This window comes from Bacteroidota bacterium (assembly GCA_013696965.1).
GTDB lineage: Bacteria > Bacteroidota > Bacteroidia > JACCXN01 > JACCXN01 > JACCXN01.
Map to the genome: position 1 here is coordinate 1 of JACCXN010000037.1, position 54,263 is coordinate 54,263.

Annotated in this window: 40 protein-coding genes and 1 tRNA gene; 24 read left to right on the forward strand and 17 right to left on the reverse strand. The window is 34.2% G+C overall.

The features are described from left to right. Positions 1-7,973, reverse strand: a 7,973-nt coding sequence (locus tag H0V01_05940) for an amino acid adenylation domain-containing protein (GenBank protein ID MBA2582913.1), incomplete at its 3' end; no start/stop codon positions are given. A gap of 183 nt (positions 7,974-8,156) precedes the next feature. On the opposite strand from H0V01_05940, the gene H0V01_05945 reads away from it, so the two are divergent. After that, positions 8,157-9,770 carry a cyclic peptide export ABC transporter gene (locus H0V01_05945; GenBank protein ID MBA2582914.1) on the forward strand — a complete coding sequence of 538 codons (1,614 nt, stop codon included), beginning with the start codon at positions 8,157-8,159 and terminating at the stop codon, positions 9,768-9,770. Between the two features lie 200 nt (positions 9,771-9,970). On the opposite strand, the gene H0V01_05950 is transcribed toward H0V01_05945, so the two are convergent. The 4 genes from H0V01_05950 to H0V01_05965 form a co-directional block, all read right to left on the reverse strand. Then, the gene (locus H0V01_05950) at positions 9,971-10,168 is read right to left on the reverse strand and encodes a T9SS type A sorting domain-containing protein (GenBank protein MBA2582915.1); all 198 of its coding nucleotides are present in this window, start codon (positions 10,166-10,168) and stop codon (positions 9,971-9,973) included. A gap of 112 nt (positions 10,169-10,280) precedes the next feature. Next, positions 10,281-11,945 carry a PKD domain-containing protein gene (locus H0V01_05955; protein MBA2582916.1) on the reverse strand — a complete coding sequence of 555 codons (1,665 nt, stop codon included), beginning with the start codon at positions 11,943-11,945 and terminating at the stop codon, positions 10,281-10,283. Between the two features lie 627 nt (positions 11,946-12,572). Further along, on the reverse strand, positions 12,573-13,691 hold the full coding sequence (locus H0V01_05960; protein ID MBA2582917.1) for a hypothetical protein: 1,119 nt from the start codon (positions 13,689-13,691) through the stop codon (positions 12,573-12,575). A gap of 821 nt (positions 13,692-14,512) precedes the next feature. Continuing rightward, a tRNA-Ser gene (locus tag H0V01_05965) sits at positions 14,513-14,597 on the reverse strand. Between the two features lie 265 nt (positions 14,598-14,862). Between H0V01_05965 and H0V01_05970 the strand changes: the two genes are divergently transcribed. The 4 genes from H0V01_05970 to H0V01_05985 are packed head-to-tail and all read left to right on the forward strand — an operon-like array spanning position 14,863 to position 21,712. Continuing rightward, positions 14,863-16,332: a GWxTD domain-containing protein gene (locus H0V01_05970; GenBank protein MBA2582918.1), complete on the forward strand. Its 1,470-nt coding sequence runs from the start codon at positions 14,863-14,865 to the stop codon at positions 16,330-16,332. A gap of 44 nt (positions 16,333-16,376) precedes the next feature. Then, positions 16,377-17,387, forward strand: coding sequence for a glycosyltransferase family 2 protein (locus tag H0V01_05975; GenBank protein ID MBA2582919.1), 1,011 nt, complete (start codon positions 16,377-16,379; stop codon positions 17,385-17,387). A 54-nt stretch (positions 17,388-17,441) separates the two neighbouring features. Continuing rightward, entirely contained in the window at positions 17,442-19,556 is a 2,115-nt protein-coding gene (locus tag H0V01_05980; protein MBA2582920.1) for a SpoIIE family protein phosphatase, read from the forward strand. A gap of 50 nt (positions 19,557-19,606) precedes the next feature. Further along, on the forward strand, positions 19,607-21,712 hold the full coding sequence (locus H0V01_05985) for a tetratricopeptide repeat protein (GenBank protein ID MBA2582921.1): 2,106 nt from the start codon (positions 19,607-19,609) through the stop codon (positions 21,710-21,712). Between the two features lie 144 nt (positions 21,713-21,856). Here H0V01_05985 and H0V01_05990 read toward each other — a convergent pair whose 3' ends face one another. The 4 genes from H0V01_05990 to glmM all read right to left on the reverse strand — a co-directional run bounded on the left by H0V01_05990 (position 21,857) and on the right by glmM (position 27,932). Further along, positions 21,857-22,618: an MBL fold metallo-hydrolase gene (locus tag H0V01_05990; GenBank protein MBA2582922.1), complete on the reverse strand. Its 762-nt coding sequence runs from the start codon at positions 22,616-22,618 to the stop codon at positions 21,857-21,859. A gap of 129 nt (positions 22,619-22,747) precedes the next feature. Next, entirely contained in the window at positions 22,748-24,982 is a 2,235-nt protein-coding gene (locus H0V01_05995) for a gliding motility-associated C-terminal domain-containing protein (protein ID MBA2582923.1), read from the reverse strand. A 404-nt stretch (positions 24,983-25,386) separates the two neighbouring features. Beyond that, positions 25,387-26,514, reverse strand: coding sequence for a cysteine desulfurase (locus tag H0V01_06000; GenBank protein MBA2582924.1), 1,128 nt, complete (start codon positions 26,512-26,514; stop codon positions 25,387-25,389). An 11-nt stretch (positions 26,515-26,525) separates the two neighbouring features. Further along, the gene (glmM, locus tag H0V01_06005) at positions 26,526-27,932 is read right to left on the reverse strand and encodes a phosphoglucosamine mutase (GenBank protein MBA2582925.1); all 1,407 of its coding nucleotides are present in this window, start codon (positions 27,930-27,932) and stop codon (positions 26,526-26,528) included. Positions 27,933-28,118: 186 nt separating this feature from the next. Here glmM and H0V01_06010 point away from each other — a divergent pair, with 186 nt between their 5' ends. The 5 genes from H0V01_06010 to H0V01_06030 all read left to right on the forward strand — a co-directional run bounded on the left by H0V01_06010 (position 28,119) and on the right by H0V01_06030 (position 32,519). Beyond that, the gene (locus H0V01_06010; protein ID MBA2582926.1) at positions 28,119-29,537 is read left to right on the forward strand and encodes a tetratricopeptide repeat protein; all 1,419 of its coding nucleotides are present in this window, start codon (positions 28,119-28,121) and stop codon (positions 29,535-29,537) included. A gap of 58 nt (positions 29,538-29,595) precedes the next feature. Beyond that, complete coding sequence (locus H0V01_06015; GenBank protein ID MBA2582927.1) at positions 29,596-30,384, forward strand: phosphosulfolactate synthase; 789 nt, start codon at positions 29,596-29,598, stop codon at positions 30,382-30,384. A gap of 8 nt (positions 30,385-30,392) precedes the next feature. Next, positions 30,393-30,710: a rhodanese-like domain-containing protein gene (locus H0V01_06020; GenBank protein MBA2582928.1), complete on the forward strand. Its 318-nt coding sequence runs from the start codon at positions 30,393-30,395 to the stop codon at positions 30,708-30,710. A gap of 73 nt (positions 30,711-30,783) precedes the next feature. Beyond that, positions 30,784-31,701 carry a DUF368 domain-containing protein gene (locus tag H0V01_06025; GenBank protein ID MBA2582929.1) on the forward strand — a complete coding sequence of 306 codons (918 nt, stop codon included), beginning with the start codon at positions 30,784-30,786 and terminating at the stop codon, positions 31,699-31,701. Positions 31,702-31,781: 80 nt separating this feature from the next. Further along, positions 31,782-32,519, forward strand: a complete 738-nt coding sequence (locus H0V01_06030; protein MBA2582930.1) for a shikimate dehydrogenase — start codon at positions 31,782-31,784, stop codon at positions 32,517-32,519. A 102-nt stretch (positions 32,520-32,621) separates the two neighbouring features. Here H0V01_06030 and H0V01_06035 read toward each other — a convergent pair whose 3' ends face one another. The 6 genes from H0V01_06035 to bamD all read right to left on the reverse strand — a co-directional run bounded on the left by H0V01_06035 (position 32,622) and on the right by bamD (position 38,033). After that, positions 32,622-32,870 (reverse strand): hypothetical protein, encoded by a 249-nt coding sequence (locus tag H0V01_06035; protein ID MBA2582931.1) that lies wholly within the window; start codon positions 32,868-32,870, stop codon positions 32,622-32,624. 65 nt (positions 32,871-32,935) lie between these two features. After that, positions 32,936-34,594, reverse strand: a complete 1,659-nt coding sequence (gene recN, locus H0V01_06040; protein ID MBA2582932.1) for a DNA repair protein RecN — start codon at positions 34,592-34,594, stop codon at positions 32,936-32,938. 98 nt (positions 34,595-34,692) lie between these two features. Continuing rightward, the gene (locus H0V01_06045) at positions 34,693-35,598 is read right to left on the reverse strand and encodes a DUF4835 family protein (GenBank protein ID MBA2582933.1); all 906 of its coding nucleotides are present in this window, start codon (positions 35,596-35,598) and stop codon (positions 34,693-34,695) included. Further along, positions 35,591-36,796: a bifunctional phosphopantothenoylcysteine decarboxylase/phosphopantothenate--cysteine ligase CoaBC gene (gene coaBC, locus H0V01_06050; protein ID MBA2582934.1), complete on the reverse strand. Its 1,206-nt coding sequence runs from the start codon at positions 36,794-36,796 to the stop codon at positions 35,591-35,593. Before coaBC ends, H0V01_06045 begins: the two co-directional genes overlap by 8 nt. A gap of 82 nt (positions 36,797-36,878) precedes the next feature. Then, on the reverse strand, positions 36,879-37,217 hold the full coding sequence (locus tag H0V01_06055; GenBank protein MBA2582935.1) for a DNA-directed RNA polymerase subunit omega: 339 nt from the start codon (positions 37,215-37,217) through the stop codon (positions 36,879-36,881). A 12-nt stretch (positions 37,218-37,229) separates the two neighbouring features. Further along, positions 37,230-38,033: an outer membrane protein assembly factor BamD gene (gene bamD / locus H0V01_06060; protein ID MBA2582936.1), complete on the reverse strand. Its 804-nt coding sequence runs from the start codon at positions 38,031-38,033 to the stop codon at positions 37,230-37,232. A gap of 185 nt (positions 38,034-38,218) precedes the next feature. On the opposite strand from bamD, the gene H0V01_06065 reads away from it, so the two are divergent. Beyond that, a complete protein-coding gene (locus tag H0V01_06065) occupies positions 38,219-39,472 on the forward strand; it encodes an aminotransferase class I/II-fold pyridoxal phosphate-dependent enzyme (protein ID MBA2582937.1) in 1,254 nt (417 codons plus the stop codon). 137 nt (positions 39,473-39,609) lie between these two features. On the opposite strand, the gene H0V01_06070 is transcribed toward H0V01_06065, so the two are convergent. Both H0V01_06070 and H0V01_06075 read right to left on the reverse strand, forming a co-directional pair. Next, positions 39,610-40,398: a hypothetical protein gene (locus H0V01_06070; GenBank protein MBA2582938.1), complete on the reverse strand. Its 789-nt coding sequence runs from the start codon at positions 40,396-40,398 to the stop codon at positions 39,610-39,612. A 48-nt stretch (positions 40,399-40,446) separates the two neighbouring features. Further along, positions 40,447-41,046, reverse strand: coding sequence for a tRNA (guanine-N1)-methyltransferase (locus H0V01_06075; GenBank protein MBA2582939.1), 600 nt, complete (start codon positions 41,044-41,046; stop codon positions 40,447-40,449). Positions 41,047-41,378: 332 nt separating this feature from the next. On the opposite strand from H0V01_06075, the gene H0V01_06080 reads away from it, so the two are divergent. From H0V01_06080 to H0V01_06140, 13 genes are all read left to right on the forward strand, one after another. After that, positions 41,379-42,050 (forward strand): BON domain-containing protein, encoded by a 672-nt coding sequence (locus H0V01_06080; GenBank protein ID MBA2582940.1) that lies wholly within the window; start codon positions 41,379-41,381, stop codon positions 42,048-42,050. 48 nt (positions 42,051-42,098) lie between these two features. Continuing rightward, on the forward strand, positions 42,099-42,284 hold the full coding sequence (locus tag H0V01_06085; GenBank protein ID MBA2582941.1) for a BON domain-containing protein: 186 nt from the start codon (positions 42,099-42,101) through the stop codon (positions 42,282-42,284). Between the two features lie 77 nt (positions 42,285-42,361). Then, positions 42,362-42,769 (forward strand): BON domain-containing protein, encoded by a 408-nt coding sequence (locus tag H0V01_06090; protein MBA2582942.1) that lies wholly within the window; start codon positions 42,362-42,364, stop codon positions 42,767-42,769. A gap of 468 nt (positions 42,770-43,237) precedes the next feature. After that, the gene (locus tag H0V01_06095) at positions 43,238-45,022 is read left to right on the forward strand and encodes a DUF3300 domain-containing protein (protein MBA2582943.1); all 1,785 of its coding nucleotides are present in this window, start codon (positions 43,238-43,240) and stop codon (positions 45,020-45,022) included. 255 nt (positions 45,023-45,277) lie between these two features. Next, positions 45,278-45,751: a hypothetical protein gene (locus H0V01_06100; protein MBA2582944.1), complete on the forward strand. Its 474-nt coding sequence runs from the start codon at positions 45,278-45,280 to the stop codon at positions 45,749-45,751. Between the two features lie 224 nt (positions 45,752-45,975). Next, complete coding sequence (locus H0V01_06105) at positions 45,976-46,806, forward strand: outer membrane beta-barrel protein (protein ID MBA2582945.1); 831 nt, start codon at positions 45,976-45,978, stop codon at positions 46,804-46,806. Between the two features lie 86 nt (positions 46,807-46,892). Beyond that, positions 46,893-47,966 (forward strand): 3-phosphoserine/phosphohydroxythreonine transaminase, encoded by a 1,074-nt coding sequence (serC, locus tag H0V01_06110; GenBank protein ID MBA2582946.1) that lies wholly within the window; start codon positions 46,893-46,895, stop codon positions 47,964-47,966. Between the two features lie 26 nt (positions 47,967-47,992). Beyond that, positions 47,993-48,940, forward strand: coding sequence for a D-2-hydroxyacid dehydrogenase (locus H0V01_06115; protein MBA2582947.1), 948 nt, complete (start codon positions 47,993-47,995; stop codon positions 48,938-48,940). Then, positions 48,940-50,184 (forward strand): DUF1015 domain-containing protein, encoded by a 1,245-nt coding sequence (locus tag H0V01_06120; protein ID MBA2582948.1) that lies wholly within the window; start codon positions 48,940-48,942, stop codon positions 50,182-50,184. Before H0V01_06115 ends, H0V01_06120 begins: the two co-directional genes overlap by 1 nt. A gap of 3 nt (positions 50,185-50,187) precedes the next feature. Continuing rightward, positions 50,188-50,844, forward strand: a complete 657-nt coding sequence (locus H0V01_06125) for a YggS family pyridoxal phosphate-dependent enzyme (GenBank protein MBA2582949.1) — start codon at positions 50,188-50,190, stop codon at positions 50,842-50,844. Between the two features lie 60 nt (positions 50,845-50,904). Next, on the forward strand, positions 50,905-51,438 hold the full coding sequence (locus H0V01_06130; GenBank protein ID MBA2582950.1) for a HEAT repeat domain-containing protein: 534 nt from the start codon (positions 50,905-50,907) through the stop codon (positions 51,436-51,438). A gap of 96 nt (positions 51,439-51,534) precedes the next feature. Further along, positions 51,535-53,163, forward strand: a complete 1,629-nt coding sequence (locus H0V01_06135) for an acyl-CoA carboxylase subunit beta (protein ID MBA2582951.1) — start codon at positions 51,535-51,537, stop codon at positions 53,161-53,163. An 81-nt stretch (positions 53,164-53,244) separates the two neighbouring features. Beyond that, positions 53,245-54,102: a hypothetical protein gene (locus H0V01_06140; protein MBA2582952.1), complete on the forward strand. Its 858-nt coding sequence runs from the start codon at positions 53,245-53,247 to the stop codon at positions 54,100-54,102. Positions 54,103-54,263: the final 161 nt, after the last annotated feature.

Genomic DNA, 54,263 nt, shown 5'->3' on the forward strand with positions numbered 1-54,263 from the left:
AGAGCCTCTTCAGCAGCAGTAGATGGTACTTTTATTTCATTCAAACCAAAATCTGGTTCTGCAGGTTCAGGAAGTAACTTCCTGTTTATTTTTCCATTAGGGGTAAAAGGGAAATTCTCCAGGTTTACAAAATATAAAGGAACCATATATTCAGGAATTTCCTCTAAAAGAAAGGTGCGTAATTCTTTCGTTTCAAAAGAATTCCCTGTATAATATGCACATAAATATTTACTCCCTGTTTTATCTTCCCTGTCAATAACAATCACTTCTCTAATTCCAGAAAAATTAAGAAGCTTATTTTCTATTTCACCTACTTCAATGCGGTAGCCTCTGATCTTTACCTGGGTATCCATCCTGCCAAAAAACTCTATATTGCCATCCGGTAGCCAGCGAGCTAAATCACCAGTCCTGTAAACTCTATTACCGGTAGTAAACAAATCAGTAAATTTTTCAGCAGTTAATTCAGGTCTTTTTAAATAAGCTCTGGCAACCCCGGCACCGCCAATACATAATTCTCCCGGAACACCAATTGGCTGAACCTGATCACCTTCTCCAAGAATATACAATTGCGTATTAATATAGGGTTTTCCTATGGGCAAAACACTTGAAACTGAATCTAAGTCACCTTCAAAAAAGCAGGAATCAATTGTGGCTTCTGTAACTCCATAACTGTTAATTATCCTGAACTTATTATTAAACTGGTTCTTTAGTTTAACAAAGTTTTCTTTACTTAATGTGTCAGAACCAAAAATTAAAATTTTTAAATGATTTAAAGATACTTTTTGCTCCCAGACCTGTTCCATTAAAGGAATAATTAACCCGGGTGTTGATTCAAAAATTGATATTTGATATTTTTCCAAAACCTGGATTAAAGAGGAAATATCTAATCTGAATTCTGCAGGACAAACGATCATTTGTCCTCCATTAACAAAGGATCTTAAAATATCTCCAACAAATACATCGAAAGAAAAACTTGCAAGCTGAAGCAATCTAACATCAAACTCATTTAATTTATAATCCTTTTTCCAGGCTAAGGCTATGTTTACTAAACTTCGCTGTTCCACCATTACTCCCTTAGGTTTCCCTGTGGAACCAGAGGTATATATTACATACGCAAGATCATGGGCCTTTCTTTCAACAGCGGGAAGAGTTTCAGAACCGGATAAGGAATCAGCAGAGAGATAAATAACTTCTCCTCCAAAAACAACCTTTTCCTTTAAAGATTCCTGAGTAACTAATATCTGAATTCCGGAATCTGTCAGCATATGGTCTATTCTGTCCAGAGGATATTCAGGATCAATAGGAACATAAGCAGCACCGGCTTTCCAAACTCCTAAAATTGAAATGAACATTTCCGGTGTCCGATTCATCATTATACCAACTATATCTTCTTTTTTTATTCCTTTCTGAAGAAGAATAGAAGCAAATGAATTTGATTTTTCATCAAGGTCTTTATAAGTAAAATTTTCTTCTGAAGAATTTGCCTGACCAGGAAACGTAAGCACTGTTTTTTCACCATTTATTTTAACCTGTTCTTCGAAAAGATTAATAACTGTTATATTTTCAGGGATTGGATATAGGGTGTTATTTAAATTATTTAAAATGAAACTCTTTTCTTCTGAAGAGATAATAGAAATATCACCGATTGGTATATCAGGATCAGCAATTATGGATAAAATAATGTTCTTAAAATGTCCGGAGAATTTTTCAATTGTTTCTTTTTTAAAGAGACTCAGAGCGTATTCAAAAATGAGCATCATTCGATCAGAGTGCTCCACTACATCTAAAGAAATATCAAATTTTGAAATACCTGTGTCTAATGAATACCTGTTGAATTTTACATCCCCGGACTGTAACTCTCCCATTGAATTATCCTGGTAGGCGAACATTGTATCAAACAGAGGATTTCTGCTCATATCACGCCTCAGGTTCAATTTATCTACTAATGCTTCAAAAGGATAATCCTGATTTTCGTAAGCATTCAGTGTTAAATCTTTTAATTCAAAAAGATATTCTCTGAAGGTTTTATTGTTTTCAGGATAGCTTCTTAATGCAAGTGTATTTACAAACATCCCGATCATATCTTGCAGGTCAGGATGCTTCCTTCCTGCAACAGGCGTTCCTACAACAATGTCTTTTTGGCGGCTGTATTTTGACAGCAAAATATTATAGGCAGCAAGCAAAACCATAAATAAAGTGGCACCGGTTTCCCTTGTTATTTCCTTAAGTTTTGTTAGCGTCTCTCCATTTAATTCTGTTGAAAAGGTAGATCCTTCAAAACTTTGAACAGCAGGTCGCTTAAAATCAGTGGGAAGATCAAGTACAGGCACTTCTTCAGAAAACTGATTTAGCCAGAAGACCTCCTGCATTTTAAGTGCATCAGATTGTAAAAATTGCTGCGTCCAGACCGCATAATCTTTATATTGAATTCTTTGGTCTTCCAATGATTTATCTTCATAAAGCTGCAAAAATTCTCTAACCAATATTTCTGTTGAATAGCCATCTGAAATGATGTGATGCATATCACATAAAAGCAGGTGATAATCATTAGAAACATTAACAACAGCAACTCTTAATAATGGCGCCTGGCTTAAATCAAAAGGTTTTATTAATTGAGCAATAACAGATGGAACCTCTTTCTCGGTGCAGTTTAGGAACTGGAATGGAAGCTTCACTTTTTCATTTATGAGCTGCATAGTTTCCCCATCCACCATTTCAAAGGTTGTTCTTAAAACCTCGTGTCTTTCAAGAAGGGTGCAGAAAACGTGTTTTAATTTTTCCACATCCAAATTACCTTTTATAACAAAGGTACCGGGCATATTATATGATGTGGAAGAACTTTCAAATTGAGAAAGCACGAACAATCTCTTTTGAGCAGGGGAGGCAGGGTAATACCTGGCTGGCTCAGCGGCTTCAATTCTTTTTATATCAGATACTCCCTGTCCTTCGATAAATATTGAAAGTGTACGAATTGTTGGATAATTAAATATTGCCCTCAGCGGTACATCAACCTTTAACTTTCTTTGTATCTGAGAAACCAGGATAGTTCCCCTTAAAGAATGACCGCCAATTTCAAAGAAATTATCTGTAACACTTATTTGTTGAAGGGAAAGAACTTCTTTCCAGATTTCCAGCATTTGCTTTTCGAGCTTTCCTTCTGCTTTGTCAAAATCTTTCGACTTTGAAAGAATTGCAGAAGGAGCAGGTAATTCTTTTCTGTTAACCTTTCCGTTCTGTGTTAGCGGAATATGCTCCAACTTCACAATATGCGAAGGAACCATATATTCAGGCAGAGATGCAATAAGCTCTTGCCTTAAAACAGAAACATCAATATCATTTGATAAAACCACATAAGCACATAAATACTTAAATCCGGTTTTGTCAGCCCTGTCTATAACTACCGCTTTTTTCACTGCAGGATTTACATACAGCCAGCTTTCTATTTCACCGAGCTCAATTCTGTATCCGCGAATCTTTACCTGGTGATCAATTCTTCCGAGATACTCCAGGTTTCCATCCACAAGCCATCTTGCAAGGTCTCCCGTTCTGTACATTTTTTCTCCTGATCGAAATGGATTGCTGACAAACTTCTCAGCAGTTAATTCAGGTGATTTTAAATACCCACGGGAAAGTCCTTTACTGTATATACATAATTCTCCGGGTACTCCAACAGGTTGAATATCTCCTGTGGCAGACAAAATATAAACTTCTTCATTACAGTGCGGCTTACCTATTTTAACTGCCCCTTCACCAATTCTGTAACTTGTACTCCAGATTGTATCTTCTGTAGGACCATAAACATTATATGCATTTAATTTCGGGTAGGAAGAAATGGTTTTATTAAGGTTTTCAGGAAGAGCTTCGCCACCAACTAAAAGAAAATTTATTTTGTTTAAAAAACCCGAACCTCCGGTTTCTAAAAGAACCTGTAAGCGCGATGGCGTTAATTGCAGAACATTTACACCTCCTGAGTTTATTAACTTAATGATAGATTGAGGATTTGATGCAACTTCATCTGTGGCAATCTCTACCTTCATCCCTGTAAGCACACTGCAAATAAGCTCCAGAACAGAAATATCAAAAGTTAATGTTGTTAGAGCCAGTATTGAATCATCCTGAGAAAAACCATATACTTCTGTTAAGTTTGGAAGAAAGCTTAGAACATTTCTATGTTCAATCATTACTCCTTTTGGTTTTCCTGTAGAACCTGAAGTATATATTATGTAAAGTAGATTTTCCGGGTGATTAACTCTTTTTACATTCCCTGTGCTTTCAACTTTTATTTCAGGATCAGCTATATCAACTACTTCACCTTTAAAATTAACTTTATGCTTAAGTGCTGAGGAAGTAACAAGAATTTCAGCCTCACTGTCTGAAAGCATATACTCTATTCTATCTTGCGGATAAGCCGGATCAACAGGAATATAAGCAGCTCCTGATTTTAAAATCCCCCAGATGGCTACCATCATATCAATGCTTCTCTCAACAAGAAGCCCCACCACTTTTTCAGGCGCAGCACCTTTACTTCTTAAAAAGGCAGCAAGCTGATTTGCCCTCTCGTTTAATTGCTGGTAGGTAATTTTGCTTTCTCCACACTTTATAAGCTGCCCAGATGATTGCATTATCCTGTTTTCAAAAAAACTGATAATTGTTTCACTATCTCCGATCTTACTCTTAGGTGAAGTATTGAAATCAACAAGTAATTTATTCCTTTCGCTTTCTGAAAGCAGTTGAATGTCTTTTAATTTAACCGATGCATTTTCAGAAACACTCTCTAAAATATTTTTAAAATGCTCTAATAAGCTTACAATGGTTTCTTTATTAAATAAAGCGCTGGCATATTCTGCTTTTACTTCCAGTCCGGAATCTTTCTCAGTTATTTCAAGTGTGAGATCAAATTTCGCTGTGCCAGCATCAATGTTTAACCTGGAAGTTTGAAGACCTTTAATATTCAAATCTCCTACTTCCATATTTTGAAAAATAAGGACAGTATCAAAAAGCGGGTTTCGGCTTAAATCTCTTGTTAGATTTAGCTTACTTACAAGATCTTCAATTGGGAAATCCTGGTGCATAAATGCTTCTAATGCGTTGTTCCCTACTTCAACTAAAAACTGCTTAAAAGTTTTATCTGCTGAGGGAAAATTTCGCATTGCCAGCATATTTATAAAAACACCAACCATTTTCTGCACTTGGGCGTGCGTTCTGGCTGCTACCGGGCTCCCAACTATTATATCTTCTTGGTTCGAATATCTAGAAAGCAGCACATTATATGCAGAAAGCATCACCATATATAAAGTAGTACCTGTATCTGATGCTAAATTTTTTAATTTTGCTACCAGCTCAGAATTTATATTTGAAGTAATAACAGCACCTCTGTGATCCTGAGTTGCCGGCCGGGCAAAATCTGTGGGAAAGTTTAACACAGGCAGTTCACCTGAATATCGCTCCAGCCAATGTTTCTCCTGCTCAAGAAAATACTCGCTATTAAAATGCTTCTCTTGCCAGACTGCAAAGTCTTTATAGTCTAAGTTAATTTCAGGAAGTTCAAAACCCTGGTAAAAAGCCGAAAATTCTTCTATGATTATCCCCATAGAAGTACCATCTGCTATAATGTGATGTACATCAAACAGCAGCAGGTGATCAGCTTTTCTTTTTACAACTCCTGCTCTAAAAAGCGGCCCTTGAGCAAGGTTATAGGGGCGAACAAACTTTTTTAGAATCACCCCTATTTCATCGTCTTTAAAAAACTCAAGGGCAAATGGAACGGAAGAATGTACAAACTGCACAGGCCCGTCATTTTTTACTCCGAATGTTGTTCTGAATATTTCGTGTCTGGCAATCAGCTTTTTAAAAGACTCCTCAAGCTTTGTATAATTAAGATCACCTTTTATTGAAATGGCACTGGTAATGTTATAAGCAGTATTATCTTTTTCCAGTTGATCAAGAATAAACAACCTTCTCTGGGCCGATGAAAGAGGATAATAATTTCTCTCAGAAACATTTTCTATAGCAGAAAAAACAGAATTTTTACCTGTGTCAATGTATTTCGCTAGTTTTTGAATGGTAGGGGCTTTAAATACTTCCCGCACGTTAAGCTCAACATTAAACTCCTGGAGAATAACAGAAATTAATAAAGCTGCTTTTAAAGAATGTCCACCTAATTCAAAAAAGTTATCGTTAGTTCCAAGCCCTTCAATACCCAAAACATCTTGCCAGATTTTTACTAGTTTTTCCTCCACCTCATTGGCAGGAAGTATATGTTCCTTTAGAGAAAACTGTTCATACTCCAGTCGCTCTAAATGCTGAATCACATCATCAAAAGCTCCGGATTTATAGTGATCACCAAGTTTAAACCTCTGTACCTTTCCACTGGTTGTTTTAGGAATATTATTAACTGGTAAAACGTGCGTAACCTCAAGGGCTATTTTTTGGCTGATATATGATTTTAGCTTTACAGCAAGTTCAATAAATTGTTCAGACTTTCCCCTGTGCTGTACAAATAAAATAATTTCTTCTTTTTGTAATTCCTCATTAGTTGTTCCGAAAGCAACAACCTTTCCCTGCTCCAATTCCTTTAGCTCTTCAGCTATACGCTCAATATCGTGTGCATAAAAATTTTGCCCGTTAAAGAATATTACATCTTTTGCCCTTCCGGTAATTACAAGTTCATTATTGGTTAAAAATCCAAGATCACCTGTATTTAACCAACCATCTGCTGTTATTAGTGATTCAGTGGCAAGTGCATTATTATAATATCCACCCGTAACATTCTTTCCTTTAATTTGAATTGAACCGACAGTTCTATCTTCTAAAGGTTGGTTGTTGTAATCGCATATTCTTACATGGCAATCATTTACAGCAGTACCAACCACCATAAAGCCAACAGATTTTTCACGGTCTGTTATCTCATCGACTTTCTCACCAAAGTTTAATTTGTTTCTATCCAGATAAACAGCCTTATATTCCTTATCAACGGGAGGAAAGGTGACTGCAAGACTTGCCTCTGCCATGCCATAAACAGGAAACATTGCTTTTTTTTGCAAACCTGTGGATGACAAAACATTCAGAAACTTATCACACAAGGCAACAGATATAGGTTCTGCGCCATTTAAGATCCTTCTTACGTGAGATAAGTCCCAATCTTTTATTTGATCTTCTTTATAATAGGATAAAAAATGCTTGTAACCAAAGTTTGGCGAGGCCAAAAAAGTTGCCTTATGTTCATGAACCTTCTTAAGCCACAATGCAGGCTGCCTCACAAATAAATTTGTAGGCATTAATATTTGGTCTATTCCTTTAAAAAGTGGTGTTAAATGAAAACCAATCAAACCCATATCATGGGTTAGTGGCATCCAGCCAAGGGTAGAATCAGTTTCCCTTAAATCTGAACAGGCAATAATTGCCTTTATATTGGTAATTAAATTTTCGTGTGTTAAAACAACACCTTTAGGTTCTCCCGTAGAGCCTGAGGAAAACTGTATAAAAGCAATATCAGCAGGTTGTGAATTATAAACCTCCCCTTTAGTTTCTGATTTTAAAAGCTCCTCAACAAGAATTGATCTTACAGCCATTTCTTCAACAACATTATTATCTGAAGCAGTTTTCTCCCTGAATCTTTTTAAAGTGTCATTACTGCAAACTAAAGTAGGGTTCTTTAGAACTTTCCAGATATTTTGAAGTTTAAACCTGCTTTCGGGATTTACAGCAGGCGCAACAGGAACGGGAATTATACCACCCATTAAACAGGCCCAGAGCGTAATAATAAATTCCTTATTGCTTTCTAACTGAAATACAAGTTCATCCTTAGGTTTTATGCCTTTCTCCTGAAGTTTTCCCAGGATAAATTCTGATTTTTCAACTAACTGTTGATAAGATAAGGTTTCAGAAAGCTTGTCTCCATCAATAAGTATCACACCCTTTTTTGATTTTCTCTGATTCAGAAAAGAATCAACAAGAGACAAATATTCAATCATAAAGCTTAAAAAAAAGAAGATAAATCATTTTCACAGTCTGTTTTTTTTTATTATCCCCCCCTGTTCATGGTGCAAAGGTAAATTTTCTTAATACCAAAGTCAACCAAAACTTTAAAATTAAATTAACATTTTATCATCGGGCTTTTCTAATTAAAATTATCTTTGCGTCAATACATTTTTTTAATGAGATTAATTGGATTCCTAAGAAAAGAGGCCGGAACAGCAGGATATTTATACTTAATTCTTGGTTTAATTTCAGGCTTTGCAAATGCATCTATAATTAAATTTATAGATTTTTTTGTAAATGAAGTAATTAACAAAAAGGGCATAAATGAAGCAACAGAAAAGTATATTTTAATTTTCTTAGGCATTCTTATTACATTTTTTGTTTGCCAGAGAATATTTTCAAAATACCTTATTGGTCTGACGCAAAACATTATTTTAAAAACCAGGTTGTCCATCCTGGAGGCCATACGCAATACCGATTATATACATTTTCAGCAGATAGGAAAAGAAAAAGTTTTCACCTCCCTTACTCAAGACACAGAAAAAATAAGCAATGCCGCTGCTTCCATTGTATATGCAACAACCTATCTTGTTACGGTACTTTTTTGTCTTTCTTACCTTGCCTATGTTTCCCTGATTGGATTTGCCCTTACCCTTGGAATTATCAGTTTGGGAATAATAATTTATTCTGTAAGACAAAATAAAATCCACGCAGCCCTTACTGAGGCACGTGACCTACAAAACCAGTTGTTTAAAAATATTGATGAACTTTTATCCGGTTTTAAGGAAGTAAAAATGAGCAAAGAGAAAAATGATGATCTTTTCAAAAACCACATAGAATCAACAGGTATTAAAACAAAACACCTGGCTTCTAAAGCCATTATAAGCTACCTGGATAACAGCATTACCGGGCAATTCTTCTTTTTCGTGCTTATAGGGTTTATCCTGTTTTACTTTCCTGCTTTAACTGGTAACAATGAGGTTGTGATAAGTTATATTTTTATTATTCTTTATATGCTTGGACCTATAGAGGGATTAATGGCCGTGGTTCCTGCGATTACCCAAGCAGATATTGCCCTTGACAGGATAGCTGAACTCAAACAGAAAACAGAATATTTTAAAAAATCAGAAATGGTTTTAGATAACACTTTTACTGACTTTAAAAGTTTATCTTTTAATAATATAAGTTTTTCTTATCCTGAGAAAAAAGCTGAAAAATTTTCTGTTGGCCCTGTTGATCTTAACATTAACAAAGGTGAAATTGTATTTATTGTTGGAGGTAACGGAAGCGGCAAAACAACCTTTTTTAAATTACTTACCGGTCTTTATAAACCAGACAGCGGATCATTGCAGGTAAACAATGAGCAGGTTGTTTCATCTGAAAAATACCGTGATTTATTTTCTGCCATTTACAGTGATTTTTACCTGTTTGAGAAGTTCTACGGGATGAAAAACATAAATGAAACTAAAGTAAATGAATACCTTGAGCTTATGCAGCTTTCCGATAAAGTTAAGTTTGAAAACGGCAGGTTCAGCAAAACAGATCTTTCAACCGGGCAAAGAAAAAGACTGGCAATGATTCTTAGCTTACTTGAAGATAAACCTATTTTAGTTTTAGATGAATGGGCAGCAGACCAGGATCCGAAATTCAGGCAATTCTTTTACCAGGACCTTCTACCCCGCCTTAAAAACCAAGGTAAAACTATAATTGCCATTACTCATGACGATAAGTATTTTTCAGTTGCTGATAATATTTATAAGATGGAATATGGGAAGTTTGAAAAGTTTTAGCAATCAATCTGTCTAAAGTCAGATTGATTCAGGTCACAGTAGTTTTGCGGCTTGGGGAAGAAGCGGACTTAGCAGCACAAAACTGTCGAGGCACAACAAAAGTTTATTAGATGCACTAAAACTTTATATAACCACAAAACCTGCTTTTTGCCAAGATGCTGTTAGTGCAAGTGCTTTCTTGTCTTCCGCACACAGTAAGGTTAGTCAGTGATTACTAATTTGTCTGTTGCGATTACTTTATCTTCTTGTGTCAGGCAAATAAAATATAGTCCGCTTACGAGATTGTTACGAGAGAGAGTAACGGTCTGCCCTGAAATGTTTTTTATTTCTGTTACTGTCTGTCCGAAACAATTATAAACTGTAAGAGTTGCGTTCTTTAATAGATTGTCTGTCTGCAAAGTTGTTTGCGAAGTAAACGGATTTGGAAAAATTTTAATTTCTGAGTTATTGTCCGTCTCCGTGGTAATCCCGGTGACATTCGCCAGGGCTTTACCTTAATTTCCTTTTCACTTACTTAACCACCAGTTTCTCCTTTCCCTTTATCTCTTCTCCATCCATTATTACACATATGTAGGTTCCGGCAGGAAGGCCATTTAAGTTTACCTGTACATTGCGCTGCTGGTTTATCAACCTATGCATTACTTCTTTTCCGTCAATGGAGAATAATGAAATGTGGGCATCTTTACCAAAATCCGCATCAAATTCAAACATGGCGGTATGGGATGCAGGGTTTGGAATTATGCTAAAGCCAGCCATATTTATTTGAGTTTCAGAAATGCCTACAGCTTCAATTTCAATTTTCCTTGTATGTGTATCTTTCCCGCAATCATTTTCAGCTGTTAACTCCACCGTATATGTTCCAGGGCTGCTGTAGGTATAGGTTGGGCTTGAATCATCTGAAGAATTCCCATCGCCAAAATCCCAGCTAAAACTTTTGGAGCGCTCAGAGCGGTTGTTAAAAGTAACTTTTAGCCCATTTGTTGAATAGTCAAAATCAGCATCTGGCGATGGGCAGGAGAGGTTGATTACTTTTGATTTTAAAGCCTCGCCACATTCATTTTTTGCTGTTAAGACAACTGTATAACCCGAAGCATCACTATAGGTATGGCTTGGGTTTTCAGAAGTGGAAGAATTGCCATCGCCAAAGGCCCAGTGATAAGAATCAGCATTTTTAGATTGATTTTTGAAATGAACCGTTAAGGCATCAATGCTAACTGTAAAGTTAGGGGCAGGGAAAGTGCAGCTTACGCGAATGTTTTTTGAAATTTCTTTCTCCCCACAATCGTTTCTGACAGTTAGTTTTACAGTATATTCACCATGTGATGCATAAGTATGTTGTGGATTTTCTGAACCTGAGGTATTTCCATCGCCAAAATCCCATTGAAAGGAGTCGGCATCCTTTGTCTCATTTGTAAAGCTTACTTTCAGGCCATCCCCGCTGTATGAGAAATTGGGTTCCGGTGCAGGGCATTTATATACGATTACTAGCTTTGGCCGCCTGGAAGCATTCTCATTATCACTGGAAGCAAAGTTAATCCTGCGGTAATAGTTCTCGTTCTTTAACCTAATCATAAATCCATGGGAAGTAGAAGGTTCCTCCAGCTTTTTCTTCACCATTTCAGTTACATCTATGTCTTTATAATTTTTATCTGGGCTAGAGGTGCCTGGCATTTCAATAGCACCATCATTTGTTGTAGCTGGTTTATTATTCCATTTCACTGAATTCTCCTCCCATTGCTCTGTTATTCTTAATATGAGCCATGAATTATCACCCGAAAGCTCCGAGTGCCTTCCCAGCCCATTGTCTGCAGTTTGTTTATCAATGGCATAAAAAGACAACTTTGCGGAAATGATTTCAGGGCCTTCAGGAATTTCCCTGAGGTCGAAATCAATCAGGCTCCTGATCACTCCAGGATCACCCTGGAAAGTCCAAGCCATAGCTGCAAATTGTGGGTTGTCTCCATAATTTACATTCCGCTCCGACTGAAGCTCATGCACCAGTGCATCTTTCCCATCCCCGGGGCCAGGCTGCAGGGTAAGGGTTTTTTGGCACACTGCCATTAGTGGCAATAAAGCAATGGCAACTAATATTTTAATTGTTTTCATTTTTTCTTCATCTATTAATTCAGCAGCAACTTTCCTGTTTTGCTCTTGTTGTAATTTGTTGATAATCAAAATTTTTAAATACTAAGAAAGAATGTTGCCAAAAATAGAACCCTCTACAAATAAGCTAAGCCTGAGCTTTATAAAAAGAATTCAGCCTGTATATGAAGAATTAGTTGGACAATTTGAGGAGTTGATGGCCGGCAGTTGATGCCACAGTTTTCTTTCTCTTGCTCTTGCTCTCGCAAGATATCCGCTAGGACCACATGGGAGGAATTATAATGGAAGTTCCCAAATCCTGAAAGAACCACCTAAAAAAACTCCCTTTTCTCCTGCAAAATTTCGTGTGCTGCTATACAGATTTGGTGCGGGGCTTTCTACAATTTTTTTGTTTAAGGTTCTCATGACTTTGTAATTGCTGTACTACACCTGGAGCCTATAGATCAATGGGATATTATTTTGTAGCCAAAACTGTATCTTCCTCCGTTCCCGCAAATGTACTGTCAGGGCTACTTCCAAGCACATAAAATAGAAGCCTGTAACTTTCAACAAAAGGTGGAGTTAATAAAAAAGCCGGCTGGGTTTCCCGAGGCCACTGAAAAAGCTAATCCCGAAGGGATGATACAATTATAGATTAATATTTTTAATTCCAGTTCAACCCCGGAGGGTGGGGTGATTTAAATCAAAGAAATTTAAAATTTAAATTCCCGCCATTTGATTTTTAAACACTGCGTTTCTCTTTTTTAAAAGGGAATTGCATAGGTTGTTTTTTTTCCATTCTTCAATGTCTTTTACAGTACAGTTCCCAATAGCGGCATTCACTTCTTTTATTGACAAGCTTGATGTAAAAGCTGGAATTATAAGCACTAAATCGGTTATTCCACTCATGGGGTTTTTGCTCAGTTCGTTTTTGTACTTCCCAAAGGTTGTCTCAATTATATCAGAGCAGCACAATACCTTTTCTTCCCTCTTACTTATTTGTTTTGCATTTTCTTTTAAGTAGAGTAATATGTATTGCTTAAATTGTTTCAGTTTTCCTGCTTTGCAATTCTTTAATATAGAGATGCATTTTGATTTTGTTTTCTTGCTTAACCCTTCGTTCTTAAGGATTATGGATATTTTTTCTACCATTGACATCAATGCGTCCATTTCAATAATAAACCTTTCCTTTTCTTTTACCCATTGCAGTTGTACCTGTTCTTCTATTAATATATCATTGCGGCCCAGAGCCAATAAAGCTTTTATTCCCCATTTGCTTATGGTGTCGATATTTAAGAATCGTGCCTTAGAGCGTTGGTTTGGAGGAATCAAGTGAGCATTTTTGCTGCAACAAAGTTTAAATCTCATTTGTCCTGCTTTGCTTGCATAATCCTTAAAATCAGCATCATTTTTATACAGCCTTTCTAAGGCTAATGCTATTGCATGTGTAATGTCATACACATGATTGATTTTAGCCTTCTTTAGTCCACTTTTTAAGGTGCTGCCGGCATCTGTAACCACATAAATAACAGTCCCAAGTTTTTGTTTAACGATTTCCAGCTCATTAGCAATGTCTTCTCCAGTCCATCGTTCCTTTGATTTTACTACAATTGGCTTCATGTCTTGCAGCTTTAAAGGACGTGTAAAGTCTATTTTGCTCCTTCTGATACATAGGATCACAAGCACTTTTTCCTGGCCAATACCAATACTCTCATCTGCTATAATGATCCAATCATCCGCTTTTTCTTTGGGATACTCCAATTGACTGTATCCAATTTTCTTTACCCAAAGCATTGCTGTAGAAAACGATGGAGTGGATCGCGTGATATCTAAATACAAATTAAATGCAACGAAGACCTTACTCAAGCTACGAAACTACTTGATGTATTGATTTTAGCGGACAATATTAAATGTATAACCCCAGTACTGTAATGTGAGCGCCTAGATTTTTCTTTATTTAGAATCCTATTATCTTCTGGAGGTTTTTTTTAGCGTAGCAAATTCTTTGCTCAATTTATCTAAGTTGGTCTTATGCTTTACGGCTTTTACTTTCCAACTATCTCTACTAATGCTTACTTCTTTGATCTTTTTTTTTAATCGCTTGCCGGTCTCTACAATTACCCCGGAATAAATTCATTCGATGACTAAGTAATCCTAAAACCTGTGATCCCCTTATTGCAGGAAGAAGAGCCGGAGCAAAATATTACCCCCGGCCCTTTAGGTGTGGATGTTAGTTAGCCGGGGATTTACCTAACAACCAACTTTCTTCTTACTATTTCGCCTCCAGTTTGTATTTCAATAAAATAAATGTCGGCAGCAATGCCATTTAAAAAAGTTCTTTAGATACTATTGTATAAGACTTTACAGCCATTGATTAAGTTTGTATAATCATGCCCGACAATCACAAAAAGTACAATCAAAGTCCCAACAATTAGATTTGTTAAATGTGTTGATTGGTATTTTTTTGTTTTCTCAATAGGAAAGTTTAATGATTTTTAAATTATTTTGTAAATAATTATTATGGGAACAAAATCAGATAAAACCTTCCAAGTAATACAGGAAAACCTTCTGGAATAAATTGATTGCGGATAAAATATGGAGAATTTTCTAAATAAAAAAGCCCAACAGATTGAAATTAATCCATTGGGTTTTTCATTGGGCGGAGAGAGAGGGATTCGAACCCCCGGTGGTATAACCCACAACGGTTTTCAAGACCGCCGCATTAAACCGCTCTGCCATCTCTCCGGGCGCAAAATTACAATAATTTTGAAACCACAGCGAAATTTTTTAATTTAATTCCCGTTATTCTCTGATACACGTGATTTTGAGCGATTTATTTTTTATTCTTTTCAAATAAATTTTCCTGCTAATGAATATATCACACATTAAGATTTTTCAAACGCTCTTTTTATTTTATATATTAGTACCCGATTTTATTCTTTGAAGTAATAAATTCAATTAAAAAAAATAAAACCTAATTTCTTTTACAAGTAAGTTAAAAAATCCTCCCATGAAAAAAACATTACAAATCCTTTGTTTATTCTTTTTTGTGTTTTTGTTAAAGGCAAATGCAAAAAATGTGGAGACTTATTTTAATTATTGCACATTCAATATTCCTGGTGAAGGGCCTTATCTTGAAACCTATCTCTCTGTTATAGGAAATTCACTTGAATATGTAAAGATGCCAAATAATAAATTAAAGGCCCAGGTTGAAATCACAATTGTAATTAAAGAGAAGGATAAAGTTATCGATTTTAAAAAATTCATCCTCTCAAGTCCCGAAGTTAGTGATTCAACCCAAGAGTTTCCTAACTTTATTGATCTGCAACGTTTCTCCATCCCCAATGGAAGCTATGAAATGGAAGTTGAAATTATTGATTTAAACAATAAAACGGAAAAACAATTCATGATTTCTGAATCAGTGCTAATTAATTATTTACCCAATGAAATCCTTTTTTCTGATATTCAACTTATAGAATCCTATACCAAAACAGAAAAACCGAATATTTTGACTAAAAGCGGTTATGATCTTGTTCCTTATGTCTCTTATTTTTATCCAAAGACATTGAAGAATATTACCTTTTACGCAGAAATTTACAATACTTTAAAGGTATTGGGAATCGATGAGAAATTTGTTGTGAGTTATTTTATTGAAACTGCAGAATCAAATATAAAATTCTCGAATTACAATATTATTGTAAGGAAAACCAGCAGTGAAGTAATTATAGTCTTTGGGAATTTTAACATTGAAAAACTTCCTTCTGGAAATTACAATCTTGTAATTGAAACAAGGAATAAGGAAAATGAATTAATCAGTTCCAAAAAAGTAATTTTTCAGCGTAGCAATAAGGATGTAGAATTCAATGAGCAAGATATAGCAAATATAAGGATTGAGGAGAGTTTTGTGTCAAAAATGACAAATCAGGATACTCTTGCCGAACATATTCGTTCTTTAAGGCCAATTTCTTCCCAGCTTGAAAAAACCTTTGCTGACAATCAACTGCGGTCTTCAGATTTGGAATTCAAACAGAAATTTTTCTTTAATTTCTGGAACAGCAGAAATCCTGTTAATCCTGAACAAGCCTGGCTGGATTATTATAAAATTGTAAAAAGTGTTGATAAAAGCTTCGGATCCAAATTAAAAAAAGGATATTCCACCGACAGAGGAAGGGTATTTCTGCAATATGGGGCCCCAAATACAATTTCGCAACAATACAATGAACCCAGTGCATATCCTTATGAAGTCTGGCATTACTACCACATTGAAAAATTCAATAACAGAAAGTTTGTTTTTTACAATCCTGATTTGGGCACAAATGATTTCCCTTTGTTGCATTCCGATCTTTTTGGTGAAATAAACAATCCGCGTTGGCAATTAATGCTTCACAAGAGAAACCACCAAGTCCTGGACCTTGATATGAACAGCCCTGATTCTCATTATGGTGGAAATTCAGAAGAATTATTTCAACTTCCAAGATAATTGTGTACATCTTTGCAGCCCCATTAGCCCCTTAGTTAGTACAAATGACAAAAGTTGCAATAGTAATTCTAAACTGGAACGGCAAACAACATCTTGAAAAATTTCTCCCTTTTGTACTTGGCAATAATATGCAAGGCACAGAGATTTATGTTGCCGATAACGCTTCAACCGATAATTCCATTGCTTTTGTTAAAGAGAACTATCCGGAAATTAAGATCATTCAAAATTCCACAAATGAAGGCTTTGCAAAGGGTTATAATGATGCGCTGAAACATGTTAATGCCCAATATTATATTTTGCTTAATTCCGATGTTGAAGTAACGCCAAATTGGATTAAACCAATTATCGATTTAATGGATGGGGATGAAAAAATTGCCGCTTGCCAGCCCAAAATAAAATCATTCACCAATAAAGAGTATTTCGAACATGCAGGGGCTGCCGGTGGTTTTATCGATAGTTTTGGTTACGCTTTTTGCAGGGGAAGAATTTTTGACACTACTGAAAAAGACATCGGTCAATATGAGGATATTAGGGAAATATTCTGGGCAACGGGTGCATGCATGTTCATACGAGCGAAATGTTTTATAAATGCCGGAGGATTTGATGCCGATTTCTTTGCTCACATGGAAGAAATAGATTTATGTTGGCGTTTAAAAAACCAGGGATATAAAATTTATTACACCCCCTACTCCACCGTTTATCACCTGGGTGGAGGAACCCTGGATTACAAAAGCCCGAGGAAGACTTTTTTGAATTTCCGGAACAGTCTTTACATGTTATACAAAAACCTATCCTCCTTTAAACTAATTCCTTTGTTATGCTTTCGTTTAGTTTTAGATGGTATTGCAGGATTGAAATTTTTATTTGAGGGAAAGTTCAGCCATTTTCTTGCAGTAATTAAAGCTCATCTCAGCTTTTATGCAAATGTGAAAAAGCTGAGAAAAAAAAGGATGAAAGAATTTAAAAATCAAGATTTTCAAGGATTTTATAAAGGTAGTATCATAGTGGATTACTATTTAAAACAAAAGAAAAAATTCAGTGAAATTTATAAATAAATTGAGCACGTTTAATAAAATCACTTATTTTAGCTGATAAGAATTGTATAAAAGATGAAAAAATTATTACTATTCGCATTGTTTTTTATACCATTTAGCATCCAGGCTTCAATTAATTTGGTTTATATTCCCGTTGATGGTGGGAATTTTAAAGAAAATTTATCCCTTGGAAAAAACGCCTCTGTGTTTGAGGACAAAAACAGAACTATTACCATTGATTCGCTCCTACTCTTTCCTGATAATTATCAATTTAAAAACACAAATTCAGATAACCTCAATATTGGTTTTACATCTTCGAATTATTGGTTGAAAATCAATTTAAAATCAAGCTCAGATTTTCCTGAATATTTTTTCCTGGAAACTGCCAAACCTGTTACCAATCTTGCAGAATTATACTTTCCTGACAAACAAGGAAATTATTGGATGAAAGTTTCCGGTGATGATAGAAACTTTGATAAAAAGGATGTTCTGCACCGTTCCACACTTTTCAGCCTTCCATTATATCCAAACAATGAAGCCACTATTTACATCAAACTCTTTACCGATGGTGAAGTATTATCCCTGCCTCTAAAATTATGGAAGCCTGAAGGACTTAGGCTTAAGGATTACCACGAACAGTATATATTCGGATTTTTTTATGGAGTTTTGTTCTTTGTAGTCCTTATTTTCATGTTCTTTTACTTTGCTCTTAAGGAAAATTCTTTTCTATACTACGTGTTATTTGTTATTTCAGTTGGCCTTTTGCAATTCTCTTTAGATGGGTATACCATGCAATTCATCACTCCATATTCTCCCTGGCTAGGCCATAGACTTGTTCCCCTGACTGCATGCCTAAGCCTTATTTTTGTTCTGCTTCATGCAAAGGTCTATTTAGATACAAAGCATAATTTACCTGTTTTCAATAAAATTTTCAATGGGTTTATTCTTGTGGCTTTAATTATTGCAAGCGTTTCATTTACCCGGGGATTTCTTTATACAATGATATTTCCTGTTATAAATGTTATTGTTTTGTTTTCAAATTTAACTGTAATAGCCGCTGTGGTTTTAGCATTAAAAAAGAAAGTAAAAGTTAATTTGTTTTACCTCACTGCATTTGTTTTTCTAATGCTGGGAGCAATCACCTTTATTTCAGGGAATGTGAACCTGATTGAAAACAACCATTATATTGAAAATGCATTAAAATTCGGATCAGGCATTCAGGTAATATTTCTTTCTTTTGCAATGGCAGGAAGATACCGGAGTTTGCAAATGGAAAAAGAAAATGCCCAGGCTGCAACCCTTGAAAAGCTTGAAGAAATGAATAAGCTAAAGGATTCGGTTAATATTGAATTGGAAAAACAAGTAAAAGAAAGAACCTTTGAAATTAACCAGCAAAAAGAAGAAATTGAAAATAAAAACAAAGATATTACCGACAGTATTAATTATGCAAAAAGGATCCAAAAGGCCATTTTACCCGAAGAGTCTAAATTAAAAGCATACTTTGCTGATTCTTTCATTTTATTTAAGCCAAAAGATATTGTAAGCGGTGATTTTTATTGGTTTAATTCCTGTAACCACCTTGATCAACAAAAATTCATTGTTGCTGCCGCTGATTGCACAGGTCATGGTGTTCCTGGAGCTTTTTTGAGTATGATTGGGAATTCTTTTCTTAACCAAATTGTGAATGAAAAAAACATTTCAGTACCAAGTGAAATTCTTGAGCATTTAAGAAAAGGAATTATTTATGCCCTAAAACAAAAAGGAGAACAAGGCGAAAACAAGGATGGAATGGACATTGCTCTTATTAGTATTGACACAAAGAAAATGATTTTAAATTTCTCAGGAGCTCAAAACCCTCTATACCTGATTAGAAATAATTTAGTAGAACAAATAAAAGGAGATAAATTTCCAATAGGAGTTTACCCCGGCAGTGAACTCAATGCTTTTACCAATAATGAAATTGGCCTTCAAAAAGGTGATTTGGTGTATATATTTACTGATGGATATGCCGATCAGTTCGGGGGGCCAAAAGGAAAGAAATTTAAATATAAACAACTCCAGGAACTTCTACTTTCCATGCAGGATAAAGCTATGGAGGAACAAAAAGAATTACTGGATAATACCTTTGAAATGTATAGAGGAGAATTAAACCAGGTTGATGATATTTTGATAATTGGAATTAGAATTTAATAAATCTAATACCCTTGGAAGAAATAAAAAAACGAATAAACTATATACAATTGAAATTAATAAAGCTGCTTATTCTTGTTTTTTTATTTTCATTTGAAAATGTGCTCGCTCAATCCCAGGAAATAGTTGATTCCCTTTACCGTGAGTTAAAAACCGAAATTCAGGATACAACAAAAGTAAATATATACAACTCCCTTTGCTGGCAATACTTTTTATTTGGCGATTCAGAAAAAGCGAAACAATATGGAGGAAAAGCCTTAGTATTATCTGAAACAATTCAATTTAAAAAAGGCCAGGCATTGGCCCTAAATTATATAGGCAATGTGTATGCTCAAAAAGCGGAATACACACAGGCTCTAAGAAATTATTTTGCTTCGCTTGAAATTAAAAAAGAGTTGGGTGATGAACCTGCTTTGGCTGCTTCCTACAATAATATTGGAAACATTTTTTGGAATTTAGGAAACCTTCCCGAAGCACTCAAATACCATTTGAAAGCATTAAAAATAAGGGAAAAAGTGAACAATCAATTTGGAGTTGCACAATCTTATTTAAACATTGGGAATATTTATCTAAGCCAAAACAATCAAAGCAAAGCATTGGAAAATTATCGGGTAGCTTTAGCAATACAACTTAGTCTGGATGATAAACAAGCACTTGGATTTACATACAATAATATTGGCAATGTTTATGAAAATTTATCTCAAAGCGATAGTTCAATGTATTATTTAAGGCTTGCAAAAGTAATAAGAGAGCAACTTGGAGACAAATGGGGATTATCGAATTCGTATTTCAATATCGGAATTAATTATAAACGAACCTTACAATTCCCTCAAGCTATATTGTATATGGATAGCACACTTTCCCTGGCAACTGAAATTGAAGATAAATTGTTAATTGCAAGAGTTTACCTTCAATTATCCATTATTAATATCGATTTGAAAAAATATGCACAGGCAAATATAAATTTTCAAAAATCACTCTCTATTGCTACCCAACTCGGAGCCAAAGAAATTATAAGAGACAATTACTTTTACAAAGGAATATTAGATACCATTACTAAACATTGGGAAAGTGCGTACACTAGTTTAGATAATTATTATGTTTATAGAGACAGCCTTGTTAATGAAGAAAACAGAAGCAATATTGTGAAGCAACAAATGCAGTTTGATTTTGATAAAATAGAATCAGTATTAAAAGAACAACAAGAAAAGGAAAGAGAAGTATCAAGGGCAAAACAAAAAACAAACACCATTGTTATCGGTTCTATTATTGCCATTTTAATACTCGTGAGCATATTTTTGTTTATCATTTTCAACCGATTTAAAATCACAAAACAACAAAAAATAATTATTGAAGAAAAACAAAGAGAAATTACAGATTCTATTAAATATGCACAACGAATACAGAAAGCAATACTTCCAGGGGAGGAAAAATTTTCTGAATTTTTTCCCGATGTTTTTATTTTCTATAAACCAAAAGACATTGTAAGTGGAGATTTCTACTGGATTTCTGAAATAATTAAAAACAACCAAAAGAAAATTTTATATGCAGTAGCCGATTGTACTGGCCATGGAGTTCCCGGAGCATTTATGAGCATGATTGGAAATTCATTACTGAATCAAATAGTAAATGAAAATGGAATAGATGAACCTTCCAAAATACTGGAACTATTAAGAAATGGGGTAATTAATGCCTTAAATCAAACTTATAACGGTGAAAATAAAGATGGAATGGACATTGCCTTATGCTCCATTGAGAAACTAAATGATATGGATTATAAAGTAGAATATGCAGGTGCAAATAATTCTTTATGGATAATTCCCCCTGCCAATGATTCAAATGAAAAAACCATTGTAGAAACAAAAGCAGATAAACAACCCATTGGAATATTTCAGGAAGTACAAAAACCTTTTACCAACCATTCTTTTACCCTTTCAAAGGGCTCCCTGGTTTATATCTTTACCGATGGATATGCCGATCAGTTTGGCGGATTAAAAGGCAAAAAATTCAAATACCAGCCATTAAAAGATTTACTTATTGCCATAAGAAGTAAAAATATGGTTAAGCAAAAGATTTTGCTTAACCAAACATTTGAAAAATGGCAGGGCAAAGAGGAGCAAGTTGATGATATTTGCATGATTGGAGTCAGACTTTAATTAAAAGGCCTATTTCCCAACTTCTTTACCTGTAATTTATTGGATTGATTTTTCTGATTTTATTTTCAGATTGAATAATATTAGAGCAGCTTTTTTATCCTATTTATTTATACACCAACAATGTTTCTAAAGGTATTCTGTTTATTAAATTTCTATTTTCAAACCATCGTAACTTAACTTGAGAAAATCAGGAAGCTCCCTGTTGATTTCTTCATGAAGGCCCAACTGGTGGCTTATATGTGTAAAATATCCTTTTTCAGGTCTTATCCTATGCATAAGTTCAACCGCTTGATGGAGTGTAAAATGCGAAATATGCTCTTCTTTTCTTAATGCATTTAAAACCAATACTTTTGTTCCTCTTAGTTTCTCCATTTCCTTTTCAGCAATGGAATTGGCATCTGTAATATATGTGAAATCCTTAATGCGAAAGCCTAAAACTGGCAATTTAAAATGAAAAGCCTGAATAGGTATTATTTCTGTTTGGTTTATATTAAAAGGTTTGTTTTCAATATGGTGAAGAGTAACTTGTGGGATTCCAGGATACTGCTCATCGGCAAAAATATAGGAAAATTCTTTTTTTAAACTTTCCTGAACTCTTAAGGTAGCATAAACATCAATCTTCTTTTTTAGCAAAAAATTATATGCCCTTATGTCATCAAACCCTGCAGTATGATCCTTATGTTCATGAGTAAAAATAACGGCATCTATTTTTTCAACCTTTTCCCTTAACATTTGCTGCCGGAAATCAGGACCTGTATCAATTACAAAAGTATTGCCATCTGTTTCTACCAGGATACTGGTCCGCAATCTCTTATCTCTGTTATCAGCAGATATGCAAACCTCACAATTACAACCTATTAATGGCACCCCCTGGGAAGTTCCAGTACCTAAAAAAGTTACTTTCATTCCATTTTTCAATTCATCTGTTTTGTATGCTTTGGTCAACGCTCTGGTTTAATAGGATAAACTTTAAGTTTTCAAATTTAAAATTTAAAATTGGAATAATAAAAATTCATTAAATCCTGAGCATAACCTCTATTTTAAAAGCGTTACAAAACCTTTTGTTGTCAATTCTCCATACGTTTGAGTTTGAAATTTCACAACCCAAAAATAGGTTCCCTCATTGCAGGGCCTCCCATTGCACATTCCCCCCCATCCTGATACCAAATTTTCTGTTTCGAAAACTTTTAATCCGAACCGGTTAAAAATGAATAACTCCCCTTTGGTTTTTAATAAAATTTCAAATGGAACAAACCTATCATTAATACCATCATTATTGGGAGTGAATACATTGGGCATTTCCAGTTCACATTGTTCTACCTCTACATTTATTTCATACGAATAGTAACAATCATCATCTGAAATCTCTACGCTATAATACCCTGCCTCCGATAGTAAAAAAGAACCGGCTGTGGAGTTATCTTGCCAAAGGAAATTGAAATTATCCTGCTTGATTTTTAGCAAAATCTCCTCGCCTTCACAAATAGTGGTGTCATTACTGAAATTTTTTGTGGGTATTGAATTATAATCAATAAAAATCGTATCAGAATTTACACATCCATCCAGCTTTACTGTTACCCAATATTTTCCTTTTTCTGTAACCAAATAAGAGGGATTTCTATTGCCATCCTGCCAGGTGTGCGATGCTCCCTGGGCATTTACATCCAATAATAGCGGCTCATTGTAACAAAACAAAACATTCTCACCAAGATCAAAGGGTTGATAAATATATTTAATTAAAATTAAATCTGATTTCCTACATCCATTAACTTCTATATCAACTCCATAAAGTCCTTCGGTGGTAACATTAAGAGTTGGTGTATTAAATCCGTAATTATGCCAGTAATAAAGGCCATTGGGTGTGGTGGCATCAAGTATTATAACATCACCCGGACACAACAAGGTATCATTTCCAATAAATAAAGGTGGATAAGGATAAATATGAATTACTTGCATCAGGGTTTCTTTTATTCCCTTTTTATAAATATCTAAATAAACTTCGTAACTCCCCAGGCTGTTATATTTATGAAATGGATTTTCCATTGTAGAGAAGTTCAATATTCCTGAGGCAGGATCACCAAAATTCCATTTAACTGAATCTACCGAGTATAAAGAGTTTAAAGAAAATTTAGTAATATCCCCCAAACAGGTATTATTAACCAAAAAAAAGTTTTCATAAGGCAATAAAGGAGGCAAGCCAAACCTGGAAACCCTCCCTTCAAGAAAAACTTCATTTTCCACATACCCACAGCTAACCCCCTGCTCATTTGGATATTTAATAACACCTACATAAGCAGCATTCAATTTTGAGCAATAAATTTTTTTATCAGGTCCTAATTGTAAAGCCCCGCCATTACCCAAACTATCTAAAAGAATACTTGAATTTTTAATTTCATTCATTGATCCGGCTAATAGATCAAGTTGAACAATTCGTCCGGGACTTAAATTATAAGATACATACAGAAACCTGCTATTGGGTGAAAACTCAAGCCCATATACATTTTCCTCAGTTAAAAATTTATTGATAATTACAGTAGGGCTTATTAAACCTGTGGCATTATCAAAATTAAAAACCTCCAACCCTATATTAGCATTTGCAGCAGCTATTCGCTTTCCATCCAAGGATCCCTTTAAATAGCCTTTTGTATTAATAGAATCAATTATGGCAGATCCTACATTACTAACAACTGGATTTAAATTTATTCCTGTTGAATTTAACAAATAACAGTAAAAAGTATTGTTTCCAAAATGATGAGAAACAATCCAATAATCATTTCCATTGTCATGTTTAATTGCTGTTACTTTTTCACAAACCGGAGTATGTATGGGAATGTTCTTATTCATTGTCACTGCTCCAAGGCCTCCATTAAGTGTCATATCAACCTCAGAATATCTTAATCCATACATTTTTCCATATTGATCCGTTGTAAACACATAATATACAGAATCTGCTTTTGGTTTTTTTACAATAAATGCTGATTGAGTGCTATTGTAATTTCCCATTAAACTATCTCCATTTGGCATTACAGCATGAAGCCGGTTCCATATTTTAACACCGTCAGTGTAAAAGAGCAGGTTGCCCATAAAATCAGAAACCGAAGCACAGCCTTCCAAAGTGTTCAATTCACCATCAATTAATCCCAGAGGATTTACACCATTAAAATCAAGCCCTGCTTTTTCTCCAAAATACCATATATTATTTTCCTTTTGAGCAAGGGCAGAAAAAACAAAAAAAACATTTAAAATAAATAGGAAAAAGAGTCGTACCATGGCCTCATAATTTAACAGTTTGAATAGTTAAGTTATGAATTTTTTGCTAGAAAATCAATGTGTACAGACAAGGCAGTATACCTGACAATAGAATCAAAAAATCACTAGTATTAAGGAAATTAAGCCCTTATTTTTTGATTTCTTTTCCTAAATGCCCTTTCCATGAAATCACCTCTATGCATCCTTTGCGATACACTTCTTTGAGCCCTTTGTGTGGACACAACTTTGCGAAAACCTCTTTGCGCTCTTTGCGTGACACTTCTTTGCGCCTTTGCGTGAAATCTCTTTGCGCCCTTTGCGTGAAAACTTCTTTGCGCCTTTGCATGAAATTGTCTTTTGCGCCCTTTGCGTGAAAATAACCAGGGGAATAGAGACAGTAAGACCAATTAGAGGCAATTTTGTATCTACTTGCTGAAAATATCCACCAACTTGCTTATGCAATAGTCTATTTCCGCCTTTGTATTGTATTTACTAAAAGAAAACCGAATTGATGAGCGTTTTGGATCAGCGTTAATTGCTCTTAATACATGTGAACCCACGTCAGTACCAGAAGTACAAGCACTTCCTCCAGAAGCAGCTATCCCATTAATATCAAGGTTAAAAAGCAGCATTTCAGCAGCTTTATTTTCAGGAAAAGAAGTATTCAATACTGTGTATAAACAATTGCCTTCACAATCACCATTAAAATCAATACCAGCAATATTGCATCTTAATTTTTCTATCATATACGTTTTCAAACCTTGAATATGCTCCTGGTGCTTTTCCATATCACGGCTGGCAATTTCTAAGGCTTTTGCAAGACCTACTATTCCATATACATTCTCAGTTCCTCCCCTCATATTTCGCTCCTGGGAACCTCCGTAAATAAAAGGATTAATCTTCACTTTGTTGTTGGTATAAAGGAAACCAACCCCTTTTGGACCATGAAACTTATGCGCTGCACAAGTAACAAAATCAATGGGAATTTCTTGTAAATCGAATGAATAATGTCCCATTGTCTGAACTGTATCACTATGAAACAATGCTCCATAATTTCTGCACACTTCACCAACTTTCTCTAGTGGTAATAAATTTCCAATTTCATTGTTTGCATGCATTAATGAAACAAAACTCTTTGGATTTTCCTTGAGCAATTCTTCCAAATGTACAAGGTCGATATGCCCTGATTTATCAATATCTGCAAAACTCAATTTAATGGCATTACGACTGGCAAGTTTTTCAAGTGTATGTAGCACTGCATGATGTTCCATACGACTGGTTATGGCATGCTTAATTCCATAATCAATTACACTACATTGAATTGCCATATTGTCTGCTTCTGTACCTCCTGAAGTGAAAATTATTTCCGCAGGAGAAACATTTAGCAGTTTAGAAACTGTTTTACGTGCATCTTCAACAGCTGCTCTTACTTGTCTTCCAAATGAATGAATTGACGAAGGATTCCCAAATTGATCCCTCATCAATGGCAGCATTGCTTCCAGAACTTCTTCATCTAAAGGGGTAGTTGCAGCATTGTCTAGGTAAACCTTCATCTTTTTCTTTTTTAAGCTTCTGTTTTTGAATGTCTGATTATATCCCTTATATCTGAAATGATTTTTTCAGCCAGATTATCGGCAGTTGTTTCCAAACTGCTTTCAGCATAAATTCTAATTATAGATTCTGTATTCGATTTTCTCAAATGAACCCATTCCTTATCAAATTCAATTCTGATACCATCAACGGAGTTAATGGGTTGTTTCTTATATTTTTCCTTAATCCCTTGCAGTACAATATCAACATCAATTTCTGGAGTAAGTTCAATTTTATTCTTTGAAATATAATAATTAGGATAACTTGATCTTAACATACTACACGTATTTTCATATTTTGCAAGATGGGTAAGAAATAAGGCTATGCCAACCAAGGCATCTCTCCCATAATGTAATTCAGGGTAAATTATTCCACCATTTCCTTCTCCTCCAATTACAGCATTTGTTTGCTTCATCATTTCAACAACATTTACCTCCCCCACTGCCGAGGCTTTATATAATCCACCTGCTTTTTCTGTTATATCCTGTAATGCGCGTGTGGAAGAAAGATTGGAAACAGTATTTCCTTTGTTATTCTTTAATATATAATCAGCCACTGCTACAAGAGTATATTCCTCTCCAAACATTTCACCATCTTCCGAAACAATTGCAAGGCGGTCAACATCTGGATCTACAACCAATCCTAAATCGGCTTTGTTTTTTACAACACTTTTTGAAATATCCCTTAAATTCTCCGGCAAAGGCTCTGGGTTATGAGGAAATTCCCCATTCGGTTCACAATACATTTCTACAACATCACTAACTCCAAGTGCCTTGAGCAGGGCTGGTATAAATATTCCACCCGATGAATTCACGCAATCAATAACAATTTTGAACTTCCTTTCGCTAATAGCTTTTATATCAACAAGTGGAAGAGCAAGTATCATGTCTATATGTTTTTGCATATAACTCTCATCCTTTATGTATTTACCAAGGGTATTTACATCAGAAAAACTAAAACTCTCTTCTGCTGCAATTTGAAGTACCACTTCGCCCTGAGCTGAGGATATAAACTCTCCTTCATTATTCAGTAGTTTTAATGCGTTCCATTGTTTTGGATTATGACTAGCTGTAATAATTATTCCACCGTCTGCATTTTCACCCTTTACTGCCAGTTCCACTGTTGGAGTAGTGGATAAGCCTAAATCAACAACTGTTATTCCCATGCCCATCAGAGTCCCGGTAACAATATCATTTACCATGTCCCCTGAAATCCTAGCATCTCTTCCAATTACAACCTTTATGTTTTTCCCTTCTGTTGCATTTTTGACTATTGTTCCAAAAGCAGCCGTAAATTTCACTATGTCAAGTGGTGTCAAACCTTCTCCTGGTTTACCTCCTATTGTCCCCCTTATACCTGAAATCGATTTTATTAATGTCATATGAAATACGGTTTAAAAAAATTGCTTGCAAAAGTAACTTTTTCAGTCCGATATAACGACAAAAATATTTCAACAATTCAGTTACATAATTTTATGTTGAAATTATTGTTTATAAAATGATACCTGCATAAAAAAAAATCCCTTAAAATTTACTACTTTTGTATCAGAACAATAAACACATTATTTATGTTTGAAGAAGAAGAAGATTATTTTAGCAGTAAGGACGAGACAAGGGAAATAGTGGAAAAATTTGAAAACATGCTTAAGAATAATGAACATTATTTTTTTGATGTTGATGATTTTGAGGATATCATAGAACATTACATAGAACAAAACAGCATAAAGAAATCCTTCAATGTTATTGAATATGCACTCTTGCAGCATCCTGATTCTTTTATTCTCTTGTTAAGAAAAGGACAGCTTTTGGCAGCAACCAACAAACCCCAGAAATCACTTGATTTACTTAGCAAACTGGAAAACATTGAACCAACCAACATTGAACTTCATTTTACAAGAGGAAATATTTACAGCCAATTAAGGCAGCATAACAAGGCTGCGGAAGCTTTTAAGAAGGCCCTTGAATTCGCAGAGGAAGATATCGATGATATCCTATTGAATATTGCATTTGAGTACACAAATATGGGAAAATATGAACTTGCAATTTCTCATTTAAAAAAGGCTCTTGATGTTAATCCTGAAAATGAATCCGCGCTTTTCGAACTGGCTTTTTGCTTTGAAATAACAGGCAAACCAGAAGACAGTATTAAATACTACCATGATTTTATCAACCTTCATCCCTATTCATCCTCTGCTTGGTTTAATCTTGGTGTGGCCTTTAGTAAACAACAATTGTATGAAAAGGCAATTGATGCATATGATTTTGCCCTTGCAATTGATGCTAATTATTCCTCTGCTTATTTTAATAAAGGAAATTCTCTTGTGGCACTCGAAGAATATGAAATGGCAATTGAAGTTTATAAGGAAACCTTTAATTATGAGGAGCCTGACGCTCTTGCCTATTATTATATCGGGGAATGTTATGAAAAACTAAATGATTACAGCAAAGCCATTAGTTATTACCGCAAAGCGAGCAAACTCGATCCATTCCTTGCTGATGCATGGATAGGCATTGGAATGGTGCTGGATGAACAGGGAAAGCAAAATGAAAGTGTTCATTTCTTAAAAAAAGGTGTTGAAATTGACAAAACAAACCCTGAATATTGGTATATTCTGGGTGATCTCCAAAAAAAGAGGGGATTCAACGAAGAGGCTCAGCATGCATATGAAAAAGTTATAGAATTTAATGCTGATAACAATGATATTTGGTTGGATTATTCCGACATGCATTTCAAAACAGGTGATACGGTTCTTGCCCTTGATATCATTTACAGGGGAATTAAACAAAACCAAATAAATCCTGATTCATCACTTTACTATAGAATTACAGCTTATCTATTAAAACACGGGCTTGTAGGGGATGCCCTGGGAATGTTTGAATCAGGACTTTCCCTTGATTTTCAAAATAATGTAAGCTTGTTTGATTATGCTCCCGAATTAAAGAACAATGAACTTCTACAGGAAATTCTCACTTCTCATAAGTCATAACAGACAAATAATATTAACTTTGCGCTTTAATTTTTAGCCATTTTAAATTATTTAGGGAATGAATTATTTTTTACCCAATATACCCAAAAGGGATCTAAAACCAAGGGAAAACGGCCTTACCATGATGATGGATAAAGGACTAAGCTTACGCCAGACCGAAGATTTTCTTGAAATGAACAGTAAGCTTACAGATATTGTAAAATTAGGTTTTGGCACCTCTTACATGTCAGAAAATCTAAAAGAAAAAATTAAACTTTATCAGAATGCAGGTATAAAAGTTTATTTAGGCGGAACATTGTTCGAAGCATTTATAATCAGGGGAATGTTTGAGGACTACCGTAAACTTGTTGATAAATTCAAACTTGATACAGTGGAAGTTTCCGATGGATCAATTATTCTGGAGCATGGAAAAAAATGTGAATATATTTCTCAATTGGCTAAAGATTACACCGTAGTATCAGAAGTTGGATCAAAAGAAGCTGGGATATTGGTTAGCCCTGGAAAATGGGTTAAAATGATGAACACAGAACTACAGGCGGGATCCTGGAAAGTAATTGCCGAGGCAAGAGAAAGTGGAAACGTTGGTATCTATCGTCCAAATGGACATGCACATACCTTACTGGTCAATAAAATTCTTTCTAAAGTTCCATGTTCTAAAATAATTTGGGAAACACCACAAAAATCCCAGCAAGCATGGTTCATTAAGCTTATTGGAGCCAACGTAAATCTTGGAAATATAGGTTATGATGATGTAATACCCTTAGAAACCTTGCGTTTAGGCCTAAGAGGAGATACATTTTTTAATTTCCTTACGGAAAAAAAGGTTGAGAATCCACTAAACAATTAATATTCCACATGCAAGAATTAACTGTACAAGAATTAAAATCACTTATTGATACCAAAAAAGATTTTCAACTCATTGATATTAGGGAAACTTATGAAGTTGAAACTTCAACAATGGGAGGATTGCATATTCCAATGGGTGAAATAATTGAAAATCTTGATAAAATTGCCAGGGATAAACCCGTAATTATTCACTGTAAAGCCGGAGGACGCTCAGCTAATATGGTTAATCTTCTTTCTTCTCAATTTGGATTCAATAATCTTTATAACCTTAAAGGCGGAATTCTTTCCTGGTCAGATGAAATAGATCCTTCAGTTCCAAAATATTAATAAAACTCTTATTTTGCACAATCAAACAAGAAAATATATTGACTACCTTTTAATTGGAATAAAAGGAATAGCAATGGGAGCTGCTGATGTTGTTCCAGGAGTATCTGGAGGAACAATTGCTTTCATTTCAGGAATCTATGAAGAATTGCTGAATTCTATTAAATCATTAAACTTAAAAGCTGTTAAAATACTTTTTAAATCAGGCATTAAAGATTTTTGGAAAGCAATTAATGGAAATTTTCTGGCTGCACTTATTATCGGAATTGCTATTAGTATTTTATCTCTTGCCAGAGCTATATTATTCCTTCTTGAGAATTTTCCTATACATCTTTGGTCATTTTTCTTTGGTTTAATTTTAGCCTCTGCTTTTATTGTTGCCTCAGACATAAAAAAATGGACTCCAGGTGTTTTAGCTTCTGTTTTTATCGGAACCGCTATTGCATACACAATTACAATAATCAGTCCCGCTGAAACAACTACCGCACATTGGTTTGTTTTTTTATCTGGCGCAATTGCAATTTGTGCAATGATTCTTCCTGGGATTTCTGGCAGTTTTATTTTGCTTTTGATGGGCAAATATGAATTTATTCTTTCCGCTCTTAAAGATTTGAATATTACTGTAATCCTGGTTTTTATTGCTGGTTGTATTTCCGGCTTACTTGGTTTTTCTCACCTTTTATCCTGGACCTTTAGCAAATACCGTAATATTACTATTGGTCTTCTTGCAGGATTTATGATGGGATCACTTAATAAAGTATGGCCTTGGAAAGAAACTTTACAATGGCGCATAAACAGTAAAGGAATTGAAGTCCCTTTTTTACAGGAAAATGTTCTACCAGGAGATTTTGAAAAAATTTACAATGAACCCTCTTATCTTGCTGCTGCTTTGCTTTTATTTATATTCGGTTTTCTGATCATATATCTTTTGGAAAAATTTATTGAAAAAAAATTGCCGGCAAAATTAATTAGAAAAGAATCTTTCGTTGCTTAATAAATAATTTCTCCAACCAGAAATATGCTTTATTATTAGGAATTAGTAATTCCACATTTTTCAATTTTGCTCTAAAAACCATGAACCATTACGGCCTTATAGGTTATCCTCTTTCACATTCATACTCAAAAAAATATTTTCAGGAAAAATTCATTACGGAAAAAATAGCTGCCCATTATGAATTATTTGAACTTAAAACTCTGGATGAATTTCCTGCCCTGATTAAAAACAATACGCTTGAAGGCTTAAACGTAACCATACCTTATAAACAATCAATTATTCCATTTTTAGATGTCCTGGATCAAACTGCACAGGAAACCGGAGCAGTAAACTGCATCAAAATCATTCATCAGGAAAATAAAAACCTGCTTAAGGGTTACAATACCGATGTTTATGGATTTAAGCAATCCATAAAACCTTTTCTTGAATCAAAACATGAAAGGGCACTAATACTGGGAACCGGAGGTGCTTCAAAGGCTGTGGCATTTGTATTAAAGCAAATTGGTATTGATTGTTTGTTTGTTTCAAGAACATCTGGAAAACCCAATTCAATTGCTTACCAGGATATAAATGAATATGTAATTAAAGCACACCTTTTAATTGTAAATACAAGCCCACTGGGAATGTTTCCACATCCGGAATATTTTCCTGATCTTCCTTATTCTGACCTAACTTCCGAACATTTTCTTTATGATCTTATTTACAATCCGGAGGAAACTGTTTTTTTAAAAAAAGGGAAGGAAAAAGGTGCGCTTACAATGAATGGAATTTCTATGCTGCATTTACAAGCAGAAAAATCCTGGGAAATTTTTAAGTAAGTATGCTCAAATTAAATGCGTTAAATTCAATTAATTAAGCAAGGCTTTTTAATAATTGCAAATTAAAACCAGCTTGTCAAACACTAATATTTTTATTTGGAATTAAAACAAATCATCCAGATTAATATTACCCAAGTAACTTCTTAAAGTTGCATTTGAATTTACCACTTCTATCCATTCAATATAATCCAAACCAAAGCGCTTCCATACCTCCACATAAAAATCTTTCATGCCATATAAATGTACCTCAAAGCCCTGATAATAACGTGTTGCTATAAAATCACCATTGTTTTTCACAAACTCGTATTTTTTATCAAGGGGTAGCTTTTTAAATTCTCCCGGTAATATCATATCGAAATTTAATAAAAAAACTCCTTAATTAATAGAGGAAAATTTCAACAAATATAAAAGAGATATTAATTGATTTTCAATAACTCGCGTGCATTTTCAAGGGCTATGGCAGAGGGTTTTTCCCCACTTAACATTTTTGCGATTTCTGTAATTCGTTCTTCCTTGTTTAAAAGCCTGATGTTCGAATTGGTTTTGTTTCCCTGTATATATTTATAAACTTCGTAGTGATTAATTCCTTTGCAAGCTATTTGGGGTAAATGGGTTATTGTTATTACCTGCATACTTGAAGCTGTTTCTTCCAAAACATTCCCTAGCTTTCCTGCAATCTCACCTGAAACTCCTGTGTCTATTTCATCAAAAATAATGGCAGGAAGTGTCTTTATCCTTGCCAAGATGCTTTTTACGGCAAGCATTAGCCTTGACATTTCTCCTCCTGATGCAACTTTACTCAATTCATTAAAACTACCTCCTTTATTAGCTGAAAACAAATAAGTAACCTTGTCTTTCCCGGTAGCTGTAAACTCTGAAAGCGAGGAAATCTCAATTTTAAGCCTTGCCTGTACCATTCCAAGGCGTGCTAATATATTTTCCGTTTCCTGCTGCAATTTCCCAGTAACAGCAATCCTTCTCTGCCCTATTAATTTTGCTTTAATTTCCATAGCTGAACTTAGTTCAACTATTTTTTGATTTAATTTCTCAATTGAAGTATCTAAAGAATCAATAACCAAAAGCTCTTTTTCAAGCTCTTTCATCAGTTCTATAAGCTCAGTATCCATTTTCAACTGATGCTTCTGCATTAATCCATTAAGAAAGTTCAGGCGGTTGTTTAATTCATTTATCCTTTGGGGATCATATACTATCTTTTCTTCCTGATTCTCTATTTCAATATTAATATCAGAAAGCTCAATAATAGTACTTTCAATCCTTTTGAATAATTCCTCAGAATCAGGATTAATTTTGGTTGCTATGGAAAGCTGATGTTTTGCTGATTTTAGCAAAGAAATAGAGTTTATTTCTGCTTCCGAAAGACTGTTTTTTGCAGAAATTAATGCTGATTTAATTTCCTCTGCATTTTCTAGAATATTTAACTCCTGTTCTATTCTATCTATCTCCCCAACCTGAAGGTTACCCTTCTCTAATTCCTCGTACTGAAATAAAATATAATCCCTTCTCGCCTTAATGCTTTTCTCTTTGTCTTGAAGTTCTTGAAATTGGTTTTGAACTTCTTTTAAATTAAGGTAATCAACATGGTAATCCTTTATTAAATCATTGTTCTTGGCATAAGCATCAATTAGTTCCAGCTGGAATTTACCCTCGGTCAATAATAGGTTTTGATGTTGTGAATGAATATCTATTAACCTGTATCCTAAATCTTTAAGAAGATTAAGGTTAACAGGGGTATCGTTTATAAAAGCCCTGGAAGAACCATTAAGTTTAATTTCTCTCCTTAATATAGTTTGGTCGGCATAATCAAGATCGTTCTCCTTAAAAAAGCCTTTTAATTTATAGGCTCCTATTTCAAAAGTACCCTCAATCATACATTTTTCAAAAGCATCTTTAATTACTTGCGATTCTGCTCTTTGGCCAAGTATAAGTCCGATTGCTCCAAGAAGTATTGATTTTCCCGCTCCCGTTTCACCTGTTATTATAGATAAACCCTTGTCGAATTCAATTTCAAGGTTATCAATGAGCGCATAGTTTTTAATGGATAAGTGCCTTAGCATGGTTGAGAGATTTTACAAGCAAAGCTAAGTAAAAATCAGTTTTAAACTTTAGCAGGAATTAGAAATTTAACAACAATCGGAATGATAATGAAAAATTATCAATTTGCTGTAAGTATCTTTTGATATTTTGTGAGATTTCCAGGATCAATCTCTGATAATATTTGCACAGCCTTTTGCTTTTCAGCAGGCATGGCCTTTGTAAAAATGCTAACCATTTCATCGGACTTAGCATTGAAAAACATTTGCATATTATAAGAAGTAGGCTTTATTTTATGAACTGTTTTTAGTCCTTCAAGAGCATTAATTACCTCAAGTCGGGCTTCATCCATATTCTCAGACATTTTATCAAGTGCTTTGCGATGAATGATATAATTGGCAGAGCGAATAGGCTCAAAAGTTAAATTAATCATATTTTCAACATACCAATAGCGATTCTTTATACTCAGATGCGCTTTCCATCCAGCCTCCTCATTTCCACCCGTTCCCTGAGCATTAGCTACAATTGTCTGTGATTTTTGAAAATGAGGAGTACCTCCCTGAAGTGCAAAAGAATCATAATCCAATCCAATAATTATATAGGCATAAAATGCTAAAACTGAAGTAAGATTGGAATTAAATGCATTCAAGGAAAATTCAAGAGGCTGGTACTCCAGGTATTTAAAGGTGAAATCATTATCATTGTAATTAAGCATTACAGAGTTGTATGAAGTATTAAAAATAGGTCTGCGGGATTGAATAGACATCGTTGCCTTGAACTGATCATTGGAAATCCGCTCGGTTACATTTATCATTATACTGCATTCAATCCTTTCATCCATGGTAAATGCATCCCCTGTCCATTTTGTATTGTTCATGAATTCAAAAATGGCAGTTTCAAGTGTTTGAAAAACCCTGGTTTCTGTACCTTGCACCTGTTGGGAAAGTACTTGAACGGTACAATTTAGCTCCTGAGAAGAAACTGCAGTGGCAATTAGGAATAAGAATACAAAAATTAATTTACGCATTTTTGATAATTGATACTATTTCATGTAAAATATCCCTGGCAACTTCTTGCTTACTTTTCAACCCGAATTCTTTAAAATTATTGTCTTTATGAATAATTGTTACTTTATTCGTGTCCTGCTTAAAACCGGCACCATTATCATTTAAAGAGTTTAAAACAACCATATCCAATTTTTTATTCACCAGCTTTTTCATTGCATTTTCCCTTTCATTGTTTGTTTCAAGGGCAAAACCAACAAGGATTTGATTGCTTTTCTTAACTTTTCCTAACTCCGCTAATATATCTTTTGTTGGTTCAAGTTCCAACTCCAACCCTAATTCAGTCTTTTTAATTTTTTTATCTGAAATAAACTTTGGCCTGTAATCAGCAACGGCTGCTGATAAAATGGCAATGTCAGCGTCAATGAATTGAGCAGTGGATTTTTCAAACATTTCTTGGGCACTTACAACATCAATTCTTTTTACTCCAGCTATATTTCCAAGTGCAACCGGTCCACTTACCAAAGTCACTTCCGCCCCTTGTTTTTGCGCCTCAAGGGCAAGAGCAAATCCCATTTTCCCAGAGGAGTGATTTCCAATAAACCGAACAGGGTCTATGGCTTCATAGGTAGGACCAGCTGTAATTAATATCTTTTTGTTAAGTAATGGCAAATCCTGCTGTAAACGTTTATGTATGAATCGTACAATTTCTGTAGGTTCTTCCATTCTTCCCTCCCCTACAAGTCCACTTGCCAGTTCTCCTGTTCCAGGATGAATTATAATGTTGCCAAAAGCAGTTAGTTTTTTAATGTTTTCCTTGGTGGATTCGTGGGCATACATATCAAGGTCCATTGCAGGAGCAAAATACACAGTACATTTTGCTGAAAGGTAGGTTGCAATCAACATATTATTACAAACACCATTTGCCATGCAAGCAAGGGTATTGGCCGATGCTGGTGCTATAAGCATAATGTCTGCCCAGGCTCCAAGCTCTACATGATTGTTCCAGGTTCCTTGATCACCGAAGAATTCAGTTATAACAGGATTTTTAGATAATGTTGAAAGGGTTAATGGGGTAATGAATTCCTTAGCTGCTGAACTCATAATTACTCTAACATTTGCTCCTTCCTTAACCAGTTCTCTTACAAGAAAAGCAGATTTATAAGCAGCGATACTGCCTGTTACACCTAAAAGAATATTTCTTCCCTTCAATACCATAATTAAAAATCAGAAAAGTCTAATGAGAACCATTTTCAGAAAATGCTTATTCATTAGACTTTTTAAAATATAAAAAAGAAAATTTTTACTCCTCACCTTCCTGCATTTCTTTTGCAGGATTTCTGTAATAAATTTTATCCTCCAAAAACTCTTGTAAAGCTATTGAAGTTGGTTTTGGCAAACGCTCATAAAATTTTGAAATTTCAATCTGCTCCCTGTTTTCAAAAATTTCTTCAAGATTATCAGTAGAAGAAGCGAATTCAGCAAGTTTAGCAGTTAACTCCTCCTTTAATTCTGAACTAATTTGATTTGCTCTTTTAGAAATCAATGCAAGCGATTCGTATAGATTGCCAGTTGGTGCATCCAATTCTGGAAAATCTCTGGTTACGGTTGACTGCTCTGCGTTTGTTTTTTTAAAATTCATACTGTTTAAGAATTAGGATTGTTTATTAATTGCCTTTGTTGTAAATTCATGAATTGTTTTGGCCTCTTTTGTAAAAGCACCTTGAGGATAATGATCTATAAAATTATTGTATAACTCAATGGTAGTCTGTAAACGTAAGCCCTTTTTTGCCTCAATACTGTTAATGGCATAAATATAACTTGACTTAAGGCTTATAAACTCTAGCTCTTCATTGAATTTACTGCTGGGAAACTCCTTTATGCTGTTTTCAACACACACAATTGCTGATTTGTAATTCTCTGTGCGGTAATATTGTTTACAAATATTAAAGGCCTTTATTTCTAATTTATCCCGAAGTTCTTCAATATATTTTGCCGCTTCGGTAGCTTTTTCTGAGCCAGGGTACTTATTGATGAAATATTGTAATTCTGTAATTGCTTTATACGTATTAGTCTGATCCAAAGAGGGGTCTGAGGAATTCATATAATAAGTTAAAGCATTCATATACAATGCCTCTAAGGCATATTTACTTGTTGGATATGTTTTTACAAAATTCTTGAAATGATAACCTGCCAATTCATAATCATCCAAATAATAATTGCAATAGGCATAATAAAAATAAATTTTTTCTGCCTTTTCTGTTCCTCTATACAACGAAACTAATTCTTCCAATAAAGGATAAGCCTTGAAATAGCTTCCTTCCTCATAATATTTTATGGCTGCCTCATATTTTTGTTCATAATTGGTGCTTTTTAGCAGCTTATTATAATCACTACATGAAGAAACCAAAGCAATAACAAACAAAAAAACAATTAAACTGGATGATTTTTTAAGCATAGACTGCAAATATAATATAAATTTCAATTGGGTTATAGGTATATATAAGGATTTTCTAATCGCATTTTATTTTGACTGACATAACGCAATTCTAAAAACATAAATTGCAATTACTTGCCTTTGATTTAATAATAAACTAATTTTGTGCATTATTAATATAAAAAATAATTTTTTTTAAAGCAAATATGAAAGACATTTTTGAGAAACTCAAAGAAAACAGAGGGCCTTTGGGCAAGTACTCCAAAGAGGCTCACGGATATTTTACTTTTCCAAAATTGGAAGGAGAGATATCAAACAGAATGATTTTCAGAGGAAAAGAAAGACTTGTTTGGAGTTTGAACAATTATCTTGGCTTAGCAAATCATCCTGAAGTGAGAAAAGCTGATGCTGATGCCACGGCTCAATACGGACTTGCATATCCAATGGGAGCGCGCATGATGTCCGGGAACTCCAATTACCATGAGCAATTAGAAAATGAACTTTCCGCTTTTATGGGAAAAGAAGATACCATCCTTCTGAATTACGGCTACCAGGGAATGGTTTCTGCCATTGATTCTCTTGTGGACAGGAATGATGTGGTTGTTTATGATTCTGAGTCTCATGCTTGTATAATTGATGGTTTAAGACTTCATATGGGTAAACGTTTTGTATACCCTCACAATAATATTGAGAACCTTGAAAAGCAATTGGAAAGAGCCACTAAATTGGCTGATAAAACAGGCGGTGGAATTCTTGTAATAACAGAAGGTGTTTTTGGCATGTCTGGTGCGCAGGGTAAACTAAAGGAGATTGTTGAACTAAAAAAGAAATTTTCTTTTAGGCTTTTTGTTGATGATGCACACGGTTTAGGAACAATGGGAAAGACTGGTGCAGGAACAGGTGAGGCTCAAGGAGTTCAGGATGGAATTGATGTTTATTTTGGAACCTTTGCAAAGTCTTTCGGCCTAATCGGTGGTTTTATCTCAAGTGATGAACAGGTTATTGATTATTTAAGGTACAACATGCGATCTCAGATTTTCGCCAAAACCCTTCCTATGCCATTGGTTATTGGTGCATTGAAACGCCTTGAATTAATAAGAAACCAGCCTGAATTAAAGGATAAACTTTGGGAAATCACCACTGCGCTTCAATCAGGTTTAAAAAATGCAGGTTTTGACATTGGAAAAACAAATTCACCCGTAACTCCTGTTTGCCTTAACGGGACTATTCCCGAGGCCACAAACATGATTATTGACCTTAGGGAAAATCATGATATTTTCTGCTCACTTGTTATGTACCCGGTAATTCCTAAAGGACAAATAATTTTACGTTTAATTCCAACGGCTGTTCATACTTTGGAAGATGTTAGATACACTATAGAAACCTTTAAGAAAATTTATGAAAAACTTATAGCTGGCCATTATCAGGCACAATCTATTACTTCTTCATTGGCCTCTTAGTTTGTTTGTTTTTAAAAAGAGCTGCCTTTTAATTTAAGGTAGCTCTTTTTTATTAAATACAATTAGAAAACCCAATAACCAATAAAAAGAATCAAATTTAAGATTTGGTTATTAGGGTAAAGAAAATCAAATACAAATCAACCATTTCCCTGGCAAGATGGGCAAAAATAAGTTCCCCTACCTGCTACTTTTATTTTCTTAATGTTTCCAGCACAATTTGGGCATTTTCCCTTTGTTCTTCGATTGGGAATTAAAAAACTATCCGGAAATTTTTTGGGATCTGCATTATCTTTAATGGCGGTTTTTAACACCATTTGCATATTTTTATACAAGTCACCTAAGGTTTTATTATTTAATGCATCAATATTTGTGGTTGGATGAATTTTACTCTGAAACAGGATTTCATCAGCATAAACATTGCCTATTCCTGTAATTAGATGCTGATTCATTAAAGTGGGTTTAATCCGGCTCTTTTTTTTACCCAGAATTTCTTTGAATTGCTTTTCACTTACATCTAAAGCATCAACACCCAATTCTTTCCTTTTTTGATACGATTCAGGATTATCCGCCAGGTCTATTTTTCCTAGTAATCTTGGATCATTTAAAGATAAATGATAACCATTTTTAAAATGAATAAGCATGCGCGCATACTTTGGCGTTTTTTTATCTTTGAAATATTCCAATTCTCCTGTCATTCCAAAGTGAAGAACAAGCCACTTGTGCATTTCATCATCTGTTTCTAACAACAAGAATTTTCCTATCCGCTTTGAATTAATAAATTGATGTTCCTTAAGCGTTTTTTTTATGGCCTTCTCTGAAAATGCAATCATTCTCTTGTCAATGAATTCAACATCCTTTATTTGTTGATTCATTATTGTAGAATCTGCATATTTTTTGAATTGCTCTACATCTGGTAATTCGGGCATGGTTTTTTATTTTGATTAAACAAAATCCATTCCATGTAAATTGCAGAATTAAAAGCGCTTTGTTTTATTTAGCTCGTTTTGAAGTTCACGCCCTAGTTTTTGCTCTTTTTCCAATGCTCTTTTCCGGTAACCATCAAATTCCTCACGGATTTCAGCAAGTAAATTTTTACTTTCCAGGGTTAATAAATTGCTCCTTCTGAACCTGAAAATGAAAACAATTAACAAAATAATTAAAACCGCCAATAGGGTCCACAATGTATTAATGTATTTGTTTTTATCTATTTGCAGGCCTAAAAGTTCAATACTATTCTTTTCGTTTTCAATTGAAGTTAAATCATCACTTAAATTTTTTAATTGTGTATTTAATACTTCAATTTCATTTACCTGAACCAACAACCTGTTTTGAGCTCCAAGAATTTCATTTCTCAACAAATTCAAAGAATCAGAAACGTTGGAACTGTATTTTTCCAACCATGCCATTTTAATCACTTTAAAATCCATGTACCGGTTTGAATTATTAATCATGTAATTAAACTGGCTACTAAGTGTGCCGCTTTCAAGAGATTCCTTTGCATTATTCTGCCCAAAAACTGATGGGCAAACAAAAAGTACGGCAAGAAGGAGTATATAATTATTAATTTTTTTCATAGGTTTAATTGGCTTCTTAACTAGGTTCATTCAATGTTTTTATATAACTCGGATATGCTTGTTAAATTTTAACCATTGTAAAAAAAAATAACACAGAATAGCTGATTTTATTGGCATATAAAAGTAAAATGCAATAAATTACAAAAAAAACGACATTTTTTTTTGTCAATAAGCATATAAAATTACATTAAAATGTAAAAGGGAAAAAATTTCTCATTCAGGGGTATTTGGTCCGCTTATTATTCCAAGCTATGACAATATCCCGGCAATTATTATTGGCACAATAATGATGAAAAACTTCAGGTATTGTTTCTCATTTAATCTTCAATATTATGACAATAGCTGATATAAAAAAATTAATTAAAGACCAGTTTATTTGGGATGGTAGAATAATTGCCTCTGATATTAATGTAAATGTTAAAGATGGCACAGTTGAATTAACAGGTGAAGTACCTACTTATTCCAGTAAAATTGCCGCAGAGGAAGATGCGCTCTCTATTATAGGGGTATTAAGAGTAGAAAACAATTTAAAAGTAAAATATCCTGAACCCGATTTCATTTCTGATGAAGATATAAAATCAGCAATAATCGATAAAATTAGCCTTGATCACAGAATTGAATCAAAATACATTTCAGTTTCAGTAGAAAAAGGAGTGGTTTCTTTCACTGGATCTGTTGATGCATATTGGAAAAAAGACGTGATTCTTGAATATGCCTATCGAAACATTGGAGTGGTTGGTGTAGTTGAGGAAATTGAGGTTATTCCACACAGTGATATTTCAGATGAAAAAATTGCTGAGGACATAAAAAGTGCATTTGAAAGAAATGGATTTATTGGCTCTAATCAAATATTTGTTGAAGTATATAATAGTGAGGTTACAATTGAAGGAACTGTTACTTATTACACCTCTAGAATTAAGGCGCGAGAAATAGCTTACTATACAACAGGTGTCCGAAATGTAAAAGATAAAATATCCATTCGGGAAAAATTACCTGTTTCCTAAATTCAAGGACTAAAAAAAGCCAAATCTATTATAAATATTTTTCTTGCTATGGAAGCAACTGATGTTAACGCGATAGAAAAAAGAATTAAAGACCATCTTTATTGGCACGATAGGGTTAATGCATCCGATATCACAGTAGAAGTAATGGACGATATAGTGCGCCTTTCAGGAGAAGTTCCTACTTATTACAATAAAATTGCTGCAGAAGAAGACGCACTTCAGTTACTGGAGTGAAAAAAATAAAAAATGACCTCCTGATAAAATATGACGAATCCATTCGAATTCCTAATGATACAGAAATAAAAGCCTTATTGAAAAAAACATTAGATTATGATCATAGAATAAATGCAAATGAAATAGATATAAAAGTAGTTAATGGAACAATTTGGTTACAGGGTACTGTAAATGCATTCTGGAAAAAAGATATAATAGAAAAACATGCTTTACGAATACCAGGGGTTGAAGATGTAATTGATAACTTAACCGTAAAACTAAGCAGGGGATATTCAGATGATGATATCAAGGATGAAATTATAAATGCCTTTAAAAGAAATGCCGTGATTAGTGAAGATCAAATAAATGTAATTGTAGATAAGGGAAAGGTTACGCTTTCAGGAACTGTAACAGATTATGTTATTAAATCCACAGCTAAAGATTTGGCTATTTATACTCCTGGAATTACAAAGGTGATTGACAATATAATTGTGAGACATACTTAAAAACATTATGTGAAAACAAATAAATAAGGAATAGAGAATAAGATTTTTGATCCTGAATTCCCATATTAACTGATATGTCAATACAAAATATAAAAATTAGCCAAACAGGAATCATGCAAAAAACCTAAATATAACATGGCGTCCCGATAAAGCGGGATGAAAAATACAAATAAAATGCTTTAGAATTCATGAGTTGATTAGAGGAATAGTTAAAAAAAGAATAATTATATACATGTGAAATAACCATGCACAAACACGAATGAATATAACATGGAATCCAGATAAATGTGCATTGAATTAAATAATCAAATCCTTTAACATTCTTGAGTTCCTTAAAGGAAAAATTAAAAACGAATAAATTATATACATATGAATTAGCCATGCACCAAACCGTCCACAAACGCTAATGAATATAACATGGCTATCCCGATAAATCGGGATGACTATTAAAAAACAAATTATACACATATGAAAAAAATAGCTCTTATGTTTATTTCCACTGCCTTCTCTTTGTTAATAATGAATTGCAAGGCACAAGAAAATGGGAAACAAACATTTTACAAGATCATAGAAGAAGACAAATCTAGTATTGATGCATTGAGTCTCTATCCTGAAGAAACCCGAAATGCAATACTTGAGGCCTCTCTTTATCCTGAGATAATTTTAAAATTAGAAAACATTCAATCACAAACACGTGAAAAATTTATTACTTTGATTGAAAACCTACCAGAAGAAGAACAATTGAAAATTTATGATATAACCCGCTATGAAAATCTTGTGAAATCTTTGGGAGATGGCGGTAGAAAATCAGAAAGTGAGATTGTAGACATACTAAAAAATTATCCAAAGGAAATTCATGATGAAGCTCTTGAAATGGGAAGAAAAAACCACCGGATAATAAAAAACATCAATGAATTGTACAATACTGCCCATGAATCTTATCAAAATGTGCTTAGAAATTATCCCACTCAAACACAACAAGCATACAACCACCTGATCCAATTTCCAGAGGTTATTGAAATAATGTCAAATAATATGAAAATGACTGTTGCTGTAGGTGATTTATACAAACGGGAACCAGATTGGGTGAAAACAAAACTGGATTCATTAAATATAGAGGCGGCAAGAAAAAATGCAGAGGAAACTGCTGAATGGCAAAAAAAGCTGGAGGAAAATCCTGAATTACTTGAAGAATACACAAACGCAGCAGAAGAATATGCAGAAGATAATGGATTCGATCAAAATGAATACAGGCAGGAACGAACCCAAGTGAATGAAGTAATTTATCATCACTATTATTCGTACCCTTTCTGGTTTGGATATCCACATTGGTTTCCATATTCATACTGGTATAGATGGCCAATCTGGTATGACTGGGGATTTTTTTATGGTCATGGTGGAGCAATTGTTTTAACCGGACTTCCCTCTTATTATTTTACCTATTGGTTCTTTGAAAAACCAAGCAATCATTATTACCGCCCAAGAGTATCCAGTACCTTTATTACTCATTTTAAAAACAATCCTCGTTCTTCAACAGGAATTTCAGATGGTGTAGCAACTTGGCTTAAAGACAACCGGGAAGTAATACCAGCAAATTTACTTGCTGATGATGGTAATCATGTTGAAAGAATGCGTGAATTTGGATTGTTTGAAAGTGAGTATGTTGAAAACGCAGCAAGACGACCCGGCCTTTCAAGAGAAGAGTTTTTAGCCAATAATCCAAAAAGATACCCGAATTTGGATCCTCCAGGATTAAGAGTACCTAATAATATTGCAAGAGAATTACCCGAATTGGAAGCAAGAAGGCCTTCACCCATAGAACGTGGTGTTCAAAGAACTGAACCAAGAGAAAAAATGGATGACATATACAGACCAAGAGAACCGGAAAGAAGACCTAGAACTGAGCCAGAGAGAGAAATATTTCCAGAAAGAGTTCCTCAAAGAGAAAGGCCCATGGAACCAAGACCCAAAATAGATAGAAGTCCAACTCCTAGAGTTGCTCCATCGCCTTCTCCCAGACAATCACCAGAAATGAACCCCTCTCCTCAACCAACACCACGTCCTGCTCCAACACCTCGGTCCGCGCCAACTCCTCGAGCAGATCCCTCACCAAGACCATCCCCTGCACCTGGTTCTGGAGCGCAAATAAGAACACCTGCCCGTAATATATCTATTTCTTCAGAATTGCCCTCAAACATGCAAAGTATCGACAGGGCAATTGAATTTCATTTTAAAAACTGGAAAAGAAAATGAACAGTTAAACAGGGTCCCATAAATTAATTGTGTTTTTAGAATTCAAATGTTCTTATTTGAATACATCGCCTTTAGTATTGAAATAGTATGAATTAAAATACACATTAAAAAAAGATGGAAGGATAGTTCAATCACTTAATAATTTAAAAAAGCTTAATCCTTATTTCAGCATTAAAATTTCCGTTTTTTCTATTTTGATTTTGTGAAATCATTATTTTACTCCCTATATTTGTTGTTAACCTTAAATATAGGAGTATGAAAAAATGTATTTTCATGGCTGTTTTGCCTTTAATTATTTTAATATCAAGCTGTAGTAAGGATCAAAAAGTGGTAAGGCAACTAGAGGGTGAATGGAAAACAACAAGCATGACTTCGGATGGAACTGCTATGGATAAATCAAGTTATGAATCATTTACTTATGTATTCACTAAATGCAAGGTTAGTAAAGGAGATTGTGATGGCTCTATTAAATATAAGGTTCCTGTTATCGGTGAATTCTCATTGCCTTTTAAATATGCTATTGCTGAAAGTGGAAAAAAAATAGTTATAAATATAATTATTGAAAATGAAATTATCAAAGCAATGATTGGTGCTGAAAATCAAACTATTAATGCAGAAATAATAGAACATTCCAAAACAAAGTTTATTTATTCCTATGAGCAAACCGAAATGGATGAGAATGGAATTCCAGTTACCCATAAATACATTGCAACATTAGAAAGAATTTAATTTTTTTTGATCAATAATTTACATTTATTAAGTTCATTTAAATCCTTAATTGATAAAACAATTAAGGATTTTTTATTCTTTTCTAATTGTTTATCCTTTCTCGGATTTAATTCTTGCTTAATTTATGATTTACACCTTAATTGCTATGTTAAATATATTTAAAATAAACACATTTGAACCTAATTATATCTTAAATTCGCTCCAGAAAATATAAACGAATAAACATGAAAAAATCAATTTTTTTGTATTTAATGGGATTTCTTCTTTCCCAGGTTACCAGGGCACAAAAAACTTCTTATGGATTGAAAGCTGGTTTAAATTTAATACCTATTGAAACCCCATCCGTTGATTATGGGAAGGTATTAAAACCGGGACTAAATGCAGGAATTTATTTTAATTACAAATTTAATAAACACCTTAGCCTGCAACCAGAGTTATATTATACATACAAAACAAGCAGTTACTCAAGAACTGACACTACTTCTTTGCTTAAAATTGTTCAAATGTTAGATGTTGTTAACACTGATGATTTGGCAGGTTTTCTTGGTTATTTTGATTTGAATGTTTACCAGAGAACTGAGGCAAGAGTAAACATGAATTATATAGAATTGCCACTAATATTAACCTATTCTGCTTTTAATTTTTTAGATCTTAGCTTAGGGGTTTATGGCTCCTACCTTGTTTCAGCAAAAAGTTTTATAACCTACAAAGAAGATATACCATTACTAGATGCAACTCATTTAATAGATTCATTTCCACAAGCCGGTTTTGTAATTCAAAGCCTATATCCTGCATATAAGGAAGCACAAACCTCCGAAATGCCATCTAAAAACAGGTTCAGTTCATTTGATTTAGGTTTTACAGGTAATATTTCTTTCAAAATGGAAAATGACCTTTGCATTAGTTTTAGGTACACAAGAGGGATGTGGAATTACAATGAAGAAACATTTTCAAGCAAAAATGCACATTCTGCCTATCAAATTATACTTTCCTATCCCTTAAGTAATTTTTATGTCCGGGTTAAGCCTAAAATAAACAAACCTAGTTTTGGTTAAATTTCAGATAGTTTAATCCTTTAATAAGTATATTTAATTCGTTAATTTTGTCTCAATAAATTTCTCACACATTACTTAAAATACCTATGACAAAAGTTCATAATTTCAGTGCAGGCCCAGGGATTTTACCTGCTGAAGTACTTAAGGAAGCTTCAGAATCAGTTTTAAATTTCAATAATCTTAATCTTTCTCTGCTTGAAATATCCCATCGAAGTAAAGATTTTATCCAGGTAATGGATGAGGCAATTGCTCTTACTAAAGAACTATTAGATCTTTCTGATGAGTATTCTGTTTTGTTTTTAGGTGGTGGGGCTTCTTTGCAGTTTGCCATGGTTCCTTATAATTTGTTAACCAATGATGGTTATGCAGCTTATGTGAATACAGGGGTATGGGCAACAAAAGCCATTAATGAGTCACAAATAATAGGAAATACTGCAGTTATTGCAACTTCTGAGGATAAAAAATTCAGTTACATCCCAACTGGATATAAAATTCCATCTGATGCGGATTACCTTCACGTTACCTCCAACAATACTATTTACGGAACACAAATGCAAGATTTTCCAGATAGCCCAGTGCCACTTGTGTGTGATATGTCTTCTGATATTTTTAGCAGAAAAATTGATGGAAATAAGTTTGGATTAATTTATGCCGGTGCACAAAAAAACATGGGGCCTGCGGGAGCAACTATGGTGGCTGTAAAAAATGAACTTTTAGGAAAAACTAATATGGAAATGCTTTCTATGCTGGATTACAGAGTTCATATCAAAAGCGAATCTATGTATAATACTCCTCCGGTTTTCCCAGTTTATGTTTCAATGCTTACTCTTAGATGGCTGAAAAAAAACGGTGGTCTGCAATGGATTGAAAAAGTAAATACGGAAAAAGCAGCCACATTATATGCCGAAATCGACAGAAACTCCATGTTTGTTGGCACGGTTGAAAAGAACAGCCGTTCTAAAATGAATGTTACTTTTATTCTAAAAAATGCTGGATTTGAACCAGAATTTGATAAATTGGCAAAAGAGGCGAATTTAAGTGGTCTGAAAGGACATCGTGATGTGGGTGGATACCGCGCATCTTTATACAATGCATTACCTCTTGAGAGTGTAAAAGTACTTGTTGATGTAATGAAGACTTTTGAAGCAAAGTTTGCCTAAACCCAACCAAAAAAAACCATAAAATGATAAAAATACTTGCCAATGATGGCATTGACGATAAAGGAAAGTTTTTACTTGAACAGGCAGGATTTAAAGTTGAAACACAAAATGTACCCCAGGATAAATTGATTGATTTTCTTAACACAGAAAAATTTTCTGCACTAACTGTGCGAAGTGCTACTAAAGTTAGAAAGGATTTAATTGACGCCTGCCCGGGATTAAAACTTATAGCCAGAGGTGGTGTTGGCATGGATAATATTGATGTTGAATATGCTTTAAAAAAAGGTATTTCTGTGGTTAATACTCCTGCCGCTTCCAGTTATTCAGTTGCTGAACTTGTTATGGCCCATTTGTTTTCAATGGTTCGCTTTCTATATGATTCTAACAGGGAAATGCCTGTAAATGGTGCTGCTAATTTCCAGGTTTTAAAGAAAAAATATGCACTTGGTTCTGAATTAAGAGGAAAAACCCTGGGAATAATCGGATTTGGAAGAATAGGACAAGCTGTGGCAAAATATGCAATAGGCATTGGAATGAGTATTAAAGCTTATGATCCATTTTGCAAATCTGCAGAGGTTATACTTGAATTTTATAATGGTTCAACCCATTCAATAAAGGTTCAAACTGTTTCTATAGAAGAGGTTTTAAATCTTTCTGATTTTATTACTTTACACGTTCCGGGAGGAGAAATTATAGGTAAAAAAGAATTCTCAATTATGAAACAAGGCGTTGCAATTGTTAATACCGCTCGAGGTGGGGTAATAAATGAAAAAGATCTTGTTGAGGCATTAAATGCGGGTTTTGTATCTCATGCTGCTTTAGATGTATTTGAAAATGAACCTGCCCCTAATGAAGAACTTCTTAAACATCCTAAAATATCACTTACTCCCCACATTGGCGCTGCTACCAATGAGGCTCAAGAGAGAATAGGGGTTGAACTTGCGGAAAAAATCATTGAAATTTTAAAAAATTAATGGCTGTTATAAAACCTTTTAAAGGAATCAGGCCATCACCTGACAAAGTTCATCTTGTTGCTTCAAGGCCTATAGATACTTATAAACCCGAAGAGCTGGAAGCCAAGCTAAAAGAAAACCCTTACACTTTTTTACGTATTATTAAACCCGATTTTGGTAAAAAGACAAGGAGTAAACCTGGTTCAATTGAATTATTAAATAAAATAAAATCCAATTTCATATCTTTTATCAAAGAGGGAATTTTCATTCAGGATAACCAGGAATGCCTTTACATATACAGCCAGGAGAAAAATGGACGTTCACATACTGGCATTATCGGTTGTGCCAGCATTGATGATTATTTCAACGGAGTAATCAAAATTCATGAACAAACAATAACTCACAAAGAGGAAACGCTCAAAAAATATCTTGAAATATGTGATTTTAATGCAGAACCTGTTTGTCTAACTTATCCTGCCGATAATCAGATAAATGAAATTATAAATGAAATCATAAATAATCAGCCGGTTTATGATTTTAGCACAACCAACAAAAACAGGCATAAACTATGGCTTGTTAACAATCCCCACAAAATTCAGGCAATTGTTGACTTATTTAAAAGGATGCCTGCAATTTACATAGCTGATGGTCACCATCGCTCTGCTTCCTCTGCCCTGCTTGGAAGAGCAAAAAGGCAATATTATAAAGATTATTCGGGACAGGAGCCTTTTAATTTTTTCATGTCTATTTATTTTGCTGAAGATCAGGTTCAAATATTAGATTTCAATCGTGTAGTGATTGATTTGAATGGTTTATCTCAAATTGATTTTTTACAAAAGGTCTCTCTTAATTTTAAAATCGAAGAAATAGGAACCCAGATTTATAAACCAAATAAATTACATAATTTCAGCATGTATTTGGGAGGAAAATGGTACAGCTTAATTTCTCCCGAAGGCACTTTCAATAAAGCAGATTCAACTGCTATACTTGATGCTTCTATTTTATCGGAAAATATTTTGGGCCCTGTATTAGGGATTAATGATTTGAGGACAGATAAACGCATTGGATTTATTAGTGGTGCATTGGGTCTTGAAGAATTAAAAAACCAGGTAGACAGTGGAAAAATGAAAGTGGGATTCGCACTATTTCCAGTAACCATGGATCAAATAAAAGCAGTTGCCAATGAAGGAAAATCCATGCCTCCAAAATCAACATGGGTAGAACCTAAGTTAAGAAATGGTTTAACTATTTACAGTTTATCCTGATTTATGAGTATTGAAGCCAATATTGGGCAAATTAAAAAAAAATTGCCTAAGCAGGTAAAACTGATTGCTGTTTCAAAAACAATACCCATAGAAGGAATTATTGAAGCCTACAATAGTGGACATAAAATATTCGGGGAAAATAAAGTGCAGGAACTGGTTGATAAAATGGAAAAATTGCCAAAGGACATCGAATGGCACCTAATCGGGCATCTTCAAACAAATAAAGTGAAACATATCGCCTCTTTTGTGAGCCTTATACATGGTGTTGATTCAATTAAATTATTAAAAGAAATAAATAAACAAGCAGTTAAATATAACCGCACAATCCCTGTTCTTTTGCAAATCCATATTGCTAGTGAGGAAACAAAATTCGGTTTGAATTTTAAAGAAGCTGAACAAATAATTCATTCCGAAAGTTTAAAAAGTTTAAAAAACATCGTTTTAAGAGGCTTTATGGGCATGGCTACATTTACAAAAGATAAAACCGTAATCAGAAATGAATTCCGTTCGCTTTCGGTTTTTTTTAATAAATTAAAATCAACAATCAACAATCCCGATTTCTCCGAACTTTCCATGGGTATGAGTGGAGATTATGAAATAGCCATTGAAGAAGGAAGTACAATGGTTAGAGTAGGTAGTGCCATATTTGGTAACAGATAAAAACACTAAAAAGAAAGTAATTTAGTTTATTTAAGATATCGTTTATTAAGTATTTATAAAATGGAAACGCTAAATAAAAAAACACAAATACATGTAAAAGCACTTGAGTCTGCAAATAACGCAGATGTGCTAAAATCCATACAAGCGCTTCGCTTAAACGGAACTGAAGAGGCAATTCCCTTTCTTGTTCAAACCCTGGTTAACAATCCTGATGAGGACATAAAGAATGAAATTACTCATTTGTTGTTTGACTTAAAAAACATAAAAGCCCTTCCTGCTCTGGTAATGGAAATCATTAATCCTGCAAATCTGGAATTTCAACACATTCTTATTTCGGCTTGTTGGGAATCAGGAATGGATTGTTCAAAATATTTGAACTTTTTTGTTGAATTGGCCATTAATTCCAATTATTGTGTTGCCTTTGAATGTCTTACAGTAATTGAAAATATGGTAGGTCCTTTTAATGTTCCAAAAATGGATGAACTTATTGAAAAAACAAAAAATGCAGCAGATGAGGATCCATCCAGGTTTGATTTGTTAAATAGCCTTTGGGAAGTTCTTGTTGATATTAAAGCTTCCGGTGAACCGGAATAATTTCTCATGCTTTGATGCATTACCCTTCTCTTTTATATACCATTTGCTAAAATATTTCATTAAGTTTGCCACTGCCAATAATTAAATGAAAAACCAATGAATCTGGAATTTAATAAAAATGAAGATGTAAACAAATTGATGGTTTCAGAAATGAAACAAAAACTATCAGTTGTTAAACTAGGAGGAGGAAAAACAAAAATTGAAAAACAGCACAAAGATGGAAAATTAACGGCCAGGGAAAGGATAGATTATCTTATTGACAAGGGTAGTAGAACCATTGAAATCGGAGCTTTTGCTGGTGAAGGAATGTATGAGGAGCACGGAGGCTGTCCTTCAGGGGGGGTTGTTGTGGTAATTGGTTATGTAAAGGGTAAACAATGCATTATTGTAGCTAATGATGCCACAGTTAAGGCAGGCGCTTGGTTTCCAATTACTGCGAAAAAAAACCTCAGGGCACAGGAAATTGCCATGGAAAATAAACTTCCAATTATATATTTAGTTGATAGTGCTGGAGTATTTCTTCCTTTGCAAGATGAAATATTTCCGGACAAAGAACATTTCGGTAGAATTTTCAGGAACAATGCTGTAATGTCTTCCATGGGAATTATTCAAATTTCTGCAGTTATGGGCAGCTGCGTTGCAGGTGGTGCTTATTTGCCAATTATGTCCGATGAAGCTCTTATTGTAAACAAAACCGGAACAATTTTTCTTGCTGGTTCCTATCTTGTTAAAGCTGCAATTGGAGAGAGTATCGACAATGAAACTTTAGGAGGAGCAACAACACATTGTGAAATTTCAGGAGTTACTGATTACAAGTGTGAAAATGACCAGGAATGTCTTGATTCTATACGAAATATTTTTGATAAAATAGGTGAATTTGATAAGGCTGGATTCAATCGGATAGAGCCACAACCACCAAAAGAAAATGAGCAGGAAATTTATGGAATTCTTCCTGATTCACGTGAAAAACCCTATGAAATAAAGGAAATTTTAAAGCGCTTACTTGACGATTCATTGTTTGAAGAATATAAAGAGGATTACGGTAAATCCATTGTTTGCGGACTTGGAAGAATAGAAGGTTGGGCTGTTGGCATTGTAGCCAACCAGCGCAAACTAATTAAAAGCAAGAAGGGTGAAATGCAATTTGGCGGTGTAATTTATTCTGACTCAGCAGATAAAGCAGCAAGATTCATAATGAATTGCAACCAAAAAAAGATTCCACTGGTATTTATACAGGATGTTACCGGGTTTATGGTAGGGTCACGATCAGAACATGGAGGAATTATTAAGGATGGGGCTAAATTAGTTAATGCAATGGCAAATTCAGTGGTTCCAAAATTTACCATTGTAATTGGAAATTCATATGGTGCCGGAAATTATGCCATGTGCGGAAAAGCATATGATCCTCGTTTAATTGTTGGATGGCCAAGTGCAAAAATTGCAGTAATGGGTGGAGCCCAGGCTGCTAAAGTTTTATTACAGATCCAGGTAAGTTCCTTAAAAGCTGCAGGAAAAGAAATTACAAAGGAAGATGAAGAAGAACTATTCAACAAAATAAAGGATGGTTATGACAGACAAACAAAAGTTTATTATGCTGCTTCACGTTTATGGATTGACGCCATAATTGATCCGCTTGAAACCAGAAAAGTAATTTCAATGGGCATAGAAGTTGCCAACAATGCACCAATTGAAAAGAAATTTAATGTAGGTATTATTCAAACCTGATTTATTTTTCAAAATACAAAATGAATTTAAAATAATATTATACATTTGTTTGTGCTTTTTATTTTTAATACTCAACTCATTATGATTAGAAAAATTTACATTTTTATTCCTGTATTATCTGCTATTTCTTTCTCTTTGGTTCTTTCTTCCTGCCAAACAGAAGTACCTAAGGAAAATGTTCAACTTGAGACTGAAACAGTTCAGGGCGATTTAGGTGACCAAAATGTTACTTATATCCTTCCTTCTCCTTTGCAAATTGCATCAATATTCAAGCGTTCTGGTTTAGAATATATTTCAGGTTTAACGAATCCTGTTTCAAATTCAAAGAACTATGCCGGAATTTTTAGCAAATCATTGGCAATGGGTGTTTACTCTGCCGATTTAGCCTATGGAATTATTAATAATCAAACACAGGATGCCCTTAATAATCTAAAAACAATAAAAGATATTTCTTCTGATTTAGGTCTTTCAAGTATTTTCGAAACAGAAACACTTTTGACAAGATTTGAAAGTAATATGGGAAATGAAGATTCACTTGCCTATATTATTTCTGATTTGCAAATGGATATGGATGCTTATCTTGAAGAAAATGAAAAAGAACACTTAGCGGTGCTTATATTCACAGGAGCATGGATAGAAAGTATGTATATTGGTTCCAAAGCTGTAAGCAAAGCAAACAATCAAAAGCTTTCCAACAGGCTTGGAGAACAATTTATTATTCTTGATAACCTGATAAAAGCACTAAAAGTAAAGCAAAATGCAAATGAAAGCATTCCAAAATTAATAACAGCTTTAGAGGATATAAAAACTAATTTTGATTCATTTACCAAAGAAACGGAAGAAACATCCGAAGCTATTATAATGAAAGAAGAAGAACTTAAATTGCTTTCTTCCAAAGTACAAGATTTAAGATCAAAAATTATTGCTGGAAATTTATAACAAGTTTTATTACTCTTTAGGATATAGCCATGCTCAATCCCGGAACAAACAGGAATGAATGAAACATGGATATACAATTTGGCAATTAAAATACAATTTTTTACATATGAAATAGCCATGCACGAACCGTTCACAAACGCTAATGAATATAACATGGCTAT

Bases quoted from the DNA above. Each gene is read 5' to 3' on its own strand.
- H0V01_05945 (MBA2582914.1), top strand. From the start codon at position 8,157: ATGAGATTAATTGGATTCCTAAGAAAAGAGGCCGGAACAGCAGGATAT.
- H0V01_05970 (MBA2582918.1), top strand. From the start codon at position 14,863: ATGAAAAAAACATTACAAATCCTTTGTTTATTCTTTTTTGTGTTTTTG.
- H0V01_05975 (MBA2582919.1), top strand. From the start codon at position 16,377: ATGACAAAAGTTGCAATAGTAATTCTAAACTGGAACGGCAAACAACAT.
- H0V01_05980 (MBA2582920.1), top strand. From the start codon at position 17,442: ATGAAAAAATTATTACTATTCGCATTGTTTTTTATACCATTTAGCATC.
- H0V01_05990 (MBA2582922.1), bottom strand. From the start codon at position 22,618: ATGAAAGTAACTTTTTTAGGTACTGGAACTTCCCAGGGGGTGCCATTA.
- H0V01_05995 (MBA2582923.1), bottom strand. From the start codon at position 24,982: ATGGTACGACTCTTTTTCCTATTTATTTTAAATGTTTTTTTTGTTTTT.
- H0V01_06000 (MBA2582924.1), bottom strand. From the start codon at position 26,514: ATGAAGGTTTACCTAGACAATGCTGCAACTACCCCTTTAGATGAAGAA.
- glmM (MBA2582925.1), bottom strand. From the start codon at position 27,932: ATGACATTAATAAAATCGATTTCAGGTATAAGGGGGACAATAGGAGGT.
- H0V01_06010 (MBA2582926.1), top strand. From the start codon at position 28,119: ATGTTTGAAGAAGAAGAAGATTATTTTAGCAGTAAGGACGAGACAAGG.
- H0V01_06015 (MBA2582927.1), top strand. From the start codon at position 29,596: ATGAATTATTTTTTACCCAATATACCCAAAAGGGATCTAAAACCAAGG.
- H0V01_06020 (MBA2582928.1), top strand. From the start codon at position 30,393: ATGCAAGAATTAACTGTACAAGAATTAAAATCACTTATTGATACCAAA.
- H0V01_06025 (MBA2582929.1), top strand. From the start codon at position 30,784: ATGGGAGCTGCTGATGTTGTTCCAGGAGTATCTGGAGGAACAATTGCT.
- H0V01_06030 (MBA2582930.1), top strand. From the start codon at position 31,782: ATGAACCATTACGGCCTTATAGGTTATCCTCTTTCACATTCATACTCA.
- H0V01_06035 (MBA2582931.1), bottom strand. From the start codon at position 32,870: ATGATATTACCGGGAGAATTTAAAAAGCTACCCCTTGATAAAAAATAC.
- recN (MBA2582932.1), bottom strand. From the start codon at position 34,594: ATGCTAAGGCACTTATCCATTAAAAACTATGCGCTCATTGATAACCTT.
- H0V01_06045 (MBA2582933.1), bottom strand. From the start codon at position 35,598: ATGCGTAAATTAATTTTTGTATTCTTATTCCTAATTGCCACTGCAGTT.
- H0V01_06055 (MBA2582935.1), bottom strand. From the start codon at position 37,217: ATGAATTTTAAAAAAACAAACGCAGAGCAGTCAACCGTAACCAGAGAT.
- bamD (MBA2582936.1), bottom strand. From the start codon at position 38,033: ATGCTTAAAAAATCATCCAGTTTAATTGTTTTTTTGTTTGTTATTGCT.
- H0V01_06065 (MBA2582937.1), top strand. From the start codon at position 38,219: ATGAAAGACATTTTTGAGAAACTCAAAGAAAACAGAGGGCCTTTGGGC.
- H0V01_06070 (MBA2582938.1), bottom strand. From the start codon at position 40,398: ATGCCCGAATTACCAGATGTAGAGCAATTCAAAAAATATGCAGATTCT.
- H0V01_06075 (MBA2582939.1), bottom strand. From the start codon at position 41,046: ATGAAAAAAATTAATAATTATATACTCCTTCTTGCCGTACTTTTTGTT.
- H0V01_06080 (MBA2582940.1), top strand. From the start codon at position 41,379: ATGACAATAGCTGATATAAAAAAATTAATTAAAGACCAGTTTATTTGG.
- H0V01_06085 (MBA2582941.1), top strand. From the start codon at position 42,099: ATGGAAGCAACTGATGTTAACGCGATAGAAAAAAGAATTAAAGACCAT.
- H0V01_06095 (MBA2582943.1), top strand. From the start codon at position 43,238: ATGAAAAAAATAGCTCTTATGTTTATTTCCACTGCCTTCTCTTTGTTA.
- H0V01_06100 (MBA2582944.1), top strand. From the start codon at position 45,278: ATGAAAAAATGTATTTTCATGGCTGTTTTGCCTTTAATTATTTTAATA.
- H0V01_06105 (MBA2582945.1), top strand. From the start codon at position 45,976: ATGAAAAAATCAATTTTTTTGTATTTAATGGGATTTCTTCTTTCCCAG.
- serC (MBA2582946.1), top strand. From the start codon at position 46,893: ATGACAAAAGTTCATAATTTCAGTGCAGGCCCAGGGATTTTACCTGCT.
- H0V01_06120 (MBA2582948.1), top strand. From the start codon at position 48,940: ATGGCTGTTATAAAACCTTTTAAAGGAATCAGGCCATCACCTGACAAA.
- H0V01_06125 (MBA2582949.1), top strand. From the start codon at position 50,188: ATGAGTATTGAAGCCAATATTGGGCAAATTAAAAAAAAATTGCCTAAG.
- H0V01_06130 (MBA2582950.1), top strand. From the start codon at position 50,905: ATGGAAACGCTAAATAAAAAAACACAAATACATGTAAAAGCACTTGAG.
- H0V01_06135 (MBA2582951.1), top strand. From the start codon at position 51,535: ATGAATCTGGAATTTAATAAAAATGAAGATGTAAACAAATTGATGGTT.
- H0V01_06140 (MBA2582952.1), top strand. From the start codon at position 53,245: ATGATTAGAAAAATTTACATTTTTATTCCTGTATTATCTGCTATTTCT.